51 protein-coding genes and 1 pseudogene (2 of these 52 cut by a window edge) are annotated in these 57,039 nt (G+C 62.6%); 33 read left to right on the forward strand and 19 right to left on the reverse strand.

All coding sequences use genetic code 11. From position 1 onward, the window contains the following. Positions 1-1,401, reverse strand: partial view of a bifunctional proline dehydrogenase/L-glutamate gamma-semialdehyde dehydrogenase PutA gene (gene putA, locus NKG95_RS20245; protein ID WP_353042153.1) — the 5' portion only. Its footprint begins 2,211 nt before the window's first position; 1,401 of the gene's 3,612 nt are visible here — the first part of the coding sequence; its start codon is at positions 1,399-1,401; its stop codon lies off the left edge, out of view. A 162-nt stretch (positions 1,402-1,563) separates the two neighbouring features. Between putA and NKG95_RS20250 the strand changes: the two genes are divergently transcribed. Next, entirely contained in the window at positions 1,564-2,016 is a 453-nt protein-coding gene (locus tag NKG95_RS20250; protein WP_023720000.1) for an Lrp/AsnC family transcriptional regulator, read from the forward strand. Positions 2,017-2,039: 23 nt separating this feature from the next. On the opposite strand, the gene NKG95_RS20255 is transcribed toward NKG95_RS20250, so the two are convergent. The 3 genes from NKG95_RS20255 to NKG95_RS20265 form a co-directional block, all read right to left on the reverse strand. Continuing rightward, the gene (locus NKG95_RS20255) at positions 2,040-2,771 is read right to left on the reverse strand and encodes a cysteine hydrolase family protein (protein ID WP_353042155.1); all 732 of its coding nucleotides are present in this window, start codon (positions 2,769-2,771) and stop codon (positions 2,040-2,042) included. Positions 2,772-2,899: 128 nt separating this feature from the next. Beyond that, complete coding sequence (locus tag NKG95_RS20260) at positions 2,900-4,099, reverse strand: cytochrome-c peroxidase (RefSeq protein WP_353042156.1); 1,200 nt, start codon at positions 4,097-4,099, stop codon at positions 2,900-2,902. 7 nt (positions 4,100-4,106) lie between these two features. After that, on the reverse strand, positions 4,107-4,553 hold the full coding sequence (locus NKG95_RS20265; RefSeq protein ID WP_023719997.1) for a FixH family protein: 447 nt from the start codon (positions 4,551-4,553) through the stop codon (positions 4,107-4,109). Positions 4,554-4,712: 159 nt separating this feature from the next. On the opposite strand from NKG95_RS20265, the gene NKG95_RS20270 reads away from it, so the two are divergent. Continuing rightward, complete coding sequence (locus NKG95_RS20270) at positions 4,713-5,642, forward strand: sugar kinase (RefSeq protein ID WP_353042158.1); 930 nt, start codon at positions 4,713-4,715, stop codon at positions 5,640-5,642. Here NKG95_RS20270 and NKG95_RS20275 read toward each other — a convergent pair. The 3 genes and pseudogenes from NKG95_RS20275 to NKG95_RS20285 form a co-directional block, all read right to left on the reverse strand. Next, a complete protein-coding gene (locus NKG95_RS20275) occupies positions 5,635-6,636 on the reverse strand; it encodes an NADP-dependent oxidoreductase (protein ID WP_353042160.1) in 1,002 nt (333 codons plus the stop codon). The two genes, NKG95_RS20270 and NKG95_RS20275, sit on opposite strands and share 8 nt — an antisense overlap. A 90-nt stretch (positions 6,637-6,726) precedes the next feature. Then, positions 6,727-7,204, reverse strand: a pseudogene (locus tag NKG95_RS20280) (alpha/beta fold hydrolase); the annotation flags it as partial. Positions 7,205-7,266: 62 nt separating this feature from the next. Beyond that, positions 7,267-8,082, reverse strand: coding sequence for an oxidoreductase (locus NKG95_RS20285; protein WP_353042161.1), 816 nt, complete (start codon positions 8,080-8,082; stop codon positions 7,267-7,269). Positions 8,083-8,188: 106 nt separating this feature from the next. Here NKG95_RS20285 and NKG95_RS20290 point away from each other — a divergent pair, with 106 nt between their 5' ends. Further along, positions 8,189-8,773 carry a TetR/AcrR family transcriptional regulator gene (locus NKG95_RS20290; protein WP_352998896.1) on the forward strand — a complete coding sequence of 195 codons (585 nt, stop codon included), beginning with the start codon at positions 8,189-8,191 and terminating at the stop codon, positions 8,771-8,773. A gap of 12 nt (positions 8,774-8,785) precedes the next feature. Here NKG95_RS20290 and NKG95_RS20295 read toward each other — a convergent pair whose 3' ends face one another. Next, positions 8,786-9,784: a LacI family DNA-binding transcriptional regulator gene (locus NKG95_RS20295; RefSeq protein WP_353042162.1), complete on the reverse strand. Its 999-nt coding sequence runs from the start codon at positions 9,782-9,784 to the stop codon at positions 8,786-8,788. Positions 9,785-9,981: 197 nt separating this feature from the next. Here NKG95_RS20295 and NKG95_RS20300 point away from each other — a divergent pair, with 197 nt between their 5' ends. The 5 genes from NKG95_RS20300 to NKG95_RS20320 all read left to right on the forward strand — a co-directional run bounded on the left by NKG95_RS20300 (position 9,982) and on the right by NKG95_RS20320 (position 14,794). After that, complete coding sequence (locus NKG95_RS20300; protein ID WP_353042163.1) at positions 9,982-11,022, forward strand: ABC transporter substrate-binding protein; 1,041 nt, start codon at positions 9,982-9,984, stop codon at positions 11,020-11,022. Between the two features lie 131 nt (positions 11,023-11,153). Then, positions 11,154-12,191 carry an ABC transporter ATP-binding protein gene (locus NKG95_RS20305; protein ID WP_353042164.1) on the forward strand — a complete coding sequence of 346 codons (1,038 nt, stop codon included), beginning with the start codon at positions 11,154-11,156 and terminating at the stop codon, positions 12,189-12,191. Then, positions 12,188-13,075 carry an ABC transporter permease gene (locus NKG95_RS20310; RefSeq protein WP_353018565.1) on the forward strand — a complete coding sequence of 296 codons (888 nt, stop codon included), beginning with the start codon at positions 12,188-12,190 and terminating at the stop codon, positions 13,073-13,075. Before NKG95_RS20305 ends, NKG95_RS20310 begins: the two co-directional genes overlap by 4 nt. Beyond that, the gene (locus NKG95_RS20315) at positions 13,068-13,859 is read left to right on the forward strand and encodes an ABC transporter permease (RefSeq protein WP_023719987.1); all 792 of its coding nucleotides are present in this window, start codon (positions 13,068-13,070) and stop codon (positions 13,857-13,859) included. The genes NKG95_RS20310 and NKG95_RS20315 overlap by 8 nt, the downstream gene beginning before the upstream one ends. Positions 13,860-13,873: 14 nt before the next feature. Continuing rightward, the gene (locus NKG95_RS20320; protein ID WP_352640455.1) at positions 13,874-14,794 is read left to right on the forward strand and encodes a phosphorylase family protein; all 921 of its coding nucleotides are present in this window, start codon (positions 13,874-13,876) and stop codon (positions 14,792-14,794) included. Positions 14,795-14,912: 118 nt separating this feature from the next. Here the strand turns inward: NKG95_RS20320 and NKG95_RS20325 are convergent, their stop codons facing one another. From NKG95_RS20325 to NKG95_RS20335, 3 genes are all read right to left on the reverse strand, one after another. Further along, the gene (locus NKG95_RS20325; RefSeq protein ID WP_353018562.1) at positions 14,913-15,938 is read right to left on the reverse strand and encodes an aldose epimerase family protein; all 1,026 of its coding nucleotides are present in this window, start codon (positions 15,936-15,938) and stop codon (positions 14,913-14,915) included. An 85-nt stretch (positions 15,939-16,023) separates the two neighbouring features. After that, positions 16,024-17,481: an NAD-dependent succinate-semialdehyde dehydrogenase gene (locus tag NKG95_RS20330; protein ID WP_353042166.1), complete on the reverse strand. Its 1,458-nt coding sequence runs from the start codon at positions 17,479-17,481 to the stop codon at positions 16,024-16,026. Between the two features lie 170 nt (positions 17,482-17,651). Further along, positions 17,652-18,602: an AEC family transporter gene (locus NKG95_RS20335; RefSeq protein WP_353042244.1), complete on the reverse strand. Its 951-nt coding sequence runs from the start codon at positions 18,600-18,602 to the stop codon at positions 17,652-17,654. A 149-nt stretch (positions 18,603-18,751) separates the two neighbouring features. On the opposite strand from NKG95_RS20335, the gene NKG95_RS20340 reads away from it, so the two are divergent. The 7 genes from NKG95_RS20340 to NKG95_RS20370 all read left to right on the forward strand — a co-directional run bounded on the left by NKG95_RS20340 (position 18,752) and on the right by NKG95_RS20370 (position 27,597). Beyond that, complete coding sequence (locus NKG95_RS20340) at positions 18,752-21,763, forward strand: caspase family protein (protein ID WP_353042167.1); 3,012 nt, start codon at positions 18,752-18,754, stop codon at positions 21,761-21,763. Between the two features lie 106 nt (positions 21,764-21,869). After that, positions 21,870-22,418, forward strand: coding sequence for a histidine phosphatase family protein (locus tag NKG95_RS20345; RefSeq protein WP_352640459.1), 549 nt, complete (start codon positions 21,870-21,872; stop codon positions 22,416-22,418). Positions 22,419-22,631: 213 nt separating this feature from the next. After that, positions 22,632-22,916, forward strand: a complete 285-nt coding sequence (locus NKG95_RS20350; protein ID WP_023719977.1) for an acyl carrier protein — start codon at positions 22,632-22,634, stop codon at positions 22,914-22,916. 38 nt (positions 22,917-22,954) lie between these two features. Then, positions 22,955-24,142: a beta-ketoacyl-ACP synthase gene (locus tag NKG95_RS20355; RefSeq protein ID WP_352844330.1), complete on the forward strand. Its 1,188-nt coding sequence runs from the start codon at positions 22,955-22,957 to the stop codon at positions 24,140-24,142. A 75-nt stretch (positions 24,143-24,217) separates the two neighbouring features. Beyond that, positions 24,218-25,489 (forward strand): beta-ketoacyl-ACP synthase, encoded by a 1,272-nt coding sequence (locus NKG95_RS20360; RefSeq protein ID WP_023676464.1) that lies wholly within the window; start codon positions 24,218-24,220, stop codon positions 25,487-25,489. Between the two features lie 84 nt (positions 25,490-25,573). Beyond that, positions 25,574-26,602 (forward strand): zinc-binding dehydrogenase, encoded by a 1,029-nt coding sequence (locus NKG95_RS20365; RefSeq protein WP_353042169.1) that lies wholly within the window; start codon positions 25,574-25,576, stop codon positions 26,600-26,602. Positions 26,603-26,604: 2 nt separating this feature from the next. After that, positions 26,605-27,597 carry a lipid A biosynthesis lauroyl acyltransferase gene (locus NKG95_RS20370; RefSeq protein WP_353042171.1) on the forward strand — a complete coding sequence of 331 codons (993 nt, stop codon included), beginning with the start codon at positions 26,605-26,607 and terminating at the stop codon, positions 27,595-27,597. A 150-nt stretch (positions 27,598-27,747) separates the two neighbouring features. Here the strand turns inward: NKG95_RS20370 and NKG95_RS20375 are convergent, their stop codons facing one another. After that, positions 27,748-28,176 (reverse strand): L,D-transpeptidase, encoded by a 429-nt coding sequence (locus NKG95_RS20375; RefSeq protein ID WP_023719972.1) that lies wholly within the window; start codon positions 28,174-28,176, stop codon positions 27,748-27,750. Between the two features lie 222 nt (positions 28,177-28,398). Between NKG95_RS20375 and NKG95_RS20380 the strand changes: the two genes are divergently transcribed. The 6 genes from NKG95_RS20380 (at position 28,399) to NKG95_RS20405 (ending at position 35,569) form a co-directional block, all read left to right on the forward strand. Then, a complete protein-coding gene (locus NKG95_RS20380) occupies positions 28,399-29,688 on the forward strand; it encodes an acetylornithine deacetylase/succinyl-diaminopimelate desuccinylase family protein (RefSeq protein ID WP_352908303.1) in 1,290 nt (429 codons plus the stop codon). Positions 29,689-29,818: 130 nt separating this feature from the next. Then, positions 29,819-31,297, forward strand: a complete 1,479-nt coding sequence (locus tag NKG95_RS20385) for an ABC transporter substrate-binding protein (protein ID WP_352844340.1) — start codon at positions 29,819-29,821, stop codon at positions 31,295-31,297. A 255-nt stretch (positions 31,298-31,552) separates the two neighbouring features. Further along, positions 31,553-32,500, forward strand: coding sequence for an ABC transporter permease (locus tag NKG95_RS20390; protein WP_353042172.1), 948 nt, complete (start codon positions 31,553-31,555; stop codon positions 32,498-32,500). Next, positions 32,497-33,366 (forward strand): ABC transporter permease, encoded by an 870-nt coding sequence (locus tag NKG95_RS20395; RefSeq protein WP_353042173.1) that lies wholly within the window; start codon positions 32,497-32,499, stop codon positions 33,364-33,366. Before NKG95_RS20390 ends, NKG95_RS20395 begins: the two co-directional genes overlap by 4 nt. Then, a complete protein-coding gene (locus NKG95_RS20400; protein WP_353042175.1) occupies positions 33,363-34,985 on the forward strand; it encodes an ABC transporter ATP-binding protein in 1,623 nt (540 codons plus the stop codon). The genes NKG95_RS20395 and NKG95_RS20400 overlap by 4 nt, the downstream gene beginning before the upstream one ends. 254 nt (positions 34,986-35,239) lie before the next feature. After that, positions 35,240-35,569, forward strand: a complete 330-nt coding sequence (locus NKG95_RS20405) for an immunity 53 family protein (RefSeq protein WP_353042177.1) — start codon at positions 35,240-35,242, stop codon at positions 35,567-35,569. Positions 35,570-35,726: 157 nt separating this feature from the next. On the opposite strand, the gene NKG95_RS20410 is transcribed toward NKG95_RS20405, so the two are convergent. Continuing rightward, a complete protein-coding gene (locus NKG95_RS20410; RefSeq protein ID WP_352495961.1) occupies positions 35,727-36,158 on the reverse strand; it encodes a TerB family tellurite resistance protein in 432 nt (143 codons plus the stop codon). 193 nt (positions 36,159-36,351) lie between these two features. On the opposite strand from NKG95_RS20410, the gene NKG95_RS20415 reads away from it, so the two are divergent. The 3 genes from NKG95_RS20415 to NKG95_RS20425 all read left to right on the forward strand — a co-directional run bounded on the left by NKG95_RS20415 (position 36,352) and on the right by NKG95_RS20425 (position 37,955). Continuing rightward, entirely contained in the window at positions 36,352-36,522 is a 171-nt protein-coding gene (locus NKG95_RS20415) for a hypothetical protein (protein ID WP_023676480.1), read from the forward strand. Between the two features lie 109 nt (positions 36,523-36,631). Further along, positions 36,632-37,459 carry a helix-turn-helix domain-containing protein gene (locus NKG95_RS20420; protein WP_353042178.1) on the forward strand — a complete coding sequence of 276 codons (828 nt, stop codon included), beginning with the start codon at positions 36,632-36,634 and terminating at the stop codon, positions 37,457-37,459. Between the two features lie 73 nt (positions 37,460-37,532). After that, the gene (locus tag NKG95_RS20425; RefSeq protein WP_353042180.1) at positions 37,533-37,955 is read left to right on the forward strand and encodes a VOC family protein; all 423 of its coding nucleotides are present in this window, start codon (positions 37,533-37,535) and stop codon (positions 37,953-37,955) included. Here NKG95_RS20425 and NKG95_RS20430 read toward each other — a convergent pair. After that, positions 37,952-39,421: a cobyric acid synthase gene (locus NKG95_RS20430; RefSeq protein WP_353042182.1), complete on the reverse strand. Its 1,470-nt coding sequence runs from the start codon at positions 39,419-39,421 to the stop codon at positions 37,952-37,954. The genes NKG95_RS20425 and NKG95_RS20430 overlap by 4 nt on opposite strands. Position 39,422: 1 nt before the next feature. Continuing rightward, positions 39,423-40,037, reverse strand: coding sequence for a dimethylsulfonioproprionate lyase family protein (locus tag NKG95_RS20435; RefSeq protein WP_353042184.1), 615 nt, complete (start codon positions 40,035-40,037; stop codon positions 39,423-39,425). Positions 40,038-40,174: 137 nt separating this feature from the next. On the opposite strand from NKG95_RS20435, the gene NKG95_RS20440 reads away from it, so the two are divergent. The 4 genes from NKG95_RS20440 (at position 40,175) to NKG95_RS20455 (ending at position 43,594) form a co-directional block, all read left to right on the forward strand. Further along, a complete protein-coding gene (locus NKG95_RS20440) occupies positions 40,175-41,341 on the forward strand; it encodes an isobutyryl-CoA dehydrogenase (RefSeq protein ID WP_353042186.1) in 1,167 nt (388 codons plus the stop codon). A gap of 51 nt (positions 41,342-41,392) precedes the next feature. Beyond that, a complete protein-coding gene (locus NKG95_RS20445; RefSeq protein WP_353005435.1) occupies positions 41,393-41,761 on the forward strand; it encodes a four helix bundle protein in 369 nt (122 codons plus the stop codon). 48 nt (positions 41,762-41,809) lie between these two features. After that, positions 41,810-42,694, forward strand: coding sequence for a 3-hydroxyisobutyrate dehydrogenase (gene mmsB / locus NKG95_RS20450; protein ID WP_352484536.1), 885 nt, complete (start codon positions 41,810-41,812; stop codon positions 42,692-42,694). A gap of 486 nt (positions 42,695-43,180) precedes the next feature. Then, positions 43,181-43,594 (forward strand): VOC family protein, encoded by a 414-nt coding sequence (locus NKG95_RS20455; protein ID WP_156948098.1) that lies wholly within the window; start codon positions 43,181-43,183, stop codon positions 43,592-43,594. Between the two features lie 111 nt (positions 43,595-43,705). On the opposite strand, the gene NKG95_RS20460 is transcribed toward NKG95_RS20455, so the two are convergent. The 3 genes from NKG95_RS20460 to NKG95_RS20470 all read right to left on the reverse strand — a co-directional run bounded on the left by NKG95_RS20460 (position 43,706) and on the right by NKG95_RS20470 (position 48,650). Further along, positions 43,706-45,085 (reverse strand): aspartate aminotransferase family protein, encoded by a 1,380-nt coding sequence (locus tag NKG95_RS20460; protein ID WP_352590181.1) that lies wholly within the window; start codon positions 45,083-45,085, stop codon positions 43,706-43,708. A 240-nt stretch (positions 45,086-45,325) separates the two neighbouring features. Then, on the reverse strand, positions 45,326-47,395 hold the full coding sequence (locus NKG95_RS20465; RefSeq protein WP_353042187.1) for a prolyl oligopeptidase family serine peptidase: 2,070 nt from the start codon (positions 47,393-47,395) through the stop codon (positions 45,326-45,328). A gap of 94 nt (positions 47,396-47,489) precedes the next feature. Next, a complete protein-coding gene (locus tag NKG95_RS20470) occupies positions 47,490-48,650 on the reverse strand; it encodes an MFS transporter (RefSeq protein WP_353042189.1) in 1,161 nt (386 codons plus the stop codon). A 210-nt stretch (positions 48,651-48,860) separates the two neighbouring features. Here NKG95_RS20470 and NKG95_RS20475 point away from each other — a divergent pair, with 210 nt between their 5' ends. The 5 genes from NKG95_RS20475 to NKG95_RS20495 all read left to right on the forward strand — a co-directional run bounded on the left by NKG95_RS20475 (position 48,861) and on the right by NKG95_RS20495 (position 56,633). Then, a complete protein-coding gene (locus NKG95_RS20475; RefSeq protein ID WP_353042191.1) occupies positions 48,861-50,438 on the forward strand; it encodes a trimethylamine methyltransferase family protein in 1,578 nt (525 codons plus the stop codon). 154 nt (positions 50,439-50,592) lie between these two features. Beyond that, positions 50,593-51,054 carry an endonuclease domain-containing protein gene (locus NKG95_RS20480; RefSeq protein ID WP_353042193.1) on the forward strand — a complete coding sequence of 154 codons (462 nt, stop codon included), beginning with the start codon at positions 50,593-50,595 and terminating at the stop codon, positions 51,052-51,054. Beyond that, complete coding sequence (locus NKG95_RS20485) at positions 51,051-53,636, forward strand: GcvT family protein (RefSeq protein WP_353042195.1); 2,586 nt, start codon at positions 51,051-51,053, stop codon at positions 53,634-53,636. Before NKG95_RS20480 ends, NKG95_RS20485 begins: the two co-directional genes overlap by 4 nt. Positions 53,637-53,734: 98 nt before the next feature. Beyond that, positions 53,735-55,294: a glycosyltransferase family 39 protein gene (locus tag NKG95_RS20490; protein WP_352609115.1), complete on the forward strand. Its 1,560-nt coding sequence runs from the start codon at positions 53,735-53,737 to the stop codon at positions 55,292-55,294. A gap of 25 nt (positions 55,295-55,319) precedes the next feature. Further along, positions 55,320-56,633: a M24 family metallopeptidase gene (locus NKG95_RS20495; RefSeq protein WP_353042246.1), complete on the forward strand. Its 1,314-nt coding sequence runs from the start codon at positions 55,320-55,322 to the stop codon at positions 56,631-56,633. Positions 56,634-56,741: 108 nt separating this feature from the next. Here the strand turns inward: NKG95_RS20495 and NKG95_RS20500 are convergent, their stop codons facing one another. Then, a protein-coding gene (locus NKG95_RS20500; protein WP_353042197.1) for a phosphate/phosphite/phosphonate ABC transporter substrate-binding protein crosses the window boundary here: on the reverse strand, positions 56,742-57,039 show its 3' end. The gene runs 503 nt beyond the window's last position; 298 of the gene's 801 nt are visible here — the last part of the coding sequence; the start codon falls outside the window, past its right edge — the gene reads right to left on this strand; its stop codon occupies positions 56,742-56,744.

A 57,039-nucleotide genomic window follows, 5' to 3' on the forward strand; every position in this document is an offset into this window, starting at 1 on the left:
GGAATTGGCGCCGTTCTCCAGCAGCCGGCGGACCAGGTAGGCGAGCAGGTCGGAATGCGCGCCGACCGGCGCATAGATGCGGCAGCGCGTGCCTTCGGCCCGCCGCACCGTCTCATGCAGCGCTTCGCCCATGCCGTGCAGGCGCTGGAACTCGAATGTATCGCGCTCCGTCGTCATCGACAGGATGGCGGCGACGGTGTGGGCATTGTGAGTGGCGAATTGCGGATAGATACGGTCGGTCATCGACAACAGCTTCTTCGCGCAGGCCAAGTAGGAGACGTCGGTGTTGGCCTTGCGGGTAAAGACCGGATAGCCGTCGAGCCCGAGCGTCTGCGCCCGCTTGATCTCGGTGTCCCAATAGGCGCCCTTGACCAGCCGCACCATGATGGTGCGGTCGTATTTCCTGGCCAGAGCGTAGAGCCAGTCGATGACGAAGGCGGCGCGCGGTCCATAGGCCTGGACGACGACGCCAAAACCGTTCCAGCCGGCAAGCTCCGGCTCGGCCAGCACCCGCTCGATGACGTCGAGCGACAAATCGAGGCGGTCGGCTTCCTCGGCGTCGATGTTGAGCCCCATGCGCGAATGGCGCGCCGCCAGCGCCAGCGACAACAGCCGCTCGGCCATCACGGGCAGCATCTTTTCTTTCTGGGTCACTTCATAGCGCGGATGCAGCGCCGACAGCTTGACCGAAATACCGTGGTTCTGGCGGATGTCGGGGCCGTTGGCGCCGGCATCGAGCGAAGAGATGGCGTCGGCATAGGCCTTGAGATAGCGCAGCGCGTCGGCCTCGGTGCGGGCCGCTTCGCCCAGCATGTCGAAGGAATAGAGATAGCCCTTCTGCGTCATCGGCCGGCCGCGCCTGACGGCCTCGGCGATGGTGCGGCCGAGCACGAACTGCTCGCCCATCTCGCGCATCGCGGCGGCGACTGCCTTGCGGATGACCGGCTCGCCCAGCCGGCGCACCATGGCGCGTAGCGTGCCTTCGATGCCGCCCTCGCCTTCGTCGAGCACGCGGCCGGTCAGCATCAGCGCCCAGGTCGATGCATTGATGAAGATCGAGCTCGAACCGCCCGAATGCGCCGACCAGTCGTGCGGCGCAATCTTGTCGGCGATGAGGTCGTCCATCGTCTCGGTGTCGGGCACCCGCAGCAGCGCTTCGGCCAGGCACATCAGCGCCACGCCCTCCTTGGTCGAGAGGCCGTAGGCGGACAGGAACACTTCCATCAGCCGCGGATCGGACGAGCCGCGCACCGCCCGCACCAGATCGGCGGCACGGGCCGAAATCGCCTTGCGATCGTGCACGGACAGCCCGGCCGCCTCGGCCAGCCGCTTCACCGCCTGGTCTTCGTCGGGCAAATAATTGGCACGGATTTGCTGGCGGATGGTGTCGAGCGCTGGCATGGCGGTCCTGTAGAGCGAGCATAAGGGAGCGGGCCGGCGGTCACCGGACCGAATGGCGCAAGCTAACATAAGTAGGGATTTCGTCCGGTCCAAAGAAATCGACAGGACAGGTCGATTGATCTATTATTATGGCCAATCACCTCCAATTCGACCAGGAATCCGATGGCAGAAGACCAATTGGACCGCATCGACAGAAACATCCTGTCGGCCCTGGGCAGCAACGGCCGGCTTTCCATGTCGGAACTGGCGGCAAAAGTCGGCCTGTCGAAGACGCCGGTGCAGGCGCGGGTGAAGCGGCTGGAGAAGGACGGCTTTATCAGGGGCTACCAGGCGATCGTCGACCGCGAGCGCATGGGCGAAGGCCATGTCGCCTTCGTCCAGGTGAAACTGTCCGACACCCGCTCGGCCGCGCTCGACGCCTTCAACCGCGCCGTGCAGACGGTGCCGGAGATCGAGCAGTGCCACATGATGGCATCGAGCTTCGACTATCTGCTGAAGGTCCGCACCACCGACATCGCCGCCTACCGGCGCGTGCTCGGCGAACGCATCTCGGCCTTGCCGCACGTCGCCCAGACCTCGACCTTCGTGGCGATGGAGACGGTGAAGGATCGGTAGGCGCTCACTGATATCTCGTCAGCTCATCCGGCTCGTTCAAGACGCTCCTGAAATTGCTCCTTGATCGCCCTCAGGAAATGGTCGGACGTCGATGTCCATCCAAAGAGTATCTGCACGAGCGTAATCGAGGCGTCATGATTGCTCCGTGGGGCCTCCAACGCGATCGGTTCGCTCGTGCAATCCGTCAGCAGGATACAGTGATAGTCCCTGAAGAAGGCATCCCGAATTGTCGACTCCACACACACGCTGGTCGTGCACCCTGTCACGATCAGGTGTTTGACGCCTGCGGTCTTCAGGACCGCATCGAGTTCGGTCTCGTAGAAACCGCTGAACCGGGTTTTGTAGAGGACAACATCCCCCGCCTCCGGCCTTAGGTCGTTGACGATATCTGTTCCCCAGGTGTCGCGGATCAGAATCCGGCTCTCACTGCCATCCGGCGCTGTCATGTTCTCACCGACCCCAAAGATCTGGAGATGTCGGAGACGATTGGGGGCGTCCGACGTCCCAAGATCCGAAAGGTCGGGATGATATCCCATCTTCAGATAGATGACGGGCAGTCTCGATTTGCGGGCGGCCGCTATAACACTTGCGGTAGGGCGGACAGCCCGCTGAATCCCGGAGATATCGATGCCGGCTCTGTCGAACATCCCGCCTTTCGAGCCGAAGTCATTCTGCATGTCCACGACGAGAACTGCGGTCTTGGCGGGGTCAATTGAAACAGGTTGAGGCTTGGCGTCGATTTCAAGTGGCTGCATTTTATCCTCCCACAGCCTGAGGTATCGCACTTTGCGCCTTGGTTATCATGAGCAGCGACCCTGCATCGTGTCAACGTTATTTGGCGGCCCAAGACGGTGGTCCGCTCTTGTCGCACACAAACCCGGCCTCACTCCGCCAGCGTCTTCAAAAACGCCACCAGAGCCGCGCGTTCGCGGTCCGAAAGCTGCAGCGGGTGGATCTCGGATACACCTTCGACACTGGCCGGCGCCTTGGAATAATGCGCCACCACTTCGTCCAGCGAGGAAAACTGCCCGGCATGCATGTAGGGCGGCCGGGTGGCGGCACCGCGCAGCGACGGCGTCTTATACCCACGAATGAGTTCCGGCCCGGCCTTGACCATGAAGCGCAACTCGCGGCAGGCGCTGGCATCACCGTCGCGAAAGGTGCCGAAACAGTTGAACGGATCGGCCTCGACCTGCGCCACCGCGTCGACGCGGCCGCGATCCGGCGGCAGGCCCGCGACAGGCGGCACGCCGGTGTTGTGAAAACTGCCGTCGGCAAAACGCGGGCCGTTGTGGCAGGTCACGCAATTGGCCTTGCCGATGAACAGCTTCAGGCCGAGGATTTCCTCCGGCGAAAAGACGGCGTCGCCTTGCGGCTCGGCGCCCACCGCAAGATCGGTAGCAAAACGGTCGAAGCGTGTCTGCGGCGGCGCGATCGAGCGCTCGAAGGCGGCGATCGCCTTGCCGATATTGGCAAAGACGCGATTGACCTCCTCGGCTTGCGCCTCTGGCATGGCGTTCCAAGTCGCCTTCTCGGCATCGGTGCCGAGCGGACTGGCATTGGCCGGCACGCCCGAAAGGTCCGGCAGCGGCCCGAAGATGCGCTCGTAGCGCTCGCCGAAGCGGGCCTTGATGTAATGCGCGAAGGCGGCGCGGTTGCCGGCCTGCTCCAGCGGATTTTCGAGCGGTGTCAGCGCCTGCGCCCACAGGCTGTCGCGCCGCCCGTCCCAGAAGAACCAGGGATCGTGCGCGACGCCGGCCAGCGGCATGGTGCGCCGATTGGTGCGGCCGACGCCGACCGCTTGCGGCAGGTCGTCCTGGAATTGGCGGTCGATCTTGTGGCAGGTCGAGCAGGATACGGTGCCGCCGCCGCTCATCCCGGTGTCGAAGAACAGCGTCGAACCTAGTGCCGCGGCGGCCGGCACGTCGGCAAAGCGATTGGTGGTGTCGGGCTTCAGCGGCGGCAGCCTGGACAGCGCCAATGAGGCGACGGTTTGCTTCTCGGCGTCGGAAAATTCCGGCCTGCCGCAGCCGACGAGCACGGCCACCATCACCAACGCGAGAAGACTGGAAAACCGGCTCATCTTTGGCTCACAGCACCACGTTGAAGACGACCGTGTCCGAACCGGCCGCGGCGGAGATGGCAAAATGCAATTGCCACCACCCGCTCATCGTGAATTTCACGCCGTCGATGCGATAGCGTCCTTCGCCGAGGTAATCGGTCGCCTGCGGGCTGGTCGGCAGACCGTGCTTGTGCTGCGGCATGCCGCCGGAAATCGTTATCGCAGCACCTTCCACCGGCGCACCCTCGACGGTTTTCAATGTGAGCAGCCAGGACTCCAGTTCGCCCTGCCGGATGACGCCTTTCTCGGGCTCGAAAGTCGCCACGAACAGCTTGTTCGCCGTCGTCCTTGAACGGCCGACGTCCGAGCTTGGTTGCGGCGCATGCGGCGCCGTCAGATAGACGACGGCCAGCACACCGGCGAGCAAGGCAGCCAGGCCGAAGCCTCCAAGAAGATAACGCCATAACGATGCCAAACCGGTTCCTGTTCTGCGGATAACGATTCGCTGGGCAGATCGCGTCCCACGCCCCTGTGGGAAAATCGCGCCCAGCGCAAGAATCCGCCGTCGCCAAGCATGGCGCTGCCGGCCGCAAAAAGCTACAGCACCGCAATTGCACGGATAGAGGAGTACTTCATGGCAGGAAACGGCATCGCCTCGATCGGCGAGTGCATGCTCGAGCTTTCGGGCCAGGCCGGGCCGAACTGGCGCATGGGCTTTGCCGGCGACACGTTCAACACTTTGTGGGCGCTGCATGCCTTGAGCGGCGAGCGGCCGGCGACCTATGTCTCGGCCTTCGGCGACGACCCGTTCTCACGCGACCAGATCAAATTCCTGGCCGAAAACGGCATCGGCGTCGGCGCCAGCCCGGTGATAGCGGGCGCCCGCCCCGGCCTCTATGCGATCACGCTGACCGGCGCCGAACGTTCTTTCACCTATTGGCGGGCCGATGCGGCCGCGAGGCAGTTGGCTTCGGACCCAGCCGCTTTACAGAAAAGCCTTGAAAACCAGGCGCTTGTCTATTTTTCCGGAATCACTTTGGCAATCCTCGACGAGGGTGCGCGCAAGGTACTGCTGACGGCCGTGGCCAAGGCGCGCGCGGCCGGCTCGCTGATCGCCTTCGATCCCAATTACCGGCCGCGGCTGTGGCGCCAAAGCGAGGAAGCGCAGGCCGCGATCCTCGAGGCGCTCGCCGTCGCCGACATCGCGCTGCCCACCTTTCCCGACGAGCAGATGCTGTTTGGTGATACGACACCGCAGGAAACAGCCGAACGGCTGCGAAAGCTGGTCGGCGAGGTCGTCGTCAAGAACGGCGAGGAACCGGCGCTGATCGCGCAAAACGGAACCTTGCAAACCGTGCCGGCGGTACATGTCGCCACCCCGGTCGACACCACCGGCGCCGGCGACTCCTTCAATGGCGCCTATCTCGCCGCCCGCCTTGCCGGCCATGCGCCGACTGAGGCGGTGCAGCGCGCCCATCGCGTCGCCGCCGCCGTCGTACAGGTGCGCGGCGCCCTGGCGCCGTTCGAGACGCTCAGGGCTGCGTTCGAGGCAACTGCTATCTGACCTTGATGACGACCTTGCCCTTGGCGCGTCCTGTTTCGACATAGGCCAGAGCCTCATTGGTCGCTTCGAATGGAAAGACCCGATCCAGAACCGGGCGGATCGCGCCGGATTCGATTAGGGAGGTGATTTTGCTCAGCTGATCGCCCTGCGCCCACATGAAAAGGAACGAAAACTGCACGGCACGGCGCTTGGCTTTGGCCCGAATTCCGCGGCTCAGGAAGCGCAGCACCAGCCTCAGCATAAAATTCAGTCCCTTTTCCCTGGCAAACTCGGAATCCGGTGGACCCGAGATGGAGATGAGCTTGCCACCCGGTTTCAGCACGCTCAGGGATTTTTCGAGCGTCTTGGCGTCCTGGCTGTTCAAGACGACATCGTAGCCCGACAGAACCTTCTCGAAGTCTTCTTGCCTGTAGTCGACGACAACATCGGCGCCGAGACTTTTCACCAGATCGGCACTCGACGCGCTCGCGGTTGTCGCAACGGTCGCGCCGAGGTGCTTGGCCAACTGAATAGCGAATGTTCCCACGCCCCCGGAACCAGCCTGGATGAAGACCTTCTGTCCCTTCTTCAGGTTTGCCCTTTCTATGAGCGTCTGCCAGGCGGTGAGACCGACCAGGGGAATCGAGGCCGCCTCTTCCATGCTGAGATTCTCGGGCTTCAAGGCCACGTCGGCTTCATTCACGGCAATGAATTCGGCGAATGTCCCAATCCGGCCATCGCGCGGCCGCGCATAGACATCGTCGCCGGCCTTGAACTTGCGGACTTTCGATCCCACGCGGATAACCTTCCCAGCCACGTCGTGGCCCAGGATGAAGGGCCGGCGATAGGGCAGGATGAGCTTGAATTCTCCGGTTCTGACCTTGGAATCGAGCAGGTTCACCCCTGCGGCATGAACCTCGACCAGGACATCGCTGTCCTGGAGCTGCGGCTCCGGCATTTCGGCCAGCCGCAGAAGGCCCTTTTTATTATATTTATCGACAACGAATGCCTTCATGGCAGTTACTTTCTAAGAATGTCTGTTGGTGTTCCGCGACAAAACAAGCCGAACGTTTTCAGTTGCATGGCCGCCCTGCGGCAAGACCTCAGCCTCGAGGAAGGACAGGGCTTTCGGGACGAAATCGGCGTAGTTCTGAACTACCCCGCCCATGCCCGGCATCCGGATAGATAACCAGATGCGCCCCTGGGATACGCCCGGCGAGATCGTAGGTATTGCTGCTCGGCACCATCCTGTCCTGGTCGCCATTCGCAACCAAAGTGGGAATGCGGATAGCGCTCAGGTCTTGCGGCGCCTGGAGTCCGTAGGCCTTGATCGCCTTGAGTTGCGCGCCGAAGGCGCTCAGCGATACCGCCTTGTCCCGGTTGGACCGGCGCTCTTTCAGCCGTTGCAGAAATGCGTTTGCGGCGCGGCGCCCATTCGGCGTCGTTGTGAAGAAGAGATAGTATTTCGGATCCCGCAAAGTCAGCGCGCCCTTGATCATGTCCACGATCGTCAGCGGCGTCACCTTGTCGATGCCTTCGCCACCGGCCGGCCCCGTGCCAGCCAGGATGAGTTTGCGCACAAGGGCCTGACCAAATGTGTTGTGGTTGCTAGTCGCATATGCGCGAAATCCCCTGGCTCTGTTGTTCAGACCGGCAAGCGGAACTGCTTGCGCAGGCTCTTGTCGAACATCCCCGCGGGGGCAAAGCGGCGCAGCAGGCTGACCTGGCGCGCTGCCTTGCCAGCGGTGTAACGCCGTCGCGGACGGGCATCGGTCGCCGCCTTGACGACCACATTCGCCACCACTTCCGGCCGATCGGCTATCGGCATCACATCGCCCAGCAACGCCTTGAGCCCGGCTCGAGCCCGATCGTATTCCTTCAACAGCGAATCCGGCTCGATGCCGTTCTGGTCGAAGACGGTGCGGACGAATGCCGGCTCGATGACGGAAACGCGGACGTTGAAGGCGCGCACCTCGTGGTCGAGCGATTCCGAATAGCCTTCGAGCGCGTGCTTGACTGCCGAGTAATGCGCTGAGTATGGCGCGGGTGCCAATCCCAGAATGGAGCCGATATTGATGATGCGCCCTTGGCCGCGCCGCCGCATCGACGGCAACACTGCGTTGGTCATCCGCATGACGCCGAACAGATTGACGTCGAACAGGGCTTGTACCTGTGCGACCGAGGATTCCTCGGCACCCCCTAGCAGGCCGACACCGGCATTGTTGACCAGGAGATCGATCCGGCCGGTCTGCGCGAGCACAGTGGCAACGAGCGCAGTGACGGCCGCATCATCGGTCACGTCGCATGCCAGCATGGTCACCCCTTCCGGGCCATTACTGGACTTGCGGCGACTTGTGCCAAAGACAGTGAACCCCGCCCGCGCCAAGGCCTCGGCGCTGGCGCGGCCGATGCCCGAGGAGGCTCCGGTCACGATTGCGGTTTTTTCAGAATTCCCATTCATTTTTGATGTTCCAGGTTCGAGAGGTCTAGCTTATTTCCACGAATTGAATTATGGTCGTAATATCAGATTATGAGCATAATGCAATAGCAGGACAGGAAAGAACGACATGCGCTACGAAAAGGGCCGAAAAGACGCGTCACGCAGCCGGATCATGGAGGTCGCCGCCGAACGTTTTCGATCTGACGGCATCGCGGCGTCCGGGCTGGCGACCATCATGAGCGACGCCGGGCTGACGAACGGGGCCTTCTATCCGCACTTTCAGTCCAAGGCGGAGCTCGTCCGTGAAAGCGTGGCGGCGGCCCTGGACGCGCAGTCGCAGCAAGTGCAGGAAGCGTTGGCCGCCGGCGGTCCGGAAATGGCCATAGAGGCATATCTATCGGCCGAGCACCGGGACAATCCTGGAAAGGGCTGCGCTTCGGCCGCGCTACTGCCGGAAATAGCGCGGCAGCCGCCTGAAACGCGGGCCCTCTATGCCGAACGCGCCCAATCCCTGGTGCGTCAGATAGCCGACGCTCTGCCGCCGACCAACGATCCAGAGGGCGTTGCGTTGGGTGTGTTTGCAACGCTCATCGGCGCGCTTCAACTGGCCCGCGCCCTGGAAGGGACGGAATTGTCGGATCGCATCCTTGCGGCGGGATCAGCTGCCGCAAAGGCGCTGATCCGGCCGGTTCAAGACGAGGTGGCCCCCTGAGGGCAGCCCGGACTATTCGGCCGGCTCGAATCTGCCTTGCACCAAGACAGTCTCCACCGGTCCAAGCGGATTGATGATCCGGCTCTCCAGGACTTCGATAAGTTTGCGTCCAACACCCGCCATATCCACGGAATGAACTCCGATCTTTGCCGGCAGGAAACGTGCCAGCCGCGTGCTGTCACGGGTGACGATGTGAACGTCGCGGCCTGGTGTAAGGCCCAGCTTGCCGAGGGCGTGCAACGCTCCCAGAAGGCCCAGTTCGTTGGCGCACGCCAAGCCCGTCGGCGGATCTGATGACGCCAGCAAGCGATCGAACCAGCCTGCGCTCGATTCCATGGTGAACATGCCATGACCGATCAGCGATTGGTCGATCGGAATACCGGCCTCGGCCATTGCCCTTCCATACCCGGAAAGACGCATGGCACTCGCCTGGTCCTCCGGAACGAGAAGTTGCAGCGCAATGCGTCGACAGCCCTTATCCATGAGCCGCCGGGTCGCCTCGTAGGCAATCTGTTCATTGTCGACATCGACATAAGGATACGCGATATCCAGGTCGGTTCTTCCAAACGCGACGAATGGCATGCGTTTATCCAGCAGCAGCTTGACGCGCGGATCAGCCGACACCAGGCGTGTGATGATCAGGCCGTCTGCGCTGCGCGCCTGGAGCTGCCGCTCCACACTCTCGACGGGATCGTCGTCGGGAGTGGTGGAATAGATGGACAGACTATAACCGGCTTGCCGCGCCGCCAGCGTCATGCCTTCGATTAAAGGAAGCTTCAACAGATCGGACAGATGATCTCGTGTCTCCATCGGGAGTACTGCCGTCAGCGTCTGCGTTCGACCGGTTTTGAGCGCGCGACCATGATGATTTGGTAAATAGCCGACCCGCTTAGCCGCCTCCTTGACGCGGGCTATGGTCGAGGGCTGCACTTCCGGCCCATCCTTCAGAGCGCGGGATACCGTGGTCACCGAGAGGGAAAGTTCCGCCGCGATCTGCTTTAGATTGGCCATTGTTCGCCCGACTTCGTTTGCGAAAGCGCCGGCTGATTTTGCTGACCGCCAACGTTACCGGATTCGACATCCCGGTCAATCCAAACTCCCGCAGGAAGCAGCTTGACTCCAGCGCATTCAGATGCAATCGTAACGTTACGATTACAAAATAATGGCACTTTTGAGCGACATTTGGATAAAGTTGGGGAGGAGAACCTATGTCCTGGCTACGCATTTCCTTAACAGCATTCGCAATCTCGGCTGCCTTGCCCGTCCATGCGCAAACAGTCACCATCACGACCGCAGGTGGCGATTATGGCAACGCCATGAAGGAAGCCATGTGGGGGCCTGCTGCAAAAGAGCTTGGCTATGATGTCCACGAGGAGACCCTAAGCGACGGCCTGGCCGCCTTGAAGATGCAGGTCACATCGGGTGCGGTCACGACCGACGTCATTCACCTGGGCTCACCGGAAGGTGCCCAGGCGGCCGCACAATCGCTGCTTGAGCCACTCGACTACAAGATCATCGACCCAAAGGCCGTGCCGGAGGGGGCGAGGTCCGACTACTGCTATCCGTTCGATTCCTATGGCACCGTCATGTCGTGGAACACCAAGACCTATGGCCAGAACCCGCCAAAGACATGGGCGGAGTTCTGGGATGTTGCCAAATTTTCTGGCCGTCGCGCGTTGCGCGCCAATGCGCAAGACTCGATCGAGATCGCGCTTCTCTCCGATGGCGTGGCACCGGCGGACGTCTATTCCGTGCTCAGCACGCCGGAAGGGCTAGAGCGCGCCATCAAGCGGCTTGAAGCGATCAAACCAAATGTCGCCGTGTGGTGGACCTCGGGAGCTCAGTCGGCGCAGTTGCTGAAAGATGGTGAGGCGGATTTGGTCATTACCTGGAACGGACGGGCTCAAACCGTGAAAGCAGATGGCGGCGCGGCTGACTACACGTTCAAGGGTTCGGTCATCGGCACGGACTGCCTTGGGGTGCCGAAGGGAGCGCCGAACAAGGAAGCCGCGATGAAGCTCATCGCAGCGATGACGCAGCCTGCGCGAGTTGCCAAGCTGACCGATTTCATTGCCTATGGCCCAGTCAATCCTGCGGCATATGAGGGTGGCCTTATTCCCGAGGACCGTCTGAAGACCCTTGCGACCGCGCCTGAAAATGCTGGCACTTCGGTGTTTTCGAATTCAGAATGGTGGGTCAAGAATGGCGAGGCTGCCCAAAGAGCCTTCGATGAAATGATGGCCCGCTGACTCTCAGCTCTAATGCATATCGCGCAAAAGTGTGCAGCGGATTTGCGACAACGACATGCATGAAAACAAGAACCTAAAGCGTGTCGCGTGAGGCCGGTCGAAGGCGACGCGCCTTAAGGCTGGAGCACATGATGAAGTCGCTCGCGATCACCATCGAAAGCGTGCACAAGGCTTATGGATCCTACGTCGCACTGGATGATGTTTCGCTCGACATTCAGGCTGGCGAATTCCTCACGCTGCTAGGGCCATCGGGATCGGGCAAGACCACGTTACTCATGGCTCTGGCCGGTTTTGTCCGGCCGGATTCCGGTAAACTTCTCTTGGGCGATCGAGACATCACCCGCCTGCCGCCCAACAAACGAGACATCGGCATAGTATTCCAGAATTACGCCCTGTTTCCCCACATGAATGTCCTGGCGAACGTCGCGTATCCGCTGGTGCTGCGCAAGATACCGAGAGCGGAGGCGCGTCAGCGGGCGCTTGACACCTTGGCCCGCGTGAAGCTGGATGGCCTGGCGGAGCGCAATGTTGCCGCACTATCCGGCGGCCAACGTCAACGGGTGGCATTGGCGCGGGCTATCGTCTTCGAACCGCGCGTGATGTTGATGGACGAGCCGCTGTCGGCGCTCGACAAGAATCTGCGCGAGACCATGCAGTATGAGATCCGGCGCCTGCATGATCATCTAAGGATCACGACAATCTATGTGACGCATGACCAGCGCGAAGCGCTGATTATGTCTGACCGGATTGCGGTGATGAATTCTGGCCGCATCCAGCAGATAGATACGCCGCAGCGGATTTATGATCGTCCATCGACCCGCTTCGTCGCGGAGTTCATGGGCGAGGCTAACATTGTGGCGCCAGGCTCAGCACGCAGAATCGACGGCGCCGAACCATCACGCGAAACTCTGATGATCCGCGCCGAAAGCTTCCATCTTGATGCGAAGCTCGTCGGGGGAGACGGAGTGGCTCTCGAAGGAATACTGCGCGCCAAAGCGTTCCGCGGCGAGAATTGGCTTTTGACGCTGGCGCTTGACGGTGGGCAAGAGGTTCTTGTCTGCATTCCGGCAGCGCTGGCCGGCGGCTGCGCCGAGTTTGCCGCCGGTCAGCGGATGACTGCATATGCACCAGCAGCGAAGGTTCACGCGATACCGGGAGCGATGGCGTGATCGTCGTCCGGGATCCGGCGCTCGCGGCGGATGCACGGCGCGAGCGGCGGTTTTTTCTTTCGCTTTCGCTCCCGGCGCTGTTCATCGTTGGGCTGGCGGCGATACTGCCCATCCTTTGGATCATCCGGCAATCCTTCCTGACCACCGGGGGTGAGTACACGGTCGGCAATTACCAGAAGGTCCTTTCGAGCGGACTGACGTGGTCGGCGCTCGTCACGACCCTCGAACTGTCCTTGGGTACGCTGGCGGCCTGCATTCTTCTCGGCATCCCTCTGGCGCTGGCTCTGGCCAGCGTCAGACCAAGGGTGGCCAACGTGCTGATGGCGTTCGTCATGCTGCCGCTGTGGACCTCCATTCTGGTGCGTACCTATGGTTGGCTCGTGCTCTTGCGGCGCGATGGCCTGATCAACGCGGCGTTGACCGGTTCAGGCCTGACGGCGGAGCCATTGCCGCTGGTCTACAACTTCACCGGAACGCTCATCGGCATGGTGCACTACATGCTGCCACTCTTTCTGCTGCCTGTTTATGCTGCGATGCGCGATATCGACCCAAATCTCATTCGCGCGGCAGCGAGCATGGGAGCCACTCTCAGGCAGGTCATCCGCACGGTCATTTTGCCGCTATCGGCGGGCGGCATCTTCTCCGGTTCGATCATCGTCCTCATCTACGCCATAGGTTTTTTCATCACGCCGGCGGTGCTTGGCGGCGGCAAGGTAAATCCTCTCTCTACCCGGATCGAGCGTACACTATCGACCTTTCAGGACTGGGGGTCGGCGAGCGTCCTGGGCATTCTGCTCCTCGTTCTTATGGCGCTGATCGGTGTGATGTTGCTGGCGGCACGCCGCCTGGTGGCCCAGAACACAGTGGAAGCCCCCCATGCTTGAAGCCTATCCGCAAAACAGGCTCGCCCGCATTTTGCTCTGGAGCTTTGCCGCTCTTGTCATGGCATTTCTGATGCTGCCAACGCTCGTGGTGGTGCCGCTTTCCTTTTCGGCGTCGAATCTCCTCGAGTTTCCGCCGCACGCCTACTCGTTGCGTTGGTATGAGAACTTCTTCGGCTCGGCAACGTGGATGGCTGCGCTCAGAACGAGTTTGATCCTTGGGACATTGACGGCGTTGATCGCGGTGCCGTTTGCGCTGCTCGCCTGCATTTCAATGAATCGGCTGGGCGGAAAAACCGCTGCGATCATCCAGAGCGTCCTGCTAACCCCCTCGATCACCCCAGGTATCCTGCTTGCGATCGGTCTCTTCTTTGTCTTGGCTGCACAACATCTGATCGGAACGCTATTCGGTGTGCTGGTCGGACATGTGGTGCTGGCCGTTCCGGTCGCCTGCATTGTGTTGCTGCCGGCTCTCGCCCGCTTTGACTGGAACCAGGTCCAGGCGGCGCGCAGCCTCGGTGCAAACTGGGCCAGAGCCATTGGCGGAATAATCGTTCCGCAACTTCGGATCAGCTTGCTGTCGGCGACATTGATGGCGTTCCTGACTTCGCTCGACGAGTCTGTGATTTCGATCTTCATCGCAAGCGGTCGCAACAGCACGATGCCGAAGCTTATGTTCCTGTCGCTGCGCGATCAGATCGATCCGACCATTGCGGCGATCTCGACATTGTGGACCGTCATCGTCGTGGCCGTGGTCCTGATTGTGACCCTTCGCCAAAAATCCTGACCGAGACTGGAAACATGCCCACCAATCACCATGCAGCCGACGATCTGACGGATCATTCGACGGACATCCCTCAGGTAGGGTTGGCCATCATCACCGGGTCGGCAAACTGGGGGCTTGCCTTCCCGGAAGATGTCGAATTCGATGGTGTGCGCACGTTGCGGCGCGACATGAGTTTTGAAACGCCTTTCGGTCGTACCGACAACTGGAAGCTGCTCGAGTTCGATGCGTCGATCACAGCCGAAGGGAGAGCAAAACGTGCGTTGTGCATGTATTCGCACGGCAATCCCCGCGACCGTATCGACCATTCCTGCCATCGCCGCGCGTTCTGGGTATTGATGCGGGCGGGTGTACGGCAAGTTCTCGCCTGCTCGACTGTAGGCGCCGTCAACAAGGCGATCCAGCCGGGCGACATGGTGGTGACCGCCGACATCATTGAACTGACGCAGACCCCGTTTTCACTGCTTCCTGACCGCCAGAGCTTTGACTGTTCGGGCAAGCAAATCGTGTGTCCAAGATGTGCGGCGGTTCTGGTCGAAACGGCCCGCCGTCATTGGCCAGCCGAATGCCGCGTTTACGGCATCGAACAGCAGTTGGTGGCTGCCCATTGTTATGGGCCCCGACTGACAACGCCAGCCGAAGCCTTGGCGTATCGGGGCATGGGTGCGGATGTCCTCAACCATTCCATCGCCCCTGAGGCGACCTTGTCGCGCGAGATCGGCGCGTGTTTCGTGCCTTGCGCATTCGTGACGGCGGGCTTCAACGACTATATGGATCGCAATCGCCAGAAACTGCTGCAGGAGGACGTGCTGCCCAATCTCTCCATGACAGCCTCTCGGGTCGCGCTGGAGACCGCCGCGCGACTTCCCGCTGATCCGGAATGCTCCTGTCAGGGCTTGAAGTCGCCTCAGCCGAAAGAACGCTCCAGCCGGTTCTGAGACGACCCTGGTGCGCCGGATGGCTGAGGCTCTGCCGCAGACCAAGGATTCCGAGGGCGCTGCATTGGGGCGTGTTTGCAACGCTCGAGTCGTACGCTTCGGCAGGGGCACTCCAGCCCTAAGGCAGCCTGAACCGGTATTCCGTCACGTGATGGTAGATCTGGCCCGGCCACAGCGTGGCTTGCGGGAAATACGGCCGGTTGGGCGCATCCGGCCAGATTTGCGGTTCCAGGCAGAAGCCTGAAAAAGGCTTGTACTGGCGGCCGCCCAAACCAGGCGAAGACGGCGCCAGATACTGGCCGGTATAGAGCTGGACGCCCGGCTCGGTGGTCCAGAGCTCCATCTCGACGCCGGAATTCGCGCCTTGCGCCCATGATGCCTGCTTCAGCGGCCCGCGCGTCGAGGCGAGGCAGAAATTCTGGTCGTAGGGGAGCTGTTCGCCCTCGGTCTCCATGCGTAGCGGCCGGGCCTGGCGAAAGTCGAAAGGTGTGCCGTCGACCGGCTTGACCGTGCCTGTCGGAATCAAATCGGCGTCGACAGGAAGATAAGCGCCGGCATTCAGCATCAGCCGGTGGTCGAGAATGTCGCCGGCGCCGCCGTCATCCAGGTTGAAATAGGAATGCTGGGTGAGGTTGCAGAGCGTCGGCTCCTCGCAGGTGGCGGTCAGTTCGATGCTGAGCGTACCCGGGATCTTCAGCCGGTAGGTGCAGGTCACGTCGAGCGCGCCGGGAAAGCCCATCGTGCCGTCCGGGTCATGCAGGGTCAGCGTGACAAAATCCCTGCCATGCAGCGAAACCGCCCAGGCTCGTCGCGAAAAACCTTGCGAACCGCCATGCAGCGTATGCTTTTCGAGGAAATTGCGCTCGGTCTGGTAGCGTTTGCCGGCAAGCGTGAAGCGGCCGTCGCGGATACGGTTGGCGTAGCGCCCGACGACAGTGCCGAAGAAGGCCTTATCCGTCTCATAGTACTGGAAACGATCATACCCGAGCACCAATGGCGCCTCGTGCCCGGCCAGGTGCAGATCCTGGATGATCGCGCCCAGGCCGATAATGTTGGCGGTAAGGCCGCCGCCACGGATGGTGAAACGGCGGACTTCCTCGCCCGCCTGCGTCGTGCCGAAAACCTCGCCGTCCTTCATCGCCATGCTCGCAAGTTCGTTGCTCGATCGACGCCAGCCTGGCCTTTCCGAAGCGGCCCAGGATCGTTTTCGGTATTACCGTATGAGGCTTCTAGAGACCAAGTCCGCCGATGCAGACATATTTGGTGTCGAGATAATCCTCGATGCCCTGATGGCCGCCTTCCTTGCCGAGGCCCGATTCCTTGACGCCGCCGAACGGCGCCTCAGGCGTGGTGATGAGCCCTTCATTGACCCCGACCATGCCGTATTTCAACCCTTCCATGACCCGGAAGGCGCGGCCGAGATCGCCGGTGTAGAAATAGGCGGCCAGCCCGAACTCGGTATCGTTGGCGAGTCCTAGGGCCTCTTCCTCGGTCTCGAACTTGAACACCGGCGCCACCGGGCCAAAGATTTCTTCCTTCATGAAGCGCATCTTCGGCGTGGCATTGGCGATCACCGTCGGCTGGAAGAACGAGCCGCCGAGCGCGTGGCGCTTGCCGCCGGCGACGATCTTGCCGCCTTTGGCAGTAGCGTCGGCAATCAGCTCCTCGACCTTCTCCACCGCCTTCTCATCGATCAGCGGTCCCTGCTGGACACCGTCTTCGAGGCCGGAACCGACCTTCAGCCCGTTGCTCGCAGTAGCCAGCTTTTCGACGAACCGGTCATAGATGCCGGCCTGCACCAGGAAGCGGTTGGTGCAGACGCAGGTCTGGCCGGAATTGCGGTATTTGGCGGTGATGGCGCCAGCGACGGCCCGATCGAGATCGGCGTCGTCGAAAACGATGAACGGCGCATTGCCGCCGAGTTCCATCGACACTTTCTTGACGGTCACCGACGACTTCTGGATCAGGATCTTGCCGACCTCGGTCGAGCCGGTGAAGGTGATCTTCTTGACCAGCGGATTGGCGCAGATCTCGTCGCCGATCTCGCCGGCGGCGCCGGTCAGGATGTTGATCACACCTTTGGGGAAGCCGACTTCCTCGGCAAGTGCGCCCCAGGCAAGCCCCGAATAAGGCGTCTGCGACGCCGGCTTGACCACGGCGGTACAGCCGGCGGCAAGCGCCGGACCAAGCTTGCGGGCCAGCATCGAGGATGGAAAATTCCATGGCGTGATGGCGGCGATGACGCCGACCGGCTCCTTGGTCACCAGAATGCGGCGGTCCGCCCAGGGTGACGGAACGACGTCGCCATAGGTGCGGCGGCCCTCTTCAGCGAACCACAATATGTAGGACGCGGCCGAGCCGATCTCGCCCTTCGATTCGAACAGCGACTTGCCCTGCTCGATGGTCAGCAGTTCGGCCAGCACGTCCTGATTGTCCATCATCGCGTCATGCAGCTTGCGCAGCAGCTTCGAGCGTTCGAGCGCGGTGGTCTTGCGCCATGTCTTGAAGGCAGCGTCGGCGGCTTCGATGGCGCGGCGGGTCTCGGCCTTGCCCGATTTCGGCACGGTGCCGATCTTGAGGCCGGTGGCAGGATTGTTGACGTCGACCGTCTGGCCTGAATCGGCCTGCACCCATTCGCCATTGATGAGATTGGCCTGCCGCATGAAATGGCTGGTTTTCTGAAGCATGATCTCGCCTCCGTTCGGCACCTGGCGGGCCGGTCGCTGATTTCGTGAATGGACGTGCGCGATAGCATCGCTAGAGCCACTGCTCTTAGCCCAGGGCAAGCCCCGCAAGCAATCACAAGATGGCATATAGGGCTTGGGCCAGCCAAAGCGAGAGCGATGCAGCCGGGCTCTTATCCAAAAATATGGACGACCACTGTCAGCCAAAACGCAGTGGTCACGACCGCACTGGCGGTGGCGATGGTCATCTGGTTCGATGCCAGCGCCTGGCCGGTGTTGAACTGCACGGCAATGAGATAGGAATTGATGCCGGACGGCAACGCCGCAACCATGACCGCCACCTTGGCCGTCAATGGCGGCAGGCCGATCAGCCAGACCAGGCAAAGAACCAGTGCCGGCATCAGGAACAGTTTCAGCGCCGACAGCGCCAACGCCGGTCTTACATTGCCGGAGATGCCGAAACGGCGCAGGCTGAGCCCCATGGCAAACAGCGCCACCGGGGCGGCCGTGCCGGCCAGCGCGTCGCTCAACCGCGTCGCAAGCACCGGCAGGGGCGCACCGGTGAAGCGCCACGCGAGCCCGGCCAGTATGCCAATGATCAGCGGGTTGATGAATACCCTCCTGAGAAAGCTCGTGATGACGCGGAGCGGATGCACAGGCTCGCTGCCGCCGCGGCCGAACATTTCGAACAGGATGATCGAGGCCATCATCATCACCGGCAGGTGAATGGAAACCAGCAGCGACAGCACTTCGAACCCGGCCGGGCCGAACACGCCGATGATGAAGGGAGCACCGAGCAGGACGACATTGGAATAGGACGACGACACGCCGCCGACGACGCCGGCGCGTGCGTCTCGTCCGAAGATGCGCGTAATGACCAGATGGCCGGCAGCCCAGGTAAGCGCCACCGCTGCGAAATAGGCGCCCCACAGCGACCACGGCGCCACGCCGTGGAAATCCGCCTTTATCATGGTCTGGAACAGCAAAAGCGGCATTGCCACGTTGATGGCGAATTCGGATACGCCCTCGCCGCTCGCCGGCTTCAAATAGCCGGTCAACCCGGCAAGATAGCCGAGCCCGACGAGACTGAAGACGAAGAGGACGGTTTCGGTAAGCGGAGACATTTTTGCCGTGATAGGCGAGCCCTGATCGCGGCGCAATCGCCCTTCCCTCGCGAATGTACCAGCCAACAATCCGGCCGCTCGGATCTTGCCCGAATTTGCTCATGGTTGGATGGCAGCGCTATACAGGGTTGTCGGGGGACACGCGGCGAATGGGCCTTGTCGGAAATCAGCACTTCTTCAAGCAGGCGTGGCTGACGGCTTTCGTCGCCGCCCTGCTCTGTCTCGTGGTGACCTCGACTCATGCCGCGGAGCCAGCAAGCCTCAAGGGCGTGGCGCTGATCGTCGGCCAGTCGAAATACCGGCACATAACGGCTCTTCCCAACCCCGCCAACGACGCCCGCGACATCGCCAAGATGCTGACCGATCTCGGCTTCGACGCGCGCAGCGTCACCGATCGCGACGCGGCAAAGCTGAAGCGTGACCTCGAGCGTTTCGCCGAGGATGCCGACGACGCCGACGTCGCCTTGATCTACTATTCCGGCCACGGCATCGAGGCGGGCGGCGAAAACTATCTGGTGCCGGTCGACGCCGACGTTTCTTCATTGAAGGACGCCGATCAGGCCCTGGTGCCGATCTCCGCCGTCATGGACGAATTGAAGAAGACCGTGCCGGTAACGATCATGCTGCTCGATGCCTGCCGCACCAACCCGTTTCCGGCGGACGCGGTGCTGCGCCGGGCGCCCACGGCCTCGGCCTCGCCGATCGGCGCCGGCGGACTGGAGCCGGTGCGCGGCGCCAAGGCACTGGCGGACGCGACCGCGACGGAAAATCTGGGAACGGTGATCGGCTTTGCCGCCGAGCCGGGGCGGCCGGCACTCGACGGTATCGTCGGCGAAAACAGCCCCTATGCAGCGGCACTTCTGCGCCATCTCGCGGCGATGAAGGGCACGGAGTTCGGCTCGGTCATGCGCATGGTGACCGAGGAGGTCTATCTCGACACCAAGGCAAAGCAGCGGCCATGGGTCAATGAAAGCCTGCGCCGGCTGCTCTATTTCGGCGTAGCACCGCAGGAACCGACCGGCGACGACGGGCTGATCACCGGCGAGCGGCGGCAATTGCTGCTGACGATTGCCGAGTTGCCGGACCCCAAGCGGGCACAGGTGGAACTGGCCTCGCTGCAGGACGGCGTGCCGCTCGACGCGCTTTATGGCGTGCTGAAGGCGCTCGGCACCGAAAAGATGCCGGAAGACCCCACCGACCTGCAAAAGCTGCTCGACGCCCAGGCCGAGCGCCTGAAGAAGATGATCTCCGAGCGCGACGCGCTGCGCACCGACGACCCCGAGATAAGCCGCCTCGTCGCCTCGGCCGACAAGGCCATAGGCCAGGGCGCCATCGTCACCGCGCGCAACTTCCTCGACCAAGCGGTGGGCCGGGTCGAGCAGGCCAGCGGCGCCGTCGACCAGGCGGAGGAATTGGTCAGGCAAAAACGTCTTGCCGACGCGGCGATCTATACCAGGCGCGCCGACGCTTCGGCGCTGGTCTTCGACTATCTGTCGGCCGCCGACGATTACGGCAAGGCCTTCTCGCTGGTCGAGAAATGGGACGACAGACTGCGCTGGAACTACAAGAACCAGGAGGCGGAAGCGCTGAATGCCCATGGCAATGCCACCGGCGACAGGCAAGCGCTGCAGCGCGCCATCGACGCCTACCGCGTCATCCTGAATTTCATCCCCAATGGCGAGCAGAACCGCGACTGGGCGATCACCCGCAACAACATGGCGGTGGTGCTGCAGACGATCGGCGAGCGCGAGCGCGAAACCGACCGGCTGGAAGAGGCAGCGAAGATCTTTCGCGATTCGCTTGTCGTGTTCGAGCGCGAGAAGGACGACCTCAACTGGGCCGCCGCCCAGAACAACCTGGCCAATGTGCTGCTGAAGATCGGCGAGCGCGAGAGCGACCCGAAACGCCTGAACGAGGCGGTGGTGGCGATGCGCGCCACGCTGGAGAAGCGTCCGCGCGACAAAGTCCCGCTGGACTGGGCCGCCTCGCAAAACAATCTCGGCCTTGCGCTTTATGCGCTTTCGGAACGGGAACCGAATGGCGAGCGCCTGACCGAGGCCGAGACCGCCTACCGGCTGGCGCTTGAAGAGTACACGCGCGAAAAAGCACCCGTTCAGTGGGCGATGCTTCAGAACAATCTGGGCAACACGCTGGTGTCTCTCGGCACGCAACGCAACGACAAGGCGAAAATCGACGAAGCGGCCGACGCCTTTCGCGCTGCGCTCAAGATCCGCACCCGCGCCACCTTTCCGGTCTCCTGGGCGACCAGCCGCCTTAATCTCGGCAACGCGCTGAGCAGTGCTGCCCGTTTCGATCTCGGCACCGGCCTGCTCGAAGAGGCGGCTGCCGCCTACGGCGATGCGCTGACCATCTTCACCCGCCAGCGCTTTCCGATGGATTGGGCTTCCGCTGAGAACAATCTCGGCTCGATCTACCAGACGCTCGGCCAGCGCACCCGCGATGCTGCCAGGCTTGAGCAATCGGCCGCCGCATACCGGGCGGCACGGCGCGTCTATACCAAGAAGGGCTTTCCGCTCGACTGGGCGATGACCCACTACAATCTCGGCAACACGCTGCAACTGCTCGGCGGCGTGACCGACAATCCGATGCATTACGAAGACGCGATCGAGGCCTATCGCGATGCGCTGCGCGAATACAAGCGCGAGACGACGCCGCGGCAATGGGCGCTGGCGCAGGCAGGCCTCGGCTCGGCGCTGCAATGGCTGAGCATGAGCGAGGCCGATCCCGGCAAACTGGCCGCTTCTATCGCCGCGCGCCGGGCGGCGCTGGAGGTGCTGACCTTCGAGACCTCGCCCGTCGATTGGGCAAACGCGCAGAACGGCATCGGCATGAGCCTGATCAATCTCGGCAATCTCGAACGCACCGGCAAGTATCTGGACGAAGCCGAAGCCGCGTTCGAGGCAACGCTCAAGGTCTTCACCCGCGAAAGCCAGCCGATGCAATGGGCCTTCGAGCAGAACAATCTCGGCGACGTCCACTGGAACCGCGGCAGCTATGGCGGCGGCAATGCCGAATACCAAAAGGCGATCGAATTCTTCGAGAACGCCAAGCAGGGCTTTACCGAAGCCGGCTATACAATCCCCATCCCGCTGACCGACCGCAAGATCGATCTGGTGAAGAAGCAGATAGCGAAGAGATAGCCGTTTCGGCCGCAGGTTGCACTCGGCTTGTCTTTCAGCCGGCTTTGCCGTCCCTATATGCCGGTCACCGGGGACCTGCCTGCCAGTCACCCGAAAAGGATGTCTGATGCTTCGATTTGTGCTGGCGCTGCTGTTGCTTGCCGTTTCCGCCACAGCCCATGCGACGGAAGCCGGCTGGGCGCTGCTGCGCGACGGCGGGCATGTGGTGCTGCTGCGCCATGCCATGGTCACCGGCACCACCGATGCGGCCAATTTCGACCTCGGCAAATGTGCCACCCAGGTCAATCTCTCGGAGCGCGGCAAGCAGCAGGCACGCAAGATCGGCGCACTGTTTGGCGCCCGCGCGGCACCGGTCGAGCGCGTGCTGTCCAGCCGCTATTGCCGCTGCCTCGAGACCGCCCGCATCGCTTTCGAAAGCGAGCCGGAGCCGTTCGAACCGCTTGACCTGCTGAAGACCGGCGAGAAGGAGAAGGCCACCCAGATCGCCGCGATCCTGGCCGAGATCCGCGGCTATTCCGGGTCAGACAATCTGGTCATGGTCACACATCTCGAAAACATCAAGGAATTGACCGGCATCTCGCCGCGTGAAGGCGAAGCCGTGGTCGTCGAGCCGCAAGGCGACGGCCTGCGCGTGCTCGGCCGCGTCACCTTCTGACCGGGCCGGTCGCTCCTCGCGTCGAGCGAGATAGGTGTTGCCGAAATGCCACTGCCACGAGAAGCCGTGGTTGGATTCCGATCTCATCTTGCTCTGCCTGGGCAGCAATCCCATCTGCGCCGGGCGTATCAGGCCTTTTCCTGCCCGGAAAAACCGATTAGACAGCCCAAAACACATGCGGACAGATTCCGCCCGCAATCGAAGGAAAAGCCCTTGTCCACCACGTTCGACAAAGTCGCCAAGATCATCGCCGACACCAGCGAGATCGACATCGAGACGATCACGCCCGAAAGCCACACCATCGACGATCTCGGCATCGACAGCCTCGACTTCCTCGACATCGTCTTTGCCATCGACAAGGAATTCGGCATCAAGGTGCCGCTGGAAAAGTGGACGCAGGAGGTCAATGACGGCAAGGCGTCGACCGACGACTATTTCGTCATGAAGAACCTGTGCGCCAAGATCGACGCGCTCGTCGCCGCCAAGAACGCCACGTAAGCACAGCGCTTGACGCGCCTTCACCCGAACAGCCGCCCATGAACCCCCACGACGTCGTCATATCAGGCATCGGCCTAGTCTCGTCGCTGGGCGAGGGTCCGGATGCGCATTGGCAAAAGCTCGTCCAGCCGCGCCTTGAGCCGGTTCTGGAGGCCTCGCGCTTCTCGCCCTATACAGTCCACCCGCTGCCGGAGGTCGACTGGAACCTGCAGATCTCCAAGCGTGGCGACCAGCGGCAGATGGAGACCTGGCAGAGGCTCGGCACCTATGCAGCGGGCCTTGCTCTCGACGATGCCGGCATCAAGGGCAATGACGAACTCTGCGCGACCATGGACATGGTGGTGGCCGCCGGCGGCGGCGAGCGCGACGAGGCGGTTGACGCGGCCATTCTTGCGGCATCGGAAAGCCGCAATGACCGCGACGTGCTGCTCAACGAGAAGCTGACCACGGAATTGCGCCCGACGCTGTTTCTGGCACAGCTTTCCAACCTGCTCGCCGGCAACATCTCGATTGTCCACAAGGTGACGGGGTCGTCGCGCACCTTCATGGGCGAGGAAGGTGCGGGCGTCGCCGCCGTCGAGACCGCGGCCGCGCGCATCCGTTCCGGTCAGTCGACGCATATACTGGTCGGCGGCGCTTTCCAGACCGAACATTCCGACATGCTGCTCGGCTATGAACTGGCCGGCTACCTGCATCGCGGTCCGTGGCGGCCCGTCTGGCAGAGGCAAGGTGCCGAGGGCGGCGGCGTGGTGACCGGATCCGGCGGCGCGTTCCTCGTCCTGGAGCAGCGCGAGCACGCGACAAGCCGTGGCCGGAAGATCTATGCGGAACTTGGCCCAGTCCTGTCCGGTCGCGCCAGGCGCCGGCGGGGCGAACTCGATGGTGAGATCGCCATGCTGCTGAAGCAGGCCGCATTGCCGGACGGCGAGTTGCTGGCGATCTCCGGCGCTTCGGGCGCCCATGACGCGACCGCCGCCGAGAAATCGGCGCTCGAGGCCAATCCGGCGATCGCCGCACGCGGCTTTTCGACGCTGACCGGCCACATGAAGGAAGCGCAGTTCCCCTTCGCCGTGGCGCTGGCGGCACTGGCTGTCGACCGCAAGGCCGCCTACCCTGTCTTCGACGCCACAGTCGAAAAACCGTTTGCCGGCGTCCCGAAGACCGTCCTTGCAACGGCGATCGGCTATCACCAATTCGAGGGCATGGCGCTGATCAAAGCCGCCTAGAGCATCGAACCGAAAAGCGTGACGCGGTTTTCGGGCGATCCGATGCTCCAAGAGAAACAGGTTTTTGGACAACAAATGGCCAATCTGAACGACCACATGGGCAGGCCGATCGTCGCCGTCACCGGCATCGGCGTGGTGACCTCGCTCGGTGTCGGCAAGGCCGATAATTGGGCGGCGCTGACATCCGGCAAGTCCGGCATCCATCCGATCACCCGCTTCCCGGTCGATCATCTCAACACCCGCATCTCCGGCATGGTCGATTTCCTGCCGTCGAGTTCCAAGGGCGCCAGTCTCCTCACCTATGAGCTTGCCGAAACCGCGGCCCAGGAAGCGATGTCTGAGGCAGGCCTCGATGCCGGCGATTTCGGCGGACCGCTTTTCCTCGCTTCGCCGCCGGTCGAACTCGACTGGAGCGAGCGCTTTTCGCTCTACAATTCCGACACGCACGATACCGGTGCAGAGAGGCTCCTGCGGGTGGCGCGCGGCCTGAGGGAACTCGACATTTTCGAGACCACCCAGTTCGGTTCGATCGCCGACCGGCTTGCCGATCGTTTCGGCACGCGCGGCCTGCCGATCACGCTGTCGACCGCCTGCGCCTCGGGCGCCACGGCGATCCAGCTCGGCGTCGAGGCGATCCGCCGCGGCGAATGCGACCGGGCGCTGTCGATCGGCGCCGACGGATCGGCAACCGCGGAGGCGCTGATCCGCTTCTCGCTTCTGTCCGCGCTCTCCACCCATAACGACATCCCCGAAAAGGCATCCAAGCCGTTCTCCAAGGATCGTGACGGCTTTGTGCTCGCCGAAGGCTCGGGCGCCCTTGTGCTGGAATCGCTGGAGGCAGCACTTGCCCGCGGCGCCACCGTTCTCGGCATATTGCGCGGCTGCGGCGAAAAGGCCGACGACTTCCATCGCACCCGCTCCAAGCCGGACGGTTCGCCGGCGATCGCGGCGGTGCGCGCCGCCCTTGCCGATGCCGGCCTGAGCGAGGACGGGATCGATTATGTCAACGCCCACGGCACCTCGACGCCCGAAAACGACAAGATGGAGCATTTGTCGCTGTCGACGGTGTTCGGCGAGCGTATCTCGTCAATGCCCGTCTCGTCGAACAAGTCGATGATCGGCCACACCCTATCGGCTGCCGGTGCCGTCGAGGCTGCATTTTCGCTGATGACGATGCGCGAAAGCGTCATTCCGCCGACCATCAACTACGACAATCCCGACCCGGCGATCGTGCTCGACGTGGTGCCGAACACCAAGCGCAACGCCGAGGTCGGCACGGTCCTGTCGAACTCCTTCGGCTTCGGCGGCCAGAACACCTGCCTTGTCATGGCGCGGGAACCGGTCTAAGCGACCGTTCCGCTCTAGCACTGTTATCGTGCGCATGGTCCTTTCCGAAACGGTTCTCGGGTCATGCGCAACCTGGGATCTGGCATGCGCGCATTGCAACTTATCGAGGATCGCCGGCTTGAAACGGTGAACCTGCCGCCACCGCCGCCGCCTTCGCTCGGCGAGGTGACGCTGCGCATCAAGGCCGTGGCGCTGAACCACATCGACGTCTGGGGCTGGCGCGGCATGGCTTTTGCCAAGCGCAAGCTGCCGCTGGTCGTCGGCGCCGAGGCTTCCGGCGAGGTCGAGGCGGTCGGCCCCGGCGTTTCCAGCCTTGTGCCCGGGCAATTGGTGTCGATCTATGGCGCCCGCACCTGCGGTCTTTGCCGCGCCTGCCGCGAAGGCCGCGACAATCTCTGCGAGCATGTTTCGGGCGTGCACGGCTTCCATCTCGATGGCTTTGCGCAGGAAAAGATCAATCTGCCGGCGCGCCTTCTGGTCCCCGCCCCGCCAGGCGTGAGCGAAATCGGCGCGGCGGTGGCGCCGGTCACCTTCGGCACGGTCGAGCACATGCTGTTCGACAATGCCCGGCTGCAGCCCGGCGAGACGATACTCGTCCATGCCGGCGGCTCGGGCATCGGCTCAGCCGCCATTCAGCTGGCCAAGAAGATGGGCTGCACGGTCATCACCACCGTCGGCTCGAACGAAAAGATCGACAAGGCCAAGGCGCTCGGCGCCGACCACGTCATCAATTACCGCGACGACCGCTTCGAAGGCGTCGTGCGCAAGCTGACGAAGAAGAAGGGCGTCGACGTGGTGTTCGAGCATGTCGGCGCCGACACCTTTGCCGCCTCGATGCTGTGCCTAAAACGCGGCGGACGGCTGGTCACCTGCGGCTCGACCTCCGGCGTGTCGACGCAGATCAATTTGATGCAGTTGTTCCAGCAGCAGCTGAAGCTGCTCGGCTCGTTCGGCTGCCGCATGGAAAATATGGCCGACGCCATGCAGAAGATGGCGGCGGGTCTTGTCGCGCCGGTGATCGACACCGAGGTCGGCTTCGACGGCATCGATGCCGCGCTGAAGCGCATGGAAGGCCGCGACGTGTTCGGCAAGATCATCCTGCGCGTCGGCTGAGAATGGTTGGCAAGACTTTCAGGAAGATCAGCCGGGACCTGGGATTCCGCCATGGCCGGCGGCTTCGCCAGTTCAACTACTGGCTGGTCGCGCGGGTCGCGATGATCATCATCTCCGCGCTGCGCCTGCTGCCGCCCGACAGGGCGCTCAATTTCGCCGACAGCGCCGCCCGCCGGATCGGCCCTTGGGTAGGGCGCCATCAGGTTGCCGTCGACAATCTGCGCAAGGCCTATCCCGAAAAGAGCGGTGCCGAGATCGAGGCGATCGCCTCCGACATGTGGGGCAACATGGCTCGCCTGGCGGCCGAATATATCTTCCTCGATGCTCTGTTCGACTATGATCCCGCTGCGACGAAGCCGGGCCGTGTCGAGGTCAAGGGCGTGGAGCATTTCGTGCGCATCGCTGGCGAGGACAAGCCGCATATCGTCTTCACCGGGCATCTCGGCAATTTCGAGCTGCTGCCGGTGGCTGCGGCGACCTTCGGCATGAACATTACGGCGCTGTTTCGCCCGCCCAACAACCCTTACCTCGCCGACTACATCCTCTCGACCCGCCGCTCGAGCATGGGATCGCTGCTGCCGTCTTCGACCGGCGCCTCGTTCGCGCTTGCGGCCATCCTGGAGAACGGAGGCAATATCGGCGTGCTGGTCGACCAGAAATTCACGGGCGGGCTCGAGACGACATTCTTCGGCCGCCCGTGCGAGAGCAACCGCGTACTAGGCACGCTGGCCCGGCATTACGATTGCGATGTCTACCCGGCGCGCTGCGTGCGCTTGCCGAACAATCGTTTCCGGCTCGAAATCGAGGACAAGCTCACCTTGCCGCGCACCGCAGGCGGCAATGTCGACGTCCCCGCCACCACTCAGCTTCTCAACGATGTGGTCGAGCGCTGGGTGCGCGAAGACCCTGGCCAGTGGATGTGGTTCCACAAGCGCTGGGAGATCAGCAAGCGCAAAAAGCGGCGGCCGTTGAAATTGCGCGACAAAGCCGCCTGAGCGGAAATCATAGCAAACATTTTCCGCTACTGACGTATTTTGTTCTTGCTTTGTGCCGGCAGCTATGCTACTAATTTCGGTATGGTGCTACTTGGCGCCGACGAACCTGCCGCTCCGGCGGGTTTTTTATTTTCGGGCCCAGTGACAGGCCTAATTCGTCACCAGGATCCGCGTGTTGCCGAAGCCGGCTTTGCGCACCATCGAATAGAAGGCCGCGGCGTTGCTGGGGTGGAGGCGCACACAGCCATGCGATGCCGGGCGCCCCAATTGCCGGACGGCACCGGTGCCGTGGATGGCATAGCCGCCGCGGAAGAACACCGAATAGGGCATCGGCGACATATCGTATTTGCGCGAATACCACATCCTGGCCGTCCGCTGCGGACGATAGCTGCCGCGCGGCGTGATGTAGCCTTTGCGGGCGGTGGAAACGCTCCACCGGTAATACGAAAGCCCGTATCTTACCGTCATCGTCTGTGAGGAAATATCAATGTTCGCGACCAGGCTGGCCGCCCGGCCCTCGAACGACGAACCGAACAGCATCGCTACCAATGCTGCTGCCATGAGAACAGTGTTTTTCATGCGATCAAACCCCTTTGATGCCCCTTGCCTGCCTGCCCTCACGCTGTTCTCCAGCATTTTGATGGCAAGCCAGCGAGCTAACACCTACTCCCTGACGATTTCACCAATCCAAAGCAGCGAATTTGAACGATTTCCCGCAATAGTTGCCGTAACGACACGCAATCGCCTCGCAATTCGCCATCGGGCTTGCAAAACCGCCTCATCCGCTGCTCAATTCGCCGAATGAACGAACCGAACGAACGGCTCCTCAAGGCGATCGATGACCGAGCCGATGATCTGGTTGCGCTGGCCGCGGATCTGATCCGCTTTCCGACCATCAACCCGCCCGGCGAAGCCTATCGGCCGTGTGCCGAATTTATCGGCGCGCGGCTGAAGAAGCGCGGTTTTGAGATCGAATTCATCCGTGCCGAAGGCACGCCCGGCGACACTGACCGTTATCCGCGCGTCAACGTCGTCGCCCGCTTCGATGGCCGCGCGCCGGGTGCTTGCGTGCACTTCAATTCGCATATCGACGTGGTCGAGCCCGGCGACGGCTGGAGCCTCGATCCGTTCGCCGGCATCGTCAGGGACGGCAAGGTCTATGGCCGCGGTGCTTGCGACATGAAAGGTGGGCTTGCCGCCTCGATCATCGCCGCTGAAGCCTTCATGGAGGTCTTTCCCGATTTTCCCGGCGCTATCGAGATTTCGGGCACGGTCGACGAGGAGTCCGGCGGCTTTGGCGGTGTCGCCCATCTGGCCAAGCTCGGCTATTTCTCCAGGCCGAAGGTCGACCACGTCATCATTCCCGAGCCGCTCAACAAGGACCGCATCTGCCTCGGCCATCGCGGCGTCTGGTGGGCGGAGATCGAGACCAAAGGCGAGATCGCGCACGGCTCGATGCCGTTCCTCGGCGACAACGCGGTGCGCCATATGGGCGCCGTGCTGCGGGCCTTCGAGGATGAGCTGTTTCCGGCGCTCGACCGCAAGATGACGCGCATGCCGGTCGTGCCCGAAGGCGCAAAACGCTCGACCATGAACATCAACTCGATCCATGGCGGCCAGACGGAGGATTTCCGGCCCGGCCTGCCCTCGCCCAACGTGCCCGATTCCTGCCGGCTGACCATCGATCGACGTTTCCTGCTCGAAGAGGATCTCGGCACGGTCAAGAGCGAGGTGATCGATATCCTCGAGCGGCTTAAGCGCGAGCGCAAGAAATTCGATTACGAAATCCGCGATCTGATGGAAGTGCTGCCGCTGATGACCGAGCGCGACGCACCGGTGGTGAAGGCGGTCGCGCAAGGCATCATGGAGATATTCGACCGCGAGCCGGACTATGTGATTTCGCCGGGCACCTACGACCAGAAGCACATCGCCCGCATCGGCCACATCTATGACTGCATCGCTTATGGCCCGGGTATTCTCGACCTTGCCCACCGACCCGACGAATGGGTCGGCATTGCCGATATGCTGGACTCGGCAAAGGTGATGGCCATCGGCCTCGGCGTTCTGCTGAGGAGCGCCGGCCCGCGATGATCCGGCTATGGGCGGAAAAACATTCCTCCCGGCGGCGGCGGACGGTACGAAACGCAATTTACTCGGCGGCGAATTCACGCTTCTATCCGCCCGGGTTTGAGCACGTGTTTTAGATATGGGGAGTTGCACGATGAAATTGTGGAAAACCATTCTGGCCGCTGCGGCGCTGGCGTTGGCCGCCGGGACCTCGGCGATGGCCGCGCGCACCGACCTGGTCATCGGCATTACGCTTGAACCCCCGCATCTCGACCCGACCGCGGGTGCCGCCGCGGCAATCGACGAGGTGCTCTATGCCAACGTCTTCGAGGGCCTGACCCGCATCGGCCCGAATGGCGAAGTGCTGCCCGATCTCGCTGAAGGCTGGAGCATTTCCGACGACGGTAAGGTTTACACTTTCAAGCTGCACACAGGCGTGAAATTCCATGATGGCAGCGACTTCAACGCCGACGACGTGAAATTCTCGCTCGATCGTGCCCGCGCCGACAATTCCGTCAACGCGCAAAAGGGCCTGTTCGCCGCCATCGACAAGGTCGAGGTCGTCGATCCCGCGACGGTGACGGTCACGCTGAAGAACCCGCAAGGCTCGTTCCTCTACAATATGGGCTGGGGCGACGCGGTTATCGTCGCGCCTGAGACAGCCGACACCAACAAGGAAAAGCCGATCGGTACCGGCCCGTTCAAGTTCCAGAGCTGGGCCAAGGGCTCATCGATCACGCTGGTCAAGTCGGACAATTACTGGGGCGCCCCGGTATTTCTCGACAAGGCCGAGTTCCGCATCGTTCCGGATGCCGCCGCTGCTGTTCCGGCGCTGCTGTCCGGCGACATCCAGGCCTTTCCGTTCTTCGATCCTGACAGTGTCGCCCAGGTCAAGGACGACCCGCGCTTCAAGGTGGTGATCGGCTCGACCGAGGGCGAAACCATCCTGTCGATCAACAACAAGAAGCCGCCCTTCGACAAGCTGCAGGTCAGGCAGGCGATTTCCTTTGCGCTCGATCGCAAGGCGATCATCGACGGTGCCTCGGCCGGGCTCGGCGTGCCGATCGGCTCGCATATGTCGCCCGCCAGCAAGGCCTATGTCGACCTCACCGGCCTCTATCCGCACAATGTAGAGAAGGCCAAGGAGTTGCTGAAGGAAGCCGGCCTGGAGAATGGCTTCAAGGCGACGCTGAAGCTGCCGCCGCCCTCCTATGCGCGGCTTGGCGGCGAGATCATCGCCTCCGAGCTTCGCGAAATCGGCATCGATCTCGAGATCATCCCGGTCGAATGGGCGCAGTGGCTGGACCAGGTCTTCACCAAGAAGGATTACGACCTGACCATCGTTTCCCATACCGAGCCCAACGACATCGATATCTATTCGCGCAAGGACTATTATTTCAACTACGACAATCCGGCCTTCGACAAGATCATCGACGAGCTGAACCTTACCTCCGATGAAGCCAAGCGCATGACGCTGCTCGGCGAAGCGCAGAAGGTCCTGGCCGACGACGCCGTGGTCGGCTTCCTCTACGAATTGCCGAAGGTCGGCGTCTGGGACGCCAAACTGCAAGGCCTATGGGAAAACGCCCCGATCCAGGCCAACGACCTGACCAAGGTGAAGTGGACGGATTGAGCCGCTGACAGAAGGGCGAAAGTTGCACTCCGTCACACCCCCCTCTGTCCTGCCGGACATCTCCCCCTCAAGGGGGGAGATTGAGCCCTCATCGCCGCTTTCGCTAACCACTAGCGTTGCAAGGACAGTGTCAACGTGGAAACTGCCAATCTCCCCCCTTGAGGGGGAGATGTCCGGCAGGACAGAGGGGGGTGGGCGGGAACGCAAGCTTCGCCCGGTTTTTGCGTCCGGCAACACAGCGGTTCCTCAACGTCCATGACCGCCTACCTGCTCAAGCGCCTCGCCATCGCCGTCGTCACGCTGGTTCTGGCCTCGATGGTGGTCTTTGCCGTGCTGGAGATCATTCCCGGCGACCCGGCACGGCTGATGCTTGGCCTGAACGCCAGCGCCGACCAGATCGAATTGCTGCGCAATCAGATGGGCCTCAACGCTCCCGTCGTGCTCCGCTATCTGCATTGGGCCGGCGGCTTGCTGAGCCTCGATTTCGGCCGTTCCTACACCTATTCGGTGCCGGTCATCGATCTGGTCCGCGAGCGCCTCGTCGTCTCGCTGCCGCTGGCGCTGATGGCGCTGGCGCTGTCCACCGTCATTGCCATCCCGGTCGGGCTGTTCTCCGCCAGCCGGCGCGGCCGGGCCGGCGACACGATCGCGATGGGCGCCGCCCAGCTTGGCGTTGCAGTGCCCAATTTCTGGTTTGCGCTGATGCTGATCTATCTGTTCGCCGTCTGGCTGCGGCTGGTGCCTGGCGGCGGTTTTCCCGGCTGGAGCGCCGGCGTCTGGCCGGCGCTGAAATCGCTGCTCCTGCCGGCGGTCGCCCTCGCTCTGCCGCAGGCGGCTATCCTTGCCCGGGTCACCCGCTCGGCGCTGATCGAAGTGCTGAACGAGGACTACATCCGAACCGCCCGCGCCAAGGGCCTGCCCTATCGCCTTGTCTTGTGGCGGCATGCGCTGCGCAACGCCATGATCCCGGTGGTCACCATTTTAGGCCTGCAATTCGCCTTCCTGCTTGCCGGCACCATCATCATCGAAAACGTCTTCTATTTGCCCGGCCTCGGGCGGCTGGTGTTCCAGGCGATCAACCAGCGTGACCTGATCGTGGTCGAGAGCGTCGTCATGCTGCTGGTCGCCGCTGTCATCGTCGTCAATTTCGTTGTCGATCTCTCCTATGCGGTGGTCGATCCGCGCCTGAGAGGCCGGCAATGACGCTGCATATCGACATCCCCGACGAGAACCTTGCCGGCATCCTGGCCAGGGCGTTTCGAAACCGTTCGTTCCTCGCCGGCTTCGTCATCACCGCGCTGGTGGCCGCGGTCGCGATCCTGTCCTTCTTCTGGACGCCTTACGATGTCACCAAGCTGGTCATTTCTGACAAGACCCAGGCGCCATCGCTGGCGCACTGGTTCGGCACCGACCATTTCGGTCGCGACATCCTGTCGATGATCATGGTCGGCGCCCGCAACTCGATCGCCGTGGCGCTGGTGGCGGTCGGCATCGGCATGGGCATCGGCGTGCCGCTCGGCGCCTTTGCCGCGGCGCGCGGCGGCATCGCCGACGACGTGCTGATGCGGCTGAACGACCTGGTCTTCGCCTTTCCGGCGCTGCTTTCGGCAATCATGATCACCGCCATCTTCGGGCCGGGCGCGTTCAACGCCATCATCGCCATCGGCATCTTCAACGTCCCGGTGTTCGCGCGCGTCGCCCGGGCCGGCGCCCTGGCGATCTGGCCGCGCGAATTCATCCTCGCCGCCCGCGCCGCCGGCAAAAGCAGGACGCTGATCAGCATCGAACATGTGCTGCCCAACATCGCCACGCTGCTGCTGGTGCAAGGCACCATCCAGTTCGCGCTGGGCATATTGGCCGAAGCCGGGCTTTCCTATGTCGGGCTGGGCACCCAGCCGCCGATGCCGAGCTGGGGCCGCATGCTGTTCGACGCCCAGACCCGCATGGTGGTGGCGCCCTGGATGGCGATCTTTCCGGGCATGGCGATCGTCGTCACCGTGCTTGGCCTGAACCTGCTTGGCGACGGCATTGCCGACATTCTCGATCCGAAATCGCGGCGGCAGCGATGAGCCTGCTCGAAATCGACAAGCTGTCGCTGACCATCGGCAGCACCCGTATCCTCAGAGACATCGAACTTTCCGTCGCGCCGGCCGAAGTGATGGGGCTCGTTGGCGAATCCGGCTCCGGCAAGTCGATGACGGCGCTCACCGTCATGCAGCTTCTGCCCTGGGCGGCGCACACCAGCGGACGCATCACCTTCGACGGCATCGACATCCTTGCCGCCAGCGAGGACCAGATGTGCGCGCTGCGCGGCGACGATATCGGCATGGTGTTCCAGGAGCCGATGACGGCGCTCAATCCGGTCAAGACCATCGGCGAGCAGGTCGCCGAGGGTATTCGCTGGCACACCAGGGCAAGCCGCGCCGACGCCGAGGAACGGGCGCGAAAAATGCTCGACCGGGTCGGCCTGCCGGCAGCACAATTCCCGCTGTCGCGTTATCCGCACGAACTCTCCGGCGGCCAGCGCCAACGCGTCGTCATTGCCATTGCCTGTGCGCTGAAACCCAAGCTGCTGATTGCCGACGAGCCGACGACCGCGCTCGACGTGGTGCTGCAGGCGCAGATCCTCGACCTTCTGCGCGACCTCGTAGCGGAAAACCGCATGGGTCTTCTGCTCATCTCGCACGACCTCGCCGTGGTGACGGAGATGGCGGACCGCATCACCATCCTGCGCCATGGCGAGGTGATGGAGGCCGGCGACACGGCCCGCACGCTATCCGAACAGCTTCACCCCTACACGCGCCAACTGGCGCAGGCCTCGATGCATTTGCCGGCGCGAGCCCGCACGCATGACAGCGGATCAGCCAAACCGCTGCTTCAGGTAGCGAACGTAACGCGGGACTATCCCGGACGGCGCATATCGCTGTTGAAACCGGCAGCTCCCATCCGCGCCGTCGACGATGTCTCCTTCTCGATGGCGCCCGGCCAGTCGGTGGCGCTCGTGGGGCGCTCCGGCTGCGGCAAGTCGACGCTCGCCCGCATGGTCCTGGCGCTGGACAAGCCGACGGCCGGTGGGATCCGCTTCCGTGGCGACACCCTCACCGGCAAGAGCGAGGCGGAGCTGAAGCCGGCGCGGCGCGACATGCAGGTCGTGTTCCAGGACCCGTATGGTTCGTTCGACCCACGCCAGAAGGTCGAGAGATTGGTGGCCGAGCCGCTGCATGTGCTGGAGAAGAAGCCGGCGCCCGCCGCGCGGCGCGAAATGGTGGCGCATGCGCTGCACGAGGTCGGCCTGTCGCCTAAAGACATGGACAAATATCCGCACGAGTTTTCGGGCGGCCAGCGCCAGCGCCTGTCGATCGCCCGCGCCATCATCACCCGGCCGAAGCTGATCGTCGCCGACGAGCCGGTCTCGGCGCTCGACGTCTCGATCCGCGCGCAGATCCTCGATTTGTTCGCCGAACTCAACCAGAAACTCGGCATCGCCTATCTGTTCATCACCCATGATCTGACCGTCGCCCGCGCCATCACCGACGAAGTGATGGTCATGCATGACGGCAAGATCGTCGAGCGCGGCAGGACGAGCGAAGTGCTCGACCACCCGCAATCCGAAGCCGCCAAGGCGCTGGTCGCCGCCGCTCCCGATTTGCATCGGGCAATTGCGAAAAGGCTGCAGGAACAGGGGTGAGCAGCTTCGTGGCACGGCTTGATCCACAAAGCATACCTACCCCCTCACGTGAAAACTACACCGATCGCGGTCAATCAGGCGAGCGGAGTGTCGAGTCTAGCCACAAAGAAAGCAAGGATTCGACCGGCAACAATGGCGGACATTAGAATGGCTAAGGAGGCGGCGAAACGGGGCGTCGGGACCCTGTAAAGCCAAATCCCAACAAAGGAGGCGATAAACCTCCTTCTGTTCCAAACGACTAACAGGAGGGGCTAATGGTCGACCTATCAATGATCGAGTGGTTAGAGGAGTGGTACCAAGGGCAGTGCAACGGCGATTGGGAACACCAATACGGGATAAAAATTGATACGATCGACAACCCTGGATGGGAAGTTTCAATAGATTTGCACGGGACGCAGCTCTATGGAAGAAAGTTTACAGACGTAAGCTTTCAGTATGGCGACGAAATAGATTGGTTTTTTGTAACAGTAAAGGATGGTACTTTCAAGGGATTTGGAGGAGCAAGGAACTTGTCGAAGATTATCGAACAGTTTAAAAAGTTTGCGATGGATACGCAAAGGTTAATAGAGCAATTAGATGCCTAAAGATTTTTTTCGCTAGATGTACAAAACGGGGAACTACGGTGACAGTGCTGGACTTCACCACATAAGTGAGACACGGCAATTTCTGTGACAGGTTATCCTGGAGGATGACCTATTACAGACAAAATGACGCTCAGAACGTCAGCAGTCAGCCGATGACTCAGTCTTGCGGCTTCACCACATCGGCCGGGCTGATGTCGAGCAGGTCGAGGGTGCGGCGCAACAGCTGCATCTCGCTTCCGGCAAGTTGCGAATCGGCCTTGGCGATCTCGGCCATGTGACGGGCGAGCAGCTTGCGCCGCTCGACATCGAGGTCGCGAAACTGAGCGATGGCTTGCGAGCCGTTGGTCTCGTAGCCGAATTCGTTGAGATACTCGATGACGCTGTCGATGCTGGTTTCGGGAATGCCGAAGGCGTCCCGGCAGATACGCCTGAAGGCGGTCATTTCGCTCTCGCTGACCGACCCGTCGGCCAGGATCATGCGGAACAGCATCAGCAATTCCGCCGACAGCACCGGATCGTCCGCCACCTTGCGCACGCCGGGATCGCCGTCGAAGATCGAGCGTATCTGGTCCAGCAATCCCATCGCCATCAGCCCCTTCCGATTCGTCGGGAAGGTAGCGCGGAATCGGCTTGGCGCAAACGGGGTGCGCATAGTCGAACCGGCCATATTCTCGCCGGAAAACTGCTGGCCGATCCGGCAAGCCCCGCTGCGCGCGCATTGGTGTGTGACCGCGCGACTGATAGTATGCCGTTGTACGAATCATGTTGAGGAGGGACCGAACATGAATCTCAGTGCGCCTACCCAGCTTATTTTCATCATATCCCTTGTTATCGCCATCATCGGCGTTCTCGCCGCGCTTGGCGTTCTTGCGTTTATCCCTTTGAATGCCGCGTGGATTGTCGTCATCGCCTACATCGTGCTGGCCGCCGGCTGCCTGATGCGCGGCGCTTAAACACGTCCAGACAATTCTTATTCACTGGAAACTCGCCGCGCCCGCCAAAACGCGGGCCGCTTTTGATTCTGCAGGATGGTCTGTTAGAATTCCTGGACGAGGGAAGCACATGCCCGCCAGCGAAGACGGCAGCCGCCACGACAGCCCAGGGCTCGATCGGTTCGAGATGGTGCGGCGCGCGCCCAGTCATCGGCTTCAAGGCGCCGTCACCGACATGTGCGGCTTTCGCGAAACCATGCCAGGCCATTTCCGTGTCATCGAATATGCCTCGCTGACCGTGCCGCTGGTCATCAGCTTTGCCGAACCCTTTGCCATCGGGCTCGGCAGGGACCCCGGCGACAATGACCGCTTCGCCAGTTTTGCCGCCGGCCTCTACGCCGGGCCGGTGGTGATCGAATCCTTCGGCGGCGCCTGCTGTGTGCAGATCAATTTCACCCCGCTCGGCGCTCGTCGCTTCTTCGGCCGGCCGATGAGCGAACTGACCGACCGCATGGTCGGCCTGGATGACGTGCTCGGCGTTGGAGGCGTCGCGCTTCGCGAAAGGCTTGGCAATGCGCCGGATTGGAGCTCACGCTTTGCCATCGCCGAGGCCTTCGTCGCCGACCGGTTGGCAACCACAGACGGCACTCAAGCCGAAATTGTCTGGGCCTATGAGACGATCGTCTCGACGAGTGGTCGGACCCGCATCTCGACGCTGGCCGAAAAGCTTGGCTGGAGCCGCAAGCATCTCGCCGGAAAATTTTCGGACGCGGTCGGCGTTGGACCCAAGACGCTCTCGCGCATCGTCCGCTTCAACCACGCGCTTTGCCTGTCGAGAAAGGCCAACAGCGATTGGGCCGACATCGCCGCCGACTGCGGCTATGCCGACCAGGCGCATCTGGTGCGCGAGTTTCGCGACCTCGCAGGCGTGACGCCGACGACTGTCGCCGTGAGGTAACATTTCTTCAAGACGCGCGACCGGCCTTCGCCCAGACTGGGTTGATCGACCAACACAGCGAAGGAGATCAGCCATGCCGAACACCACCGAAGCACCGCGGCTTTACCCGGCGCTGCGCTACAGAAATGCCGGCAAAATGATCGACTGGTTGTGCGAGGCCTTCGGCTTCAGCGTCCGCACCCGCTATGGCGAAGGCGACGTGGTGCACCATGCCGAACTCACATTCGGCTCCTCGATCATCATGCTCGGCACGGCCCGCGACGATGCCTATGGAAAGATGGTCGGCGCGCCCGGCTCGGGCGGCGGCAAGTCGATCTATGTCGCGGTCGCTGACGCCGACGCGGCATACGCTCGGGCAAAAACCGCCGGCGCCGAGATTCTGGAAGAGCTCACCTACCGCGACTATGGCAGCCGCGAATTCATCTGCCGCGATCCGGAAGGCAATGTCTGGTCGTTCGGCACCTACTGGCCGAAGGCTGACGAAGCCGCCAGCTAACGCGCCAGCCCGAAAATCGCGTCGCAGTCGAGGTGGGTTTCCAGTTCGGCTGCGATCTCGTCCAGTGCCCGTTCGACCTCGGCGCGGTAGTCGATGCCGCCGCCCTTGACGCCGAGGCTTTCGAGGAATTTCGCCCGGAAGGCGTCCGCGGAAAACAGCCCGTGCATATAGCTGCCCAGCACCTTGCCGTCGGCGGAGATGGCGCCGTCATCGACGCCGTTGATAACGGCGGATGGCCGCAGCGTGTCGGGACCGGTGGTGCGGCCGAGATGGATTTCGTAGCCCTCGAGCGGCAGATCGAACGGCACCGAGCGCGCGCTGACATTGCGCACCGTCTTTTCCGACTCCATAACCGTTTCGACGTCGAGCAGGCCGAGGCCTTGCGTCTCGGTAACGCTGCCCTCGATGCCGTCGGGATCGCGCACGCTATGGCCGAGCATCTGGAAGCCGCCGCAAATACCGACGATATGGCCACCGCGTTTCCTGTGCGCGGCAAGGTCGCGGTCCCAGCCATTCTCGCGGAATTTCACGAGATCGCCGATCGTCGACTTTGAGCCGGGAATGACCACCAGCCCTGCATCCTGCGGCAGGCGTTGGCCAGGCGGCACGAACACCACCTCGACCTGCGGTTCGGCCTTGAGCGGGTCGAGGTCGTCGAAATTGGCGATGCGCGGGAGCACCGGCACGGCGATCTTCAGCGCGCGCCTCTGGCCGGACGCCAGCCGTTCGAGCACGACGGAATCCTCCGACGGCAGCCGCGCCGCCGCCTTCAGCCACGGCACGATGCCAAAACAGCGCCAGCCAGTGAATTTTTCGATCGCCTCGATGCCGTCATCGAACAGCGAGACATCGCCACGGAACTTGTTGATGAGGTAGCCGACGATCATACGCCGGTCCTCCTCCGGCAGGATCAGATGGGTGCCAGCGACCGAGGCGATGACACCGCCGCGATCGATATCGCCGACCAGGATCACCGGCACGCCGGCGCGCGTCGCAAAGCCCATATTGGCAATGTCTCGGCTCCTGAGATTGATCTCGGCCGGCGAGCCGGCGCCCTCGACAATGACCAGATCGGCGCCCTCGCCGACCTTCGCCCAGGAGTCCAGCACCGCATCCATCAACCGGCCCTTCAGCGCCTGGTAGTCGCGCGCCCGCGCCTCGCCGAACACCTTGCCCTGCACGACGACTTGAGCGCCGACATCGGTCTGCGGCTTGAGCAGCACCGGATTCATGTGGATGGTCGGCGGCACGCCGCAGGCGATCGCCTGCAGCCATTGCGCGCGGCCGATCTCACCGCCGCTTGAAACGCCTGGAATATCGGCGACAGCCGCGTTGTTCGACATGTTCTGCGGCTTGAACGGCCGCACTTTCAAGCCGCGCTTCTTCGCCGCGCGGCAAAGACCGGCGACGAGCACCGTCTTGCCGACATCCGAACCCGTGCCCTGCAGCATGATCGCCTTGGCCATATCAGTCCCTGCCCTGCGCAACGGTTCCGGTGATCGTCGACTTGGCTGCCAGTGGCCCGCCGCGCCAGAGATAGAGCGCCATCAGTGGCTCCTTGCCGGTGCGCATGGCGTGGCTGACGTCAGAGGCATGGTGGATCACCTCGCCCGCCGCTCGAAGGCGAAAACCGCCATCGCCCATGCGCCATTCGGTGCCGCCGGTAAGCGGGACGTAGATCTCCTCCGCGACATGGTGGTGATCGGGGTAGACGATGTCGGGCCCAAGGATCAGCAGGCCGGCCGCGACCTCTTCATTGACGAAATGACCGCGCGTGCCGAATACCTCCAGCCAGCCGTAGTTGTCGATGAATGTCTTGCCGAAATCCGCCTCGCTGTAGGTCTGGCCCCAGTGCAGATCGCCGCGACGCTCCGCAACCAGCCGAACCAGCGGCTTGGCCGCAGCGGGAGCGAGTTCGACGATACGGTCGAGCTGGACCAGACAAGGCAGTGCATGCGGTTCGAGCGGCCGGCTTGGCATGTCCCAGCCGATTCGGGCCACGGCGTCGCGCACCAGCGCATCATCGAACGCCTGGAGATAGGCATGGAAGCGTCCAAGCAGTTCGTCGAAATTTGTCGTCACACTTTGCTCCAAAGCGCATTCGCACACAGCGGCTGCGCAGACGGTCGGGTTGCGCGGCGGCATCATTGGTCTAGATTGGACGGCGCGCAAAGCCAAAAACGACAGGCCAGCAGGCCGGAAACATCAGGGAGCACGCCATGGACGCCGCTGTCGATGCGGGCACCAGCCAGTTCGAACTCAACGAGGACCAGCGCGCCATCCAAGAGATGGCCGAGGCCTTCGCCGCCGATCGTGTGGCGCCGAACGCACTCGACTGGGATCGCAACAAATATTTCCCCGCCGACGTGATCCGCGAGACCGGCCCGCTCGGCCTTGGCGGCATCTATGTCCGCGACGATGTCGGCGGCTCGGGGCTCGGCCGGCTCGACGCCGTGCTGATCTTCGAGGCGCTTTCGCGTGCCGATCCGACGTTTTCCGCCTTCATCTCGATCCACAACATGGCAGCATCGATGATCGACCGCTTCGGCAGCGACGAGCAGCGCCGGCGCTTCCTGCCCAAACTGACCTCGATGGAATGGCTGGCAAGCTACTGCCTGACCGAGCCGGGCTCGGGCTCGGATGCGGCGGCGCTGAAGACGCGCGCGGTCAAAAGCGGCAGTGACTATGTGCTGAACGGCGCCAAGCAGTTCATCTCCGGTGCCGGCGACAGCGACCTCTATGTCGTCATGGCGCGCACCGGCGCCGACGGGCCGAAAGGCATTTCCACCTTCGTCGTGTCGAACGATGCGCCCGGCCTTTCCTTCGGCGCCAACGAACACAAGATGGGCTGGCACATGCAGTCGACCCGCCAGGTCGTCTTCGAGGACTGCAAGGTGCCGGCGGAAAACCTTTTGTCGGCAGAAGGCGCCGGCTTCGGCATCGCCATGGCCGGGCTCGACGGCGGCCGCTTGAACATCGCCGCCTGTTCGCTCGGCGGCGCGCAATCGGCGCTCGACAAGGCGCTCGCCTACACGGCCGAGCGCAAGGCCTTTGGGTCGAAGATCAACCAATTCCAGGCGCTGCAGTTCAAACTCGCCGACATGGAGACCGAACTGCAGGCAGCGCGCATCTTCCTCTACACCGCCGCCTCGAAGCTCGACCGCAAGGCGCCGGATGCCGGAAAATGGTCGGCAATGGCCAAGCGCTTCGTCACCGACACCGGCTTCAACGTCGCCAATGACGCCCTGCAGCTGCATGGCGGCTATGGCTATCTGCACGATTACGGCATCGAGAAGCTGGTACGGGATCTGCGCGTCCACCAGATCCTCGAAGGCACCAACGAGATCATGCGCGTCATCATCGCTCGCGCGCTGATCGTACGGTAAGGCAGTAGGCAGTAGGCAGTAGGCAGTAGGCAGTAGGCAGTAGGCAGGAAGATGACCGGCAAGATCAATTCGTACAAGGATCTTATCGTATGGCAGCAGGCGATGGATCTGGCCGTCACCACCTACTCCTTGACCAAGGCATGGCCAAAAGAAGAATTGTATGGGTTGACCAGCCAAATTCGCCGCTCAGCAACCTCTATTCCTGCAAACATCGCGGAAGGTTATGGTCGAGACAACAGAGGCTCCTATCAGCAATTTCTCAGGATAGCCCAAGGATCGTTGAAGGAGTTCGAGACACACCTTGAGATCGCTGAACGCATTGGCCTTGCCACGCATGACCAAGCTTATCACGTACCGTTAGCGACCGAGGGCATCGGAAAAATGCTTCGCCAACTTATTAGCAAACTTGCGCCCGAATAGGTCGCCTACTGCCTACTGCCTGCCTTACCCAAACCGCGGAGTGCCATTATGACCACCATCGCCTTCATCGGCCTCGGCAATATGGGAAATCCGATGGCCGCCAACCTGGTCAAGGCCGGGTATGCCGTGCACGGCTTCGACCTGGTGCCGGAAAACCTCGTCATCGCCAGGGAGCACGGCGTCGTCATCATGGCCAATGCCGTTGCGGCGGTAAAGGATGCCGATGCGGTCATCACCATGCTGCCGGCCGGCAAGCATGTACTGTCGGTTTACGCAGACATCGCGGCCAAGGCGAAAAAAGGCGCGTTGTTCATCGATTCCTCGACCATCGACGTCGAGTCGGCACGAAAGGCCCATGCCACCGCGGCCAAGCACGGATTGCTGACGATCGACGCGCCGGTCTCCGGCGGGACGGGCGGTGCGGCGGCCGGCACGCTGACCTTCATGGCCGGCGGTTCGAAGGACGCCTTCGCCAAGGCCGAACCGATCCTCAAGCCAATGGCCGGCCGCATCGTTCATTGCGGCGACGACGGCGCCGGGCAGGCCGCGAAGATCTGCAACAACATGATTTTGGGCATTTCGATGATCGGCGTTGCCGAGGCCTTCGTGCTGGCGGAAAAGCTCGGCCTGTCGCACCAGGCGCTGTTCGACGTCGCCTCGACCTCGTCTGGCCAGTGCTGGTCGCTGACCACCTATTGCCCGGTGCCCGGCCCTGTGCCGACATCGCCCGCCAACAATGGCTATAAGCCCGGGTTTGCAGCGGCACTGATGCTGAAGGACCTGAAACTGTCGCAGGAGGCCGCACAGAGCGTCGGTGCGGCAACGCCGCTCGGCGCCGAGGCAGCCCAGCTCTATGCGCTGTTCAACGCACAAGGCAATGCCGGCGCGGATTTTTCCGGCATCATCAATTTCCTGCGCGGTGACCCTGCGTAAGGTCAAATTTCATAGTTTTCGATCTGCCCAAAGCGGAAAGTCGGCAAATTTAGGTTTGCTTAAGCTCTTGCTAACCCTGCAGTAACGATGTGCGTTTAAAACGGATTGCGAGGCGGACATCCGCCCGGCGCTCCGGATCAGGTCTCGCGTACCGGAGCCCGTAAGTTTCGCCGTAAGTTTCGCAAGTGTATTGTTGGCGAAGCACCATGCGTATCTGGCAAAGCCGCGTTCCGATGGAGCGCGGTTTTTGCGTTTTCGCCATGTCGTCGGAGCTATATTCCGATTGCCGCGTCGCTGATGCGGCCCTTCGGTGCTGTCTCAGTTTGAATTTCCGCTCACGACCCCCACATGAATTTCGGCTCGCTACCATTTCCACCGAGCGGGCTCGAAAGCTTGAAGGCAACCCAGTTGCAGACATAGTCGCGAAGACTATTTCATTAGAGGCTATACGGCCGCACGAATCTCTTCACATATTGAGGTCCCGTAATGGCGCACGAGCCTCGAAAAAGACCATTATTCCGCAAGCTCGATAATCATCTATTGCGCGTGAGCGACCTCGATGCAGCCGTATCGTTCTATGGGGATCGTCTCGGTCATGCGCTCGTTTGGCGGGACGATGAAGCCGCCGGCTTTGCGCTGCCTGAAACCGATGCGGAGCTGGTTGTCCATCTTCATATCGGTCCCGAGACCGACATCCTGGTCGATAACGTGGACGACGCGTTTGAGGAATTCTTGGCCGCCGGCGGTGAGGCTGTGCAACCGCCATTCGAGATCGCGGTCGGGCGGTGCGCCCGTGTCCGCGATCCTTTCGGCAACATTGTTGTGATCTTGGACCAATCGAAAGGGATGTTGGTCACTGACGCGAAGGGGCACGTCATCGGTGTCAAGGCGGGCCAGTGATCACGCGTGGTCGTCGATACTGCCAACAGCCTCGCCTGGCGAACTCTTCGCCATAAAGCGGCATTCAAACTCCGGGCGCCCGATTACCGGACGCCCGGCGATCGTTCCATCTTACCGCTTGCGCAAATCTGCTTCGGCCAGGTCGAGCGCCCTGGCGATGCGGTCGCAGGCCATGTCGATCGTCTCGCGCGTCCAGATCAGCGGCGGCGACAGGATCATCGTGTCGCCGGTGGCGCGCAGCATCATGCCTTGGGCAAGGGCGTGGTCGCGAACCATCACCGCCGCGCTGCCGGCCGGCAGGAAGCGCTCCTTGGTCACCTTGTCCTTGACGATCTCGATCGCCCCCATCAGCCCGAACGAGCGCACCTCGCCAACCAGATCATGCCCACCGAAACGTTCCTGCAGCGCCTTGGCGAAGTAAGGCCCGGTGTCGTTCCTGACGCGCTCGATCAGGCCCTCGCGCTCGATGATCTCGAGGTTCTTCAGCGCCACCGCGCAGGCCACCGGATGCCCGGCATAGGTGTAGCCGTGATAGAATTCGCCGCCCTTTTCGACCAGCGTCGCCGCGATGCGGTCGCCGACAAGCAGCGCCGACAGCGGCTGATAGCCGGAGGTCAGCGCCTTGGCCGTGGTGATGGTGTCGGGCTCGACGTCGAAGGCTTGTGCGGCGAACCATTCGCCGGTGCGGCCATAGCCGGTGATAACCTCGTCCAGCATCAGCAGTACATCGTATTTGCGGCAAATGCGCTGCACTTCCGGCCAATAGCTCATCGGCGGGATCTTCACCCCGCCTGCCCCCATCACCGGCTCGCCGATGAAGGCGGCGACCTTGTCGGCGCCAGCTTCGAGGATCGCGTCCTCGACCGCTTTTGCCGCGCGCAGGCCGAAATCATGGTCGCTTTCGCCAGGCAGTGCCAGCTCATAGGCATAGGGCATCATCACATGGACGATGTTGGGCACGGCGCCGCCGAGCTGCTTGTGCATCAAATCCATGCCGCCGAGCGAGGCACCGGCTATGGTCGAGCCGTGGTAGCCCATCTTGCGCGAGATGATGCGGTTCTTCTCGGGCCTGCCTTCCAGCACCCAATAGTGGCGGACGAGGCGCAGCGCCGTGTCGTTGGCCTCCGAACCGGATGAGCCGTAGAACACCTGGTTGATGTGCCTTGGCGCGATTTCCGCCAGCTTTTTCGACAGCAGAACCGGCGTCGGCGTCGAGCATTTGAAGAAGGAGTTGTAGTAGGGCAATTCCTTCATCTGGGCGTAGGCGGCGTCGGCAAGCTCGTCGCGGCCGTAGCCGACATTGACGCACCATAGCCCGGCCATGCCGTCGAGGATTTCCGTCCCTTCGGCATCGTAGATGAACGGACCGTTGGCGTGAGTGATGATGCGCGAGCCGGTCTCGCGCATCTCCTTGTGGTCGGTGAACGGATGAAGGTGATGCGCGGCATCGATCTGCTGAAGCTGCTTCAGCGAATAATTCTGGTAGGTCATGTCTGGTCTTTCCTCTTGAACCAATCCGGCAGCTTTCGCGCCGGGGCGGATTCGTTAGAGGACAGCGGGCGGCGAATAGCCGATACGGGCGCACAGCCGCAACAGCTCGGCGCGAAGCGTGCGCGGCGACGGCGTCACCGCCACCCCAAATGCGCACCCCGATTTCGCCAGCCGAGCCATGCATGTACCTTAGGCTGCCTCCAGCCCTCAGTTCAAGCCGTACCGGTCAAGCGATGTCGGTCAATTGGTGCCAGTCAGGGCCCGCTGCAGGAAGACGTACTTCATCGCCGCCTGTGCGGCCTGCGGCCGCCGATCGCCACGCCCGCCATGCCCGCCCTCGGTCTCTTCGAAGAACAGCGTCTTGCCATGGCCCGCCGCCTGCAGCCGCGCCGCCATCTTGCGGGCATGGCCGGGATGGACGCGGTCGTCGGCAGTCGAGGTCGTCAGCAGTACCGGCGGATAGGCTGCATCCGTGTCTACATGCTGGTAGGGCGAATAGGAGGCGAGCCAGGCTGCCTCTTCCGGCTTCGCCGGATCGCCATACTCGGCCATCCATGACGCGCCGGGCGGCAGCTCGGTGTAACGCAGCATGTCGAGCAGCGGCACGTCGATGATCACCGCGCCGAACAATTCCGGGCGTTGCGTCAGCGAGACGCCAGTCAGCAAGCCCCCGTTCGAACCGCCTTGGATGCCCAGCGTGGCCGGTGTGGCGATGCCGCGTTTGACCAGATCTTGCGCCACCGCGGCGAAATCGTCGAATGCATTCTGGCGATTGGCCTTGAGCGCGGCCTGATGCCAGTTCGGGCCGAACTCGCCACCACCGCGGATGTTGGCCTGCACATAGGCATTGCCCTTTTCCAGCCACAGCCTGCCGCGCACGCCGGCATAGCCGGGCAGCAGCGGCACTTCGAAGCCGCCATAGCCGTAAAGCAATGTCGGCACCGGCCCGTCCTGGTCGCGCCGCCTGACGACGAAGTACGGGATCATCGTGCCGTCCTTCGAGCGCGCCTCGAACTGTTCGGAGACCAGGGACGACGCATCGAAGCGCGCCGGCTGCGACTTCACCGTTGCCAGCGCCGCGGCATTGTCGTCCGACCAGATGATCGAGCTCGGCGTCAGGAAATCGGTGAAGGAGAAGGAGACGCTGGAACCGAAATGCTCGGCATGGCTGATGCCGACATTGCCGTTTTCGGGCAATGCAACGGGCTTGAACTCCCAGCCGCTGTCGCTGCGCTCGCCGGCGATGACCTTGCCGCGCACATTGTCCATCAAATTGATGAACAGCCGGGCCTGCGTGCGGGCGATGCCGGCGATCGAGACACGGTGCGCCGGCTCGAGCACGATATCGACGGATCCGAACAGACCGGTTTCGATCCAGCGCTCGAAATCGAGTGAATAGAGCCCGTCGGGCTTGCACAGCGTGCCGTCCGGCGCCGTCCACGGGGTACGCACGCCGAAGACAAGCTGGCCCTTGAACAGCGCCGTATCGGTGACGTCGTCCGGCAACGGGATGCGCCGGTTCTCGCCAGAAGGCAGCCGCAGGAAACTGTGCGAGGCGAAGAAGTCGAGCGTCCGGGCCAGAAAGACGTGGCGCCTGTCACCGTCGAATTCGACGGATCCGCCGGCGGCGAGATCCTGCTTCAGCGCCTCGAAGATCGGCATCGCCGTTTCCAGTGGCGTGCCGCGCCGCCAGAGCTTGACCACGCGCGGATAGCCGGACTGGGTCTTGTCGTCCTCCTCGAAGGCGGCGGAAACGATGACCGTGTCCTCGTCCAGCCAGCTGAAGTTCGATTTCGAGGCGGGAGCACGAAAGCCACCCTCGACGAAGGACCTGCTTTCGATAGCGAATTCGCGCATCTCGCTGGCATCGCCGCCATCCGGCGACAGGCTGAGCAGGCAGCGGCTGAAATCGGGGTAAAGCCGGCTGGCGCCGCTGAACACCCATTTCACCCCCTCTTCCGCCGCCAGACTGTCGAAGTCAATGATCGTCTGCCAATCCGGCTTGTCGGTCTTGTAGGACGCGACGGTGGTGCGCCGCCAGAGGCCGAGTACGTTCGTGCGGTCCTGCCAGAAATTATAGACATGGCCGTTGATCGCGGCCCCGACGGCGATGTTATCCTCGGCCGTCATCAGGTCGAGCGCGGTCTGGAACGTTGCCTGGTAGGACGGGTCACCCTGCAATTCGGCGACAGTGATTTCATTCTGGCGATGAACCCAGTCGAGCGCTCGCTGGTCAGTCCTGCCCTCCAGCCAGAGGAAGGGATCTTCGGCCGCCGGATCCGGTTGGGCCTGGCTGTTCAATTTGGTCATGAGGTCTCCGGTTGAGTCAGGCGTCGGCATCGCCAAGATCGACATGGGGCCGCTTATATTCAAGTCATTGCGTCAGAACGGCGACTTCAGGCATTCACACCATCCGCCTTCGGATGACCGTTACAAGCGCCAGCGCCAGGCAAATAGCGCCAAGCGTGAGCGGCAGGCCGCCGGCGCCAACAACATCCATGGCGCCGCCCGCCAGCGGCGGCACGGCGATGCCGCCGACGCCCCACATCAGCGAAAAGGCGGCGTTGCCGGCGACCAGCGCCGAGCCGGTGAACCGCTCGCCGAGCTCGATGATCGACATCGTGTAGATGCCGTAGGAAACCGCACCCCAGATGAAGACGCATGGCCATATGAGCGGCGTCTCGATGAGAACCGGCAACAGCACGCATCCGAGCACCGTCACCGCCACACAGATGAACCGCACCAGCCGCGCCGTCAGCCGTTCCGCCAACAGGCCGAGCGGCACCTGCATGGCGATATTGCCGGCGATCATCACTGACAGCAGCGCCGACATGCGCGCTTCGGCGATGCCGTAATGCGTTCCGTAGACCGGAAGCAAGGCGAGCACTGCCTGTTCGAAACCGGCGGCCACCACGACCGCCGACAACAGCAGCCACGCCTGCGGCACGAATCCCAGCACCGAAACCCGGTGCCCGCTCTCGTCGACCCTCGGCAGCCGCACCAGCACAGAGGCCAGGCAGGCGCCGCAAAACAGGAATGCGCTGATGCCGACCAGAAACGGCGGCCATCCCACGGTGCCAACCGCAAGCAGGCACAGCGGCCCCGCCGCAAAGCCCGCCGAAATGATCGTCGAATAGATGCCCATGACGCGGCCGCGGCGTGCTGGCGGCGCCAGTGCGATCACCCAGACTTCGCTCAGCACGTAGAGCGGGTTGGTGACCGCACCTATCAAAAAGCGCAGCGGAAACCACAGATAGACATTTTGCGTCCAGCCGATCAGCGCCAGCACCAGCGCGGAAAGTGCCGCGCAAGTAAGCGCGGTGCGGCCGGCCCCGAAACGGCGCGACAGAGCCGGAACCAGCGGCGAGGACACGATGAAGCCGATCGGCGTCATTGCCGCCGACAGGCCAATCATGGCCGGCGAGATGCCCTGGCGCTGCAGGATGAAGCTCAACAGCGGATAGCTCAGCCCTTGCGCAATGGCGAACACCGAGACGGTGGCGATCACGCCGGTGATCGCCGCCCATTGCACTGTCTCGCCGCTGTTCTGTTCCGCCCGGTCCATGATGCAGGATTAGCGTTTCGGTTCCGTCGCAGTAAGCACCGGCACCGAAAACCGCTTGCGCCAGCCGGAACGCGATCAAGAGGCTGACGATCCCGCCGGCTGCCCCCACGGCATGTCGCTTCCCTCGTCCTAGTGGTCGCCGCCTCCGCAATGGCCGCACGGCCGGCAGTCCATTATGCCGCCGCATTGCCGCAGCGTACGAGGACTATCATGACCGCCGCCCTTCAGCCCGCCGAACCGGCACTGGCAAACGACCGCGCCCGTCGCGGCGGCCGCGCGGGGAAGCGTGCCGGCGGATCGGCGGCGTTCGAGCAGCCGCCGTTTCGCCAGTTGAAGAACCCGCTGACGCCGACCCGGCTGGTTTCCGAGGACGAGCTGGAATCCATCCACCTCGCCTCTCTGCGCGTGCTGCGGGAAATCGGCGTCGACGTGCTGCATGACGAAGCGCGGCGCATCATGAAGGCGCATGGCGCCGATGTCCGCGAAGGCAGCGAGCGGGTGCGCTTCGACAGCGACATGATCCTGGAACTGGTTGCGCACTGCCCGCCGGAATTCACCATCCACGCCCGCAACCCGGCGCACAATGTGCGCTTCGGTGGCGATAATCTGATCATCTCGATGATGGCGTCGGCACCCAATTGCTCCGACGTCGACCGCGGCCGCCGGCCGGGCAACCAGCAGGACTATCGCAACTTTCTCAAGCTTGCGCAGATGCACAACATATTGAATTGCACGGGCGGTTATCCGGTGGAGCCGATCGACATCCATCCGTCCGTGCGCCACCTCGAATGCATCCGTGACCTCGCCACGCTGACCGACAAGATGTTCCACATCTATTCGCTCGGCAAAGAGCGCAACGTCGACGGCATCGAGATCACCAGAATCGCACGTGGCATCAGCCACGAGCAGTTGCTTGCGGAGCCGTCGGTGTTCACCATCATCAACACCAATTCGCCGCTCAAGCTCGACGTGCCGATGATGGAAGGCATCATCCAGATGTCGAGCAAGGGCCAGGTGGTCATCGTGACGCCGTTCACCCTGTCGGGCGCCATGGCGCCGGTGACGATTGCCGGCGCGCTGGTGCAACAGAATGCCGAGGCGCTGTCCGGCATCGCCTTCGCACAGATGGTGCGCAAGGGCGCGCCTGTCGGCTACGGCGGCTTCACCTCGAATGTCGACATGAAGTCCGGCGCGCCGGCCTTCGGCACGCCGGAATATATGAAGGCGCAGCTGGTCGGCGGCCAGCTCGCCCGCCGCTACAACATCCCCTACCGCACCTCCAACACCTGCGCCGCCAACACGGTCGACGCGCAAGCCGCCTATGAAAGCGTGTTCTCGCTGTGGGGCGCCATCCAGGGCGGCGGCAATCTGATGATGCATGCCGCCGGCTGGCTCGAAGGCGGCCTGCGCTGCTCCTACGAGAAGACCATCCTCGACATAGACCTGTTGCAGATGGTCGCCGAGTTCCTGACGCCGCTCGATCTTTCCGACGAGGCGCTCGGTTTCGACGCCATCCAGTCGGTCGGCCCCGGTGGCCATTTCTTCGGCACCCAGCACACGCAGGACCGCTACAAGACCGCCTTCTATGCGCCGATCATTTCGGACTGGCGCAATTTCGAGAGTTGGGCGGAGGCCGGATCGCCGACCGCGCTCGAAAAAGCCAATCGCGTCTGGAAGGAGCGGCTGGCCTCCTATGAAGAGCCTTATATGGACCCGGCGATCCGCGAGGAGCTCAACGCTTTCGTCGACAAGCGCCGGGCCGAAGGCGGCGCCCCGACCGATTTCTGATCATCTGATGAGTAGTCGACCCCCACTCCGTCGAGCTTGGCTCGACACCTCTCCCCCGATCGACGGGGTAGAGGAAGGGCGCGAAACGATTCCAGTTGGCGCCCTTCCTTTCCCCCCGGAGGGGGGAGAGGTGGCGCCGCGAAGCGGCGACGGAGTGGGGGAAGCCGTTCATGAAACGCGCAGCCGCCGCAAAACAGGCACAACCCAGCGAGCGCGTAGCCTGCGGCAAGCAGGCAATCAGGCGGAAGCGCTGCTTTGGCTTGAACTAAAGGCACGCAAGCTTGGCGGCTATCGCTTTACGCGTCAGTTCTCCATCGGCGCCTTTTTTGCAGACTTCGTCTGCCGCGAAAAATGGCTTGTTGTTGAAGTCGACGGACAACAGCACGCCGGCAGTTCATATGACCGCCGCCGCGATGATTTCATGCGCGCCCAAGGCTACTCGATCCTGCGTCTTTGGAACCATGACGTCCTGAAATATCGTACTTCCGTCGGTGAAACCATTCTTGCCGCGCTTGATGGCAGGCTGGCCGAAAACATCGCTGTATTCGATCTCCGCTTTGTTTTCGCGCCCCGCTCACTCGATTCAATCTCTTCAAAAACGGAACTATCTTCATGAAATCTCATGCAAAAGCGGTTGTTATCGGCGGCGGCGTCGTTGGCTGCTCGGTGCTCTATCATCTGGCCAAGGCCGGCTGGACCGACATCATGCTGATCGAGCGTTCGGAGCTCACCTCCGGCTCGTCCTGGCATGCGGCGGGCGGCTTCCATACGCTGAACGGCGATCCCAACGTCGCCAAGCTGCAGGCCTATACGGTGCAGCTCTACAAGGAGATCGAGGAGATTTCCGGCCAATCCTGCTCGCTGCACCTGACCGGCGGCGTCATGATGGCCGACACGCCCGAGCGCATGGACTTCCTTCGCCTCGCCCACGCCAAGGGCCGCTATCTCGGCATGGACACCGAACTGATCACGCCGTCCGAAGCCAAGGCGATGTTCCCGCTGATGGACGAGACGAATTTCGTCGGCGCTATGTGGGATCCAGTCGAGGGCCACCTCGACCCTTCCGGCACCACCCACGCCTATGCCAAAGCCGCCCGGAAGCTCGGCGCCGAGATCGTGCTGCGCAACCGCGTCGTCGAACTGACGCAGGAGGTCGACGGCACCTGGAACGTCGTCACCGAGCAAGGCACGATCAAAGCCGAGCATGTCGTCAACTGCGGCGGCCTTTGGGCGCGCGAGATCGGTCGCATGGTCGGCGTCGAGCTGCCGGTGCTGGCGATGGAGCACATGTATCTCCTGACCGAGCCGATGCCGGAGGTCGAGGAATTCAACAAGTCGACCGGGCGCGAGATGATCGGCGTGCTCGACTTCAAGGGCGAGATCTATACCCGCCAGGAACGCAACGGCATCCTGCTCGGCACCTATGAAAAGGCCTGCAAGCCGTGGTCGCCGGTCAACACGCCTTGGGATTTCGGCCACGAGTTGCTGCAGCCCGACATCGACCGCATCGCGCCGTCGCTCGAGATCGGCTTCAAGCATTTTCCCGGCATCGAGAAAGCCGGCATCAAGCAGATCATCAACGGCCCCTTCACCTTCGCGCTCGACGGCAACCCGCTGGTTGGCCCCGTGCAGGGCCTGACCAATTTCTGGTGCGCCTGCGCCGTCATGGCCGGCTTCAGCCAGGGCGGCGGCGTCGGCCTGGCGCTGTCGAATTGGATGGTCCATGGCGACCCCGGCTTCGACGTCTGGGGCATGGACGTTGCGCGCTTCGGCGAATGGGCAACGCTGCGCTATACCAACGCAAAGGTGCGCGAAAATTATTCGCGCCGTTTCTCCATCCGCTTTCCCAACGAGGAATTGCCGGCGGCAAGACCGGCGCAGACGACCCCGCTTTACGACACCATGCTCGCCAACAACGCCGTCATGGGCGACAGCTGGGGTCTCGAAACCCCGCTCTGGTTCGCGCCGAAAGGCTCGGAGCCGAAGGACATCGTGTCCTTCCACCGTTCGAATGATTTCGGCGCGATCGGCGAGGAAGTGCGCGCCACCCGCGAGAGGGTCGGCGTCACCGAGATCGCCAACTTCGCCAAATACGAAGTCTCCGGACCTGGGGCCGAGGATTTCCTCAACCGGCTGATGACCAACCGCATGCCGAAGACCGGCCGCATCGTGCTGACGCCAATGCTGAACGAGTTCGGCAGGCTGATCGGCGACTTCACCATCGCCAAGGCGGGCGAAGAACGCTTCATGATCTGGGGTTCTTCGGCCGCGCAAAAATATCACATGCGCTGGTTCGAGAAGCATCTGCCGAAGGACGGTCCAAGGGCGTCGGAGGTGCGCATCCACCGCTTCGACCAGACGCTGGTTGGCCTCTCCATCGCCGGGCCGAAATCGCGCGACCTGCTGCAGAAACTGGTCGACGTCGACATCTCGACCAAGGCCTTCCGCTTCATGGATTTCCGCGAGATGGCGGTCGGCGGCGCGCCCTGCATGGTCAACCGCATCACCTACACCGGCGATCTCGGCTATGAGATCTGGATGGCGCCGGCCTATCAGCGTCTGGTCTACAAGGCGATCAAGGAGGCCGGCGAAGAGTTCGGACTTGTTGATTTCGGCATGCGCGCCCTGCTCTCGATGCGGCTTGAAAAGAACTTTCCGACTTGGTTCCGCGAGCTACGTCCGATCTACGGACCGTTCGAAGGTTCGATGGACCGCTTTATCAAGCTGGAGAAGAACGATTTCATCGGCCGCGAGGCAGCGGCCAAGGAACAGGCGGCAGGGCCGAAGCTGCGCCGCGTTTCCTTTATCGTCGATGCTGCGGATGCCGACGTCATGGGCGACGAGCCGATCTGGGCCAAGGTCGGCGACAAGGATTTCGGCACGGTAGAAAAGCCGCATGGCTATGGCGCGCCGCGCTTCGACGCGGGCGGCAAGGAAGTGCGCGGCTCGAACGCCGCTGAAGGCGCGTCTGCCGTGCGCGGTATTGTCGACGGCAACTGGCGCGTGGTCGGCTGGGTCACCTCCGGCGGCTATGCGCATTATGTCGAGAAGTCGATGGCGCAAGGCTACGTACCGGCAGTGCTTGCCGAAAACGAGAGCGCCGGGCTGTTCGAGATCGAGATCCTTGGACACCGGCGGTCGGCGCGCATCAACGTCGAGCCGCCCTTCGACCCGAGTGGCGAAAAGATGCGAACGTAGGTGCAGCCAGCCGGTCGCATTGTGCGGAGCACGCTCTTCATGCTAGCCCAGCCGGCAACTGTGCCGGCAGGGGCGATGAGACTTCCTTGAAGTACGACATGAAATGGGCCGAGTGGCTGGCCGAGGGACGGATCGGCCCCTTCCCGGCGGCGATCGTCATGGTCGCGGCTTATTTTGCCTTGCAGACCATCATACTGTCCCTGTTGAGCTCTTGGGCGGGAACCGGCGTCGGCATCGACGATGCGGAGCAGCTGATCTATGTACCGTATCTCTGGGCTGGATATGGCGGCTCGCAACCACCTCTCTACACCTGGATCAATTGGCTGGCCGCGCATGTTTTCGGCACCAGTATCTTCACGCTGAAGCTCGTCAAATACTCAGTGCTGTTCCTCGCCGCCTGCAGCGTGTTCGCCGCCATGCGGCGGTTCGGCTACACCAAGGCGACAGCGGCGGCGGCCATGTTCGGCCTGTTTACGATCCCGCAGGTCGTCTGGGAATCGCAGCGCGCTTTGTCGCATTCCGTCGCCGTCGTCGGCTTCTGCTCGCTGCTCCTGCTCACCATGGCCTATCTTCTCGAGCGGCGTAGCATGATTGCCTATGCGGCGTTTGGCCTGGCCACGGCGGCGGCAATTCTTGCCAAGTATAACGATGTCTTCCTCGTGGTGGCCCTTGTTGCGGCAGCGCTGTCGCTGCGCGAATTGCGCAGCGCCATCCTTGATCCAAAGTTCGCAATCAGCATAGCGGTCGCGATATTGGTGCTGGCACCAACCACCTATTGGAGCCTCATGCATCCCGCCGATTTATTGTCGAGAGGCGAGAAGTTCGGAATAGACCCGCAACAAGGGCGCATCGCGGCGGCCTTTGTCGGCGCCGGCAAGTTTGTCATGGGGACCTTCAATTTCGCGGTCTTGCCGGTGCTCGTTTCCGCGCTGGCCTTCGGGGTGGCGAAGTTCCGTTTCTCCGAGCGGCACCCGAAACGTCCGGCCAGGGAAATTCTGTTGTGGCGTAGCTTGGCGCTCGGCTTGGCTATGCTGGCAATACTTGTGCTGGCCACCGGCGTGACGGTTGTCAAGGACCGCTGGCTGCTGCCGGTCCTGTTCATGTTGCCGCTGGCCATCGTCGCCACTATGGAACGGCTGGCGCCGCGCGGCAGGAATGCGCAGCTCCTGGTGATCGCGGCTGGAGCGATCATCGCCGTGTTGCTCGCGCCCGCCACTTGGTACGTCCAGATAAACGGGACCAGTGGCCTCTCCCGCATGATCCGCTTGGATTACCCGGCCCTCTATCGCCAACTGACCGCGGACGGACCGGTGAAAACTGCAATATCCGACGGTGCATGGGTCGGCAACCTGCGGCTGGTCGACGAAAAACTGGTCGCACTTGACCAGGAAGTGCCGAATTTCGAAACGCTGATGCGGGGGCCGGCCGTACTCGTCTGGCTTGATCACGACGATCCGCGGCCGGTCATTTTGGACCAGCTCAAAGCGGCCGGCTATGAGCCGGACGGCCAGCCCCGGCAAATCATGGTTCCGCTGTTGCGTGGCACCGACAAGTCCGCCCGGCCCGGCGCATTCGTCCGACTGAAGAGAATGGAAGGAGCCATGGCGCCCAAGGAAGGCGCTGGCGAAGGAGTCGAGGGTGGACAGGAATCCGACTGACCGGCCCCGTCATCATCGCAAGATCATGCCGTTCGAGCCGGAGGACTCGATCGATGCGCTGCGCAAAAAATCGCGCCTGAAGGCCGCTGAACTCAACCAGCATCTGCTGGGCTATGGTGCGCTGGCGGAAGCCGAGTGGCAGGCGGCGGGTATTGACGCTCCTGACTTGCCCGCCATGCGCCGATACCGGCTCGAGCGCATCCGCGCCGAGCTGAAGCGCCGCGACTATGCGGGAGCCCTGCTCTACGATCCGGTCAACATCCGCTACGCGACCGATGCGACCAACATGCAGCTCTGGGTCGCGCACAATCCGACCAGGCATTGTTTCGTCGCCACCGATGGGCCGGTGGTACTGTTCGACTATTTTTCCTGTGAGCACCTTTCCGACCATTCCGGCGTCGTCGACGAGGTGCGGCCGGCGGTGTCGTGGGCGTATCTCTACAGCGGCGAGTTGACCGGGCAAAAAGTCCGCCGCTGGGCAGCCGGCATCGCCGAGCTGGTATTGGAACATGGCGGCGGCAACCGCCGTATCGCCGTCGATCACATCAATCCCGAGGGCATCGAGGAACTCGCCCGTCTCGGCATTTCGACCGGCAATGGCGAGGCGGTGATGGAAAATGCCCGGCTGATCAAATCGCCCGACGAGATCCTTGCCATGCGCCGGGCGATCGTCGCTTGCGAGGCAGCGATGGGCGAGATGGAGCAGGCGCTGAGGCCTGGCATCTCCGAGAACGAATTGTGGGCCGAACTCCATCGCGGCAACATCGCGCGCGGCGGCGAATGGATCGAAACCCGGCTCCTGTCGTCGGGTCCGCGCACCAATCCGTGGTTCCAGGAGTGTTCGTCGCGGACGATCGAAGCCGGCGATCTCGTCGCCTTCGACACCGACCTGATCGGTCCCTACGGCTTCTGCGCCGACCTTTCGCGCACCTGGCTTTGCGGTGACGCACAACCTTCGCAGGAGCAGCGCGACCTCTTCCGCATCGCCGCCGACCAGATCGCCCACAACACCGAGCTGATGCGGCCGGGCATATCGTTCCGCGACCTCGTCGAGGGCTCGTCAGTGCCGCCGGGAGACTGCTTCCCGGCCCGTTACGGGGTGCTCTATCACGGCGTCGGCCTGGCCGACGAATACCCGACTTTGCCGCATGCTGGCGACTGGACCGAGGACACACCCGACGGAGTGCTCGAACCTGGCATGGTGCTGTGCGTCGAGAGCTATATCGGCCGGCTTGGCGGCTACGAAGGCGTCAAGATCGAGGAACAGATCCTGATCACCGACACCGGCAACGAGAAGCTTTCGACCTACCCGCTCGACAATCGGCTGCTTGGCGGCTGAGCGAACCTAATGCATGTCGCGCAAAACTGTGCAGCGGTTTTGCGATAACGACATGCATAAACAAGAATCTAAAGCGCGTTGCATGAGGCCGACCGAACGCGACGCGCTTTATGTGAGCGTAGCGATCGCCTTGCGCATCGCGGCGACGATCGTTTCCGGCGTCGTCCTGGCCGTGATGAAAGGCAAGCCTTTGCGCCGCCTTGTCCAGCCGACGACCGTCATCTCCTGCGCCGCAGGCTCGAAACGCTGCGCCAGCGCCCAGCTCTCGCAGTCGATCGCCGCGACGTCGGCCCTGCCCTCGGCAACAGCAACAATCGAAGCGCGGTGCCCCCAGCTTTCGCTCAGCGCGGAAAAGATATCCAAACTCTCGCCCAGTGCTTGCAGGTCGCGTGTCGGCGCGATGATG

This window comes from Mesorhizobium sp. M1423, assembly GCF_040317575.1.
Classification (GTDB): domain Bacteria; phylum Pseudomonadota; class Alphaproteobacteria; order Rhizobiales; family Rhizobiaceae; genus Mesorhizobium.

Bases quoted from the DNA above. Each gene is read 5' to 3' on its own strand.
- NKG95_RS20250 (WP_023720000.1), top strand. From the start codon at position 1,564: ATGGCAGAAGACCAATTGGACCGCATCGACAGAAACATCCTGTCGGCC.
- NKG95_RS20255 (WP_353042155.1), bottom strand. From the start codon at position 2,771: ATGCAGCCACTTGAAATCGACGCCAAGCCTCAACCTGTTTCAATTGAC.
- NKG95_RS20260 (WP_353042156.1), bottom strand. From the start codon at position 4,099: ATGAGCCGGTTTTCCAGTCTTCTCGCGTTGGTGATGGTGGCCGTGCTC.
- NKG95_RS20270 (WP_353042158.1), top strand. From the start codon at position 4,713: ATGGCAGGAAACGGCATCGCCTCGATCGGCGAGTGCATGCTCGAGCTT.
- NKG95_RS20275 (WP_353042160.1), bottom strand. From the start codon at position 6,636: ATGAAGGCATTCGTTGTCGATAAATATAATAAAAAGGGCCTTCTGCGG.
- NKG95_RS20285 (WP_353042161.1), bottom strand. From the start codon at position 8,082: ATGAATGGGAATTCTGAAAAAACCGCAATCGTGACCGGAGCCTCCTCG.
- NKG95_RS20290 (WP_352998896.1), top strand. From the start codon at position 8,189: ATGCGCTACGAAAAGGGCCGAAAAGACGCGTCACGCAGCCGGATCATG.
- NKG95_RS20295 (WP_353042162.1), bottom strand. From the start codon at position 9,784: ATGGCCAATCTAAAGCAGATCGCGGCGGAACTTTCCCTCTCGGTGACC.
- NKG95_RS20300 (WP_353042163.1), top strand. From the start codon at position 9,982: ATGTCCTGGCTACGCATTTCCTTAACAGCATTCGCAATCTCGGCTGCC.
- NKG95_RS20305 (WP_353042164.1), top strand. From the start codon at position 11,154: ATGAAGTCGCTCGCGATCACCATCGAAAGCGTGCACAAGGCTTATGGA.
- NKG95_RS20315 (WP_023719987.1), top strand. From the start codon at position 13,068: ATGCTTGAAGCCTATCCGCAAAACAGGCTCGCCCGCATTTTGCTCTGG.
- NKG95_RS20320 (WP_352640455.1), top strand. From the start codon at position 13,874: ATGCCCACCAATCACCATGCAGCCGACGATCTGACGGATCATTCGACG.
- NKG95_RS20325 (WP_353018562.1), bottom strand. From the start codon at position 15,938: ATGGCGATGAAGGACGGCGAGGTTTTCGGCACGACGCAGGCGGGCGAG.
- NKG95_RS20330 (WP_353042166.1), bottom strand. From the start codon at position 17,481: ATGCTTCAGAAAACCAGCCATTTCATGCGGCAGGCCAATCTCATCAAT.
- NKG95_RS20335 (WP_353042244.1), bottom strand. From the start codon at position 18,602: ATGTCTCCGCTTACCGAAACCGTCCTCTTCGTCTTCAGTCTCGTCGGG.
- NKG95_RS20340 (WP_353042167.1), top strand. From the start codon at position 18,752: ATGGGCCTTGTCGGAAATCAGCACTTCTTCAAGCAGGCGTGGCTGACG.
- NKG95_RS20345 (WP_352640459.1), top strand. From the start codon at position 21,870: ATGCTTCGATTTGTGCTGGCGCTGCTGTTGCTTGCCGTTTCCGCCACA.
- NKG95_RS20355 (WP_352844330.1), top strand. From the start codon at position 22,955: ATGAACCCCCACGACGTCGTCATATCAGGCATCGGCCTAGTCTCGTCG.
- NKG95_RS20360 (WP_023676464.1), top strand. From the start codon at position 24,218: ATGGCCAATCTGAACGACCACATGGGCAGGCCGATCGTCGCCGTCACC.
- NKG95_RS20365 (WP_353042169.1), top strand. From the start codon at position 25,574: ATGCGCGCATTGCAACTTATCGAGGATCGCCGGCTTGAAACGGTGAAC.
- NKG95_RS20370 (WP_353042171.1), top strand. From the start codon at position 26,605: ATGGTTGGCAAGACTTTCAGGAAGATCAGCCGGGACCTGGGATTCCGC.
- NKG95_RS20375 (WP_023719972.1), bottom strand. From the start codon at position 28,176: ATGAAAAACACTGTTCTCATGGCAGCAGCATTGGTAGCGATGCTGTTC.
- NKG95_RS20380 (WP_352908303.1), top strand. From the start codon at position 28,399: ATGAACGAACCGAACGAACGGCTCCTCAAGGCGATCGATGACCGAGCC.
- NKG95_RS20385 (WP_352844340.1), top strand. From the start codon at position 29,819: ATGAAATTGTGGAAAACCATTCTGGCCGCTGCGGCGCTGGCGTTGGCC.
- NKG95_RS20390 (WP_353042172.1), top strand. From the start codon at position 31,553: ATGACCGCCTACCTGCTCAAGCGCCTCGCCATCGCCGTCGTCACGCTG.
- NKG95_RS20395 (WP_353042173.1), top strand. From the start codon at position 32,497: ATGACGCTGCATATCGACATCCCCGACGAGAACCTTGCCGGCATCCTG.
- NKG95_RS20400 (WP_353042175.1), top strand. From the start codon at position 33,363: ATGAGCCTGCTCGAAATCGACAAGCTGTCGCTGACCATCGGCAGCACC.
- NKG95_RS20405 (WP_353042177.1), top strand. From the start codon at position 35,240: ATGGTCGACCTATCAATGATCGAGTGGTTAGAGGAGTGGTACCAAGGG.
- NKG95_RS20410 (WP_352495961.1), bottom strand. From the start codon at position 36,158: ATGGCGATGGGATTGCTGGACCAGATACGCTCGATCTTCGACGGCGAT.
- NKG95_RS20415 (WP_023676480.1), top strand. From the start codon at position 36,352: ATGAATCTCAGTGCGCCTACCCAGCTTATTTTCATCATATCCCTTGTT.
- NKG95_RS20420 (WP_353042178.1), top strand. From the start codon at position 36,632: ATGCCCGCCAGCGAAGACGGCAGCCGCCACGACAGCCCAGGGCTCGAT.
- NKG95_RS20425 (WP_353042180.1), top strand. From the start codon at position 37,533: ATGCCGAACACCACCGAAGCACCGCGGCTTTACCCGGCGCTGCGCTAC.
- NKG95_RS20430 (WP_353042182.1), bottom strand. From the start codon at position 39,421: ATGGCCAAGGCGATCATGCTGCAGGGCACGGGTTCGGATGTCGGCAAG.
- NKG95_RS20440 (WP_353042186.1), top strand. From the start codon at position 40,175: ATGGACGCCGCTGTCGATGCGGGCACCAGCCAGTTCGAACTCAACGAG.
- NKG95_RS20445 (WP_353005435.1), top strand. From the start codon at position 41,393: ATGACCGGCAAGATCAATTCGTACAAGGATCTTATCGTATGGCAGCAG.
- mmsB (WP_352484536.1), top strand. From the start codon at position 41,810: ATGACCACCATCGCCTTCATCGGCCTCGGCAATATGGGAAATCCGATG.
- NKG95_RS20455 (WP_156948098.1), top strand. From the start codon at position 43,181: ATGGCGCACGAGCCTCGAAAAAGACCATTATTCCGCAAGCTCGATAAT.
- NKG95_RS20460 (WP_352590181.1), bottom strand. From the start codon at position 45,085: ATGACCTACCAGAATTATTCGCTGAAGCAGCTTCAGCAGATCGATGCC.
- NKG95_RS20465 (WP_353042187.1), bottom strand. From the start codon at position 47,395: ATGACCAAATTGAACAGCCAGGCCCAACCGGATCCGGCGGCCGAAGAT.
- NKG95_RS20470 (WP_353042189.1), bottom strand. From the start codon at position 48,650: ATGGACCGGGCGGAACAGAACAGCGGCGAGACAGTGCAATGGGCGGCG.
- NKG95_RS20475 (WP_353042191.1), top strand. From the start codon at position 48,861: ATGACCGCCGCCCTTCAGCCCGCCGAACCGGCACTGGCAAACGACCGC.
- NKG95_RS20485 (WP_353042195.1), top strand. From the start codon at position 51,051: ATGAAATCTCATGCAAAAGCGGTTGTTATCGGCGGCGGCGTCGTTGGC.
- NKG95_RS20490 (WP_352609115.1), top strand. From the start codon at position 53,735: ATGAAATGGGCCGAGTGGCTGGCCGAGGGACGGATCGGCCCCTTCCCG.
- NKG95_RS20495 (WP_353042246.1), top strand. From the start codon at position 55,320: ATGCCGTTCGAGCCGGAGGACTCGATCGATGCGCTGCGCAAAAAATCG.